This is a genomic window from Saxibacter everestensis (assembly GCF_025787225.1).
Lineage (GTDB): Bacteria > Actinomycetota > Actinomycetes > Actinomycetales > Brevibacteriaceae > Saxibacter > Saxibacter everestensis.
In genome coordinates this window covers 1,256,788-1,313,329 of sequence record NZ_CP090958.1, presented here as the reverse complement: position 1 = coordinate 1,313,329, position 56,542 = coordinate 1,256,788, and the positions used below count along the sequence as shown (strand labels likewise).

Annotated in this window: 54 protein-coding genes (2 of these 54 running past the window's edge); 24 read left to right on the top strand and 30 right to left on the bottom strand. The window is 64.4% G+C overall.

The window, feature by feature from the left end:
* From LWF01_RS06320 to LWF01_RS06295, 6 genes are all read right to left on the bottom strand, one after another.
* On the bottom strand, window positions 1-224 hold the 5' end (the start) of the coding sequence (locus LWF01_RS06320) for a hypothetical protein (protein ID WP_349640195.1). Its footprint begins 367 nt before the window's first position; the window shows 224 of its 591 coding nt (coding positions 1-224); it begins with the start codon at window positions 222-224; the stop codon falls past the left edge of the window.
* The gene (locus tag LWF01_RS06315; protein ID WP_349640194.1) at window positions 221-406 is read right to left on the bottom strand and encodes a hypothetical protein; all 186 of its coding nucleotides are present in this window, start codon (window positions 404-406) and stop codon (window positions 221-223) included. Before LWF01_RS06315 ends, LWF01_RS06320 begins: the two co-directional genes overlap by 4 nt.
* A 96-nt stretch (window positions 407-502) precedes the next feature.
* Entirely contained in the window at window positions 503-1,327 is an 825-nt protein-coding gene (locus tag LWF01_RS06310) for an isoprenyl transferase (protein WP_349640193.1), read from the bottom strand.
* Window positions 1,324-2,052 carry a DNA repair protein RecO gene (recO, locus tag LWF01_RS06305; RefSeq protein WP_349640192.1) on the bottom strand — a complete coding sequence of 243 codons (729 nt, stop codon included), beginning with the start codon at window positions 2,050-2,052 and terminating at the stop codon, window positions 1,324-1,326. The genes LWF01_RS06310 and recO overlap by 4 nt, the downstream gene beginning before the upstream one ends.
* Before the next feature lie 103 nt (window positions 2,053-2,155).
* Window positions 2,156-3,934, bottom strand: a complete 1,779-nt coding sequence (gene leuA / locus LWF01_RS06300) for a 2-isopropylmalate synthase (RefSeq protein ID WP_349640191.1) — start codon at window positions 3,932-3,934, stop codon at window positions 2,156-2,158.
* 218 nt (window positions 3,935-4,152) lie between these two features.
* Window positions 4,153-5,142 (bottom strand): DUF6636 domain-containing protein, encoded by a 990-nt coding sequence (locus LWF01_RS06295; protein ID WP_349640190.1) that lies wholly within the window; start codon window positions 5,140-5,142, stop codon window positions 4,153-4,155.
* 95 nt (window positions 5,143-5,237) lie between these two features.
* Between LWF01_RS06295 and LWF01_RS06290 the strand changes: the two genes are divergently transcribed.
* Genes LWF01_RS06290 through LWF01_RS06275 form a run of 4 tightly spaced genes read left to right on the top strand, consistent with a single transcriptional unit; the run spans window position 5,238 to window position 8,358 of the window.
* Window positions 5,238-6,146 (top strand): sulfurtransferase, encoded by a 909-nt coding sequence (locus LWF01_RS06290; protein ID WP_349640189.1) that lies wholly within the window; start codon window positions 5,238-5,240, stop codon window positions 6,144-6,146.
* Between the two features lie 4 nt (window positions 6,147-6,150).
* Window positions 6,151-6,612 carry a SufE family protein gene (locus tag LWF01_RS06285; RefSeq protein WP_349640188.1) on the top strand — a complete coding sequence of 154 codons (462 nt, stop codon included), beginning with the start codon at window positions 6,151-6,153 and terminating at the stop codon, window positions 6,610-6,612.
* Window positions 6,613-6,672: 60 nt separating this feature from the next.
* Window positions 6,673-7,548 carry a L,D-transpeptidase family protein gene (locus LWF01_RS06280; RefSeq protein WP_349640187.1) on the top strand — a complete coding sequence of 292 codons (876 nt, stop codon included), beginning with the start codon at window positions 6,673-6,675 and terminating at the stop codon, window positions 7,546-7,548.
* Window positions 7,549-8,358, top strand: coding sequence for a dihydrofolate reductase family protein (locus tag LWF01_RS06275; protein WP_349640186.1), 810 nt, complete (start codon window positions 7,549-7,551; stop codon window positions 8,356-8,358).
* Here the strand turns inward: LWF01_RS06275 and LWF01_RS06270 are convergent.
* Window positions 8,324-9,604 carry an alpha/beta hydrolase family protein gene (locus LWF01_RS06270; protein ID WP_349640185.1) on the bottom strand — a complete coding sequence of 427 codons (1,281 nt, stop codon included), beginning with the start codon at window positions 9,602-9,604 and terminating at the stop codon, window positions 8,324-8,326. The two genes, LWF01_RS06275 and LWF01_RS06270, sit on opposite strands and share 35 nt — an antisense overlap.
* A 150-nt stretch (window positions 9,605-9,754) precedes the next feature.
* Between LWF01_RS06270 and msrB the strand changes: the two genes are divergently transcribed.
* Window positions 9,755-10,159 (top strand): peptide-methionine (R)-S-oxide reductase MsrB, encoded by a 405-nt coding sequence (gene msrB, locus LWF01_RS06265; RefSeq protein WP_349640184.1) that lies wholly within the window; start codon window positions 9,755-9,757, stop codon window positions 10,157-10,159.
* Window positions 10,156-10,671 (top strand): GNAT family N-acetyltransferase, encoded by a 516-nt coding sequence (locus LWF01_RS06260; protein WP_349640183.1) that lies wholly within the window; start codon window positions 10,156-10,158, stop codon window positions 10,669-10,671. The genes msrB and LWF01_RS06260 overlap by 4 nt, the downstream gene beginning before the upstream one ends.
* Window positions 10,672-10,768: 97 nt before the next feature.
* Here the strand turns inward: LWF01_RS06260 and hemQ are convergent, their stop codons facing one another.
* The 3 genes from hemQ to hemE form a co-directional block, all read right to left on the bottom strand.
* Complete coding sequence (gene hemQ / locus LWF01_RS06255; RefSeq protein ID WP_349640182.1) at window positions 10,769-11,515, bottom strand: hydrogen peroxide-dependent heme synthase; 747 nt, start codon at window positions 11,513-11,515, stop codon at window positions 10,769-10,771.
* A gap of 71 nt (window positions 11,516-11,586) precedes the next feature.
* Entirely contained in the window at window positions 11,587-13,053 is a 1,467-nt protein-coding gene (hemG, locus tag LWF01_RS06250) for a protoporphyrinogen oxidase (RefSeq protein WP_349640181.1), read from the bottom strand.
* An 11-nt stretch (window positions 13,054-13,064) separates the two neighbouring features.
* Window positions 13,065-14,126: a uroporphyrinogen decarboxylase gene (hemE, locus tag LWF01_RS06245; RefSeq protein ID WP_432761999.1), complete on the bottom strand. Its 1,062-nt coding sequence runs from the start codon at window positions 14,124-14,126 to the stop codon at window positions 13,065-13,067.
* A 113-nt stretch (window positions 14,127-14,239) separates the two neighbouring features.
* Here hemE and LWF01_RS06240 point away from each other — a divergent pair, with 113 nt between their 5' ends.
* The 4 genes from LWF01_RS06240 to LWF01_RS06225 are packed head-to-tail and all read left to right on the top strand — an operon-like array spanning window position 14,240 to window position 19,557.
* Entirely contained in the window at window positions 14,240-14,854 is a 615-nt protein-coding gene (locus LWF01_RS06240; RefSeq protein WP_349640179.1) for a DUF3000 domain-containing protein, read from the top strand.
* Window positions 14,851-16,101, top strand: a complete 1,251-nt coding sequence (locus LWF01_RS06235; RefSeq protein ID WP_349640178.1) for a ribonuclease D — start codon at window positions 14,851-14,853, stop codon at window positions 16,099-16,101. The genes LWF01_RS06240 and LWF01_RS06235 overlap by 4 nt, the downstream gene beginning before the upstream one ends.
* A 46-nt stretch (window positions 16,102-16,147) precedes the next feature.
* Window positions 16,148-17,389, top strand: a complete 1,242-nt coding sequence (locus LWF01_RS06230; protein ID WP_349640177.1) for a thiolase family protein — start codon at window positions 16,148-16,150, stop codon at window positions 17,387-17,389.
* Complete coding sequence (locus LWF01_RS06225; RefSeq protein WP_432761998.1) at window positions 17,386-19,557, top strand: 3-hydroxyacyl-CoA dehydrogenase NAD-binding domain-containing protein; 2,172 nt, start codon at window positions 17,386-17,388, stop codon at window positions 19,555-19,557. Before LWF01_RS06230 ends, LWF01_RS06225 begins: the two co-directional genes overlap by 4 nt.
* A gap of 119 nt (window positions 19,558-19,676) precedes the next feature.
* Here LWF01_RS06225 and dxs read toward each other — a convergent pair whose 3' ends face one another.
* Window positions 19,677-21,581: a 1-deoxy-D-xylulose-5-phosphate synthase gene (gene dxs, locus LWF01_RS06220; RefSeq protein WP_349640837.1), complete on the bottom strand. Its 1,905-nt coding sequence runs from the start codon at window positions 21,579-21,581 to the stop codon at window positions 19,677-19,679.
* Between the two features lie 250 nt (window positions 21,582-21,831).
* Complete coding sequence (gene acnA / locus LWF01_RS06215) at window positions 21,832-24,585, bottom strand: aconitate hydratase AcnA (RefSeq protein WP_349640176.1); 2,754 nt, start codon at window positions 24,583-24,585, stop codon at window positions 21,832-21,834.
* A gap of 254 nt (window positions 24,586-24,839) precedes the next feature.
* Here acnA and LWF01_RS06210 point away from each other — a divergent pair, with 254 nt between their 5' ends.
* Entirely contained in the window at window positions 24,840-25,013 is a 174-nt protein-coding gene (locus LWF01_RS06210) for a hypothetical protein (protein ID WP_349640175.1), read from the top strand.
* Here LWF01_RS06210 and LWF01_RS06205 read toward each other — a convergent pair.
* Window positions 25,010-26,065 (bottom strand): LacI family DNA-binding transcriptional regulator, encoded by a 1,056-nt coding sequence (locus LWF01_RS06205; RefSeq protein WP_349640174.1) that lies wholly within the window; start codon window positions 26,063-26,065, stop codon window positions 25,010-25,012. The genes LWF01_RS06210 and LWF01_RS06205 overlap by 4 nt on opposite strands.
* A 165-nt stretch (window positions 26,066-26,230) precedes the next feature.
* On the opposite strand from LWF01_RS06205, the gene LWF01_RS06200 reads away from it, so the two are divergent.
* Window positions 26,231-27,403 (top strand): acyl-CoA dehydrogenase family protein, encoded by a 1,173-nt coding sequence (locus LWF01_RS06200; protein ID WP_349640173.1) that lies wholly within the window; start codon window positions 26,231-26,233, stop codon window positions 27,401-27,403.
* A 22-nt stretch (window positions 27,404-27,425) separates the two neighbouring features.
* Here the strand turns inward: LWF01_RS06200 and LWF01_RS06195 are convergent, their stop codons facing one another.
* Both LWF01_RS06195 and LWF01_RS06190 read right to left on the bottom strand, forming a co-directional pair.
* Window positions 27,426-28,847 (bottom strand): class I SAM-dependent RNA methyltransferase, encoded by a 1,422-nt coding sequence (locus LWF01_RS06195; protein WP_349640172.1) that lies wholly within the window; start codon window positions 28,845-28,847, stop codon window positions 27,426-27,428.
* A gap of 65 nt (window positions 28,848-28,912) precedes the next feature.
* The gene (locus LWF01_RS06190; RefSeq protein WP_349640171.1) at window positions 28,913-30,940 is read right to left on the bottom strand and encodes an APC family permease; all 2,028 of its coding nucleotides are present in this window, start codon (window positions 30,938-30,940) and stop codon (window positions 28,913-28,915) included.
* A gap of 70 nt (window positions 30,941-31,010) precedes the next feature.
* Here LWF01_RS06190 and LWF01_RS06185 point away from each other — a divergent pair, with 70 nt between their 5' ends.
* Both LWF01_RS06185 and LWF01_RS06180 read left to right on the top strand, forming a co-directional pair.
* The gene (locus LWF01_RS06185) at window positions 31,011-31,661 is read left to right on the top strand and encodes a potassium channel family protein (protein WP_349640836.1); all 651 of its coding nucleotides are present in this window, start codon (window positions 31,011-31,013) and stop codon (window positions 31,659-31,661) included.
* Window positions 31,658-32,320 carry a potassium channel family protein gene (locus tag LWF01_RS06180; protein ID WP_349640170.1) on the top strand — a complete coding sequence of 221 codons (663 nt, stop codon included), beginning with the start codon at window positions 31,658-31,660 and terminating at the stop codon, window positions 32,318-32,320. The genes LWF01_RS06185 and LWF01_RS06180 overlap by 4 nt, the downstream gene beginning before the upstream one ends.
* On the opposite strand, the gene LWF01_RS06175 is transcribed toward LWF01_RS06180, so the two are convergent.
* Genes LWF01_RS06175 through dut form a run of 4 tightly spaced genes read right to left on the bottom strand, consistent with a single transcriptional unit; the run spans window position 32,265 to window position 34,882 of the window.
* Window positions 32,265-33,011, bottom strand: a complete 747-nt coding sequence (locus tag LWF01_RS06175) for a DUF3159 domain-containing protein (protein WP_349640169.1) — start codon at window positions 33,009-33,011, stop codon at window positions 32,265-32,267. The two genes, LWF01_RS06180 and LWF01_RS06175, sit on opposite strands and share 56 nt — an antisense overlap.
* A 2-nt stretch (window positions 33,012-33,013) precedes the next feature.
* Window positions 33,014-33,376, bottom strand: a complete 363-nt coding sequence (locus LWF01_RS06170; RefSeq protein WP_349640168.1) for an OB-fold nucleic acid binding domain-containing protein — start codon at window positions 33,374-33,376, stop codon at window positions 33,014-33,016.
* A 28-nt stretch (window positions 33,377-33,404) separates the two neighbouring features.
* Window positions 33,405-34,370, bottom strand: a complete 966-nt coding sequence (locus LWF01_RS06165) for a DUF3710 domain-containing protein (RefSeq protein WP_349640167.1) — start codon at window positions 34,368-34,370, stop codon at window positions 33,405-33,407.
* Window positions 34,370-34,882, bottom strand: coding sequence for a dUTP diphosphatase (gene dut, locus LWF01_RS06160; RefSeq protein ID WP_432761997.1), 513 nt, complete (start codon window positions 34,880-34,882; stop codon window positions 34,370-34,372). Before dut ends, LWF01_RS06165 begins: the two co-directional genes overlap by 1 nt.
* A gap of 52 nt (window positions 34,883-34,934) precedes the next feature.
* Here dut and LWF01_RS06155 point away from each other — a divergent pair, with 52 nt between their 5' ends.
* Complete coding sequence (locus LWF01_RS06155) at window positions 34,935-35,393, top strand: DUF3093 domain-containing protein (RefSeq protein WP_349640166.1); 459 nt, start codon at window positions 34,935-34,937, stop codon at window positions 35,391-35,393.
* An 8-nt stretch (window positions 35,394-35,401) separates the two neighbouring features.
* Here LWF01_RS06155 and LWF01_RS06150 read toward each other — a convergent pair whose 3' ends face one another.
* The gene (locus LWF01_RS06150) at window positions 35,402-35,701 is read right to left on the bottom strand and encodes a DUF4193 domain-containing protein (protein ID WP_349640165.1); all 300 of its coding nucleotides are present in this window, start codon (window positions 35,699-35,701) and stop codon (window positions 35,402-35,404) included.
* A 393-nt stretch (window positions 35,702-36,094) separates the two neighbouring features.
* On the opposite strand from LWF01_RS06150, the gene LWF01_RS06145 reads away from it, so the two are divergent.
* Window positions 36,095-36,376: a hypothetical protein gene (locus LWF01_RS06145; RefSeq protein ID WP_349640164.1), complete on the top strand. Its 282-nt coding sequence runs from the start codon at window positions 36,095-36,097 to the stop codon at window positions 36,374-36,376.
* Here LWF01_RS06145 and LWF01_RS06140 read toward each other — a convergent pair.
* Window positions 36,342-37,442: a ferrochelatase gene (locus tag LWF01_RS06140; protein ID WP_349640163.1), complete on the bottom strand. Its 1,101-nt coding sequence runs from the start codon at window positions 37,440-37,442 to the stop codon at window positions 36,342-36,344. The genes LWF01_RS06145 and LWF01_RS06140 overlap by 35 nt on opposite strands.
* 171 nt (window positions 37,443-37,613) lie before the next feature.
* On the opposite strand from LWF01_RS06140, the gene sepH reads away from it, so the two are divergent.
* A complete protein-coding gene (gene sepH, locus LWF01_RS06135) occupies window positions 37,614-38,759 on the top strand; it encodes a septation protein SepH (RefSeq protein ID WP_349640162.1) in 1,146 nt (381 codons plus the stop codon).
* Here sepH and LWF01_RS06130 read toward each other — a convergent pair.
* Window positions 38,756-39,391: a TetR/AcrR family transcriptional regulator gene (locus LWF01_RS06130; RefSeq protein WP_349640161.1), complete on the bottom strand. Its 636-nt coding sequence runs from the start codon at window positions 39,389-39,391 to the stop codon at window positions 38,756-38,758. The genes sepH and LWF01_RS06130 overlap by 4 nt on opposite strands.
* Window positions 39,392-39,485: 94 nt before the next feature.
* On the opposite strand from LWF01_RS06130, the gene LWF01_RS06125 reads away from it, so the two are divergent.
* Window positions 39,486-40,211 (top strand): YqeB family protein, encoded by a 726-nt coding sequence (locus tag LWF01_RS06125; protein ID WP_349640160.1) that lies wholly within the window; start codon window positions 39,486-39,488, stop codon window positions 40,209-40,211.
* On the opposite strand, the gene LWF01_RS06120 is transcribed toward LWF01_RS06125, so the two are convergent.
* Window positions 40,197-40,811: a TetR/AcrR family transcriptional regulator gene (locus tag LWF01_RS06120; RefSeq protein ID WP_349640159.1), complete on the bottom strand. Its 615-nt coding sequence runs from the start codon at window positions 40,809-40,811 to the stop codon at window positions 40,197-40,199. The genes LWF01_RS06125 and LWF01_RS06120 overlap by 15 nt on opposite strands.
* Window positions 40,812-41,000: 189 nt before the next feature.
* Between LWF01_RS06120 and LWF01_RS06115 the strand changes: the two genes are divergently transcribed.
* Entirely contained in the window at window positions 41,001-41,687 is a 687-nt protein-coding gene (locus LWF01_RS06115; protein ID WP_349640158.1) for a DUF899 domain-containing protein, read from the top strand.
* 104 nt (window positions 41,688-41,791) lie between these two features.
* Here LWF01_RS06115 and cydD read toward each other — a convergent pair whose 3' ends face one another.
* Genes cydD through LWF01_RS06100 form a run of 3 tightly spaced genes read right to left on the bottom strand, consistent with a single transcriptional unit; the run spans window position 41,792 to window position 47,848 of the window.
* On the bottom strand, window positions 41,792-45,217 hold the full coding sequence (cydD, locus tag LWF01_RS06110; protein ID WP_349640157.1) for a thiol reductant ABC exporter subunit CydD: 3,426 nt from the start codon (window positions 45,215-45,217) through the stop codon (window positions 41,792-41,794).
* A 7-nt stretch (window positions 45,218-45,224) separates the two neighbouring features.
* Window positions 45,225-46,247, bottom strand: coding sequence for a cytochrome d ubiquinol oxidase subunit II (gene cydB, locus LWF01_RS06105; protein WP_349640156.1), 1,023 nt, complete (start codon window positions 46,245-46,247; stop codon window positions 45,225-45,227).
* A 29-nt stretch (window positions 46,248-46,276) separates the two neighbouring features.
* The gene (locus LWF01_RS06100) at window positions 46,277-47,848 is read right to left on the bottom strand and encodes a cytochrome ubiquinol oxidase subunit I (protein ID WP_349640155.1); all 1,572 of its coding nucleotides are present in this window, start codon (window positions 47,846-47,848) and stop codon (window positions 46,277-46,279) included.
* Between the two features lie 215 nt (window positions 47,849-48,063).
* Between LWF01_RS06100 and LWF01_RS06095 the strand changes: the two genes are divergently transcribed.
* Window positions 48,064-48,447: a BlaI/MecI/CopY family transcriptional regulator gene (locus tag LWF01_RS06095; protein ID WP_349640154.1), complete on the top strand. Its 384-nt coding sequence runs from the start codon at window positions 48,064-48,066 to the stop codon at window positions 48,445-48,447.
* A 30-nt stretch (window positions 48,448-48,477) separates the two neighbouring features.
* Window positions 48,478-49,401, top strand: a complete 924-nt coding sequence (locus LWF01_RS06090) for a M56 family metallopeptidase (RefSeq protein WP_349640153.1) — start codon at window positions 48,478-48,480, stop codon at window positions 49,399-49,401.
* A 45-nt stretch (window positions 49,402-49,446) separates the two neighbouring features.
* Here the strand turns inward: LWF01_RS06090 and LWF01_RS06085 are convergent, their stop codons facing one another.
* Window positions 49,447-51,570 carry a DNA gyrase/topoisomerase IV subunit B gene (locus LWF01_RS06085; RefSeq protein ID WP_349640152.1) on the bottom strand — a complete coding sequence of 708 codons (2,124 nt, stop codon included), beginning with the start codon at window positions 51,568-51,570 and terminating at the stop codon, window positions 49,447-49,449.
* 181 nt (window positions 51,571-51,751) lie between these two features.
* On the opposite strand from LWF01_RS06085, the gene LWF01_RS06080 reads away from it, so the two are divergent.
* Together LWF01_RS06080 and LWF01_RS06075 are read left to right on the top strand one after the other, a co-directional pair.
* Window positions 51,752-51,955, top strand: a complete 204-nt coding sequence (locus tag LWF01_RS06080; protein WP_349640151.1) for a DUF7455 domain-containing protein — start codon at window positions 51,752-51,754, stop codon at window positions 51,953-51,955.
* A gap of 21 nt (window positions 51,956-51,976) precedes the next feature.
* On the top strand, window positions 51,977-52,855 hold the full coding sequence (locus tag LWF01_RS06075; RefSeq protein WP_349640149.1) for an N-acetylmuramoyl-L-alanine amidase: 879 nt from the start codon (window positions 51,977-51,979) through the stop codon (window positions 52,853-52,855).
* A 102-nt stretch (window positions 52,856-52,957) separates the two neighbouring features.
* Here the strand turns inward: LWF01_RS06075 and LWF01_RS06070 are convergent, their stop codons facing one another.
* The 3 genes from LWF01_RS06070 to LWF01_RS06060 all read right to left on the bottom strand — a co-directional run bounded on the left by LWF01_RS06070 (window position 52,958) and on the right by LWF01_RS06060 (window position 56,260).
* Window positions 52,958-54,418, bottom strand: coding sequence for an RNA polymerase sigma factor (locus LWF01_RS06070; protein WP_432761996.1), 1,461 nt, complete (start codon window positions 54,416-54,418; stop codon window positions 52,958-52,960).
* Between the two features lie 237 nt (window positions 54,419-54,655).
* Entirely contained in the window at window positions 54,656-55,051 is a 396-nt protein-coding gene (locus LWF01_RS06065; protein WP_349640147.1) for a universal stress protein, read from the bottom strand.
* 60 nt (window positions 55,052-55,111) lie between these two features.
* Window positions 55,112-56,260, bottom strand: coding sequence for a DUF4192 domain-containing protein (locus tag LWF01_RS06060; RefSeq protein ID WP_349640146.1), 1,149 nt, complete (start codon window positions 56,258-56,260; stop codon window positions 55,112-55,114).
* Window positions 56,261-56,390: 130 nt separating this feature from the next.
* On the opposite strand from LWF01_RS06060, the gene LWF01_RS06055 reads away from it, so the two are divergent.
* On the top strand, window positions 56,391-56,542 hold the 5' portion of the coding sequence (locus LWF01_RS06055; RefSeq protein ID WP_349640145.1) for a spermidine synthase. The gene runs 646 nt beyond the window's last position; 152 of the gene's 798 nt are visible here — the first part of the coding sequence; it begins with the start codon at window positions 56,391-56,393; its stop codon lies beyond the right edge, outside the window.

Below are 56,542 nucleotides of genomic sequence, written 5' to 3'. Positions count from 1 at the left end.
CGCTCGAACAGTCCCGGGTCGAGCACGACCGGTCCGCTCAATACGGCGCTGATCGGGTTGAGGTCGAATCCCTCGATCGCCTTGGGAGGTGCGCTTCGACCTATGCGATCTTCACCCCACAGCGCCACCGTGTCCCATGCCAGCGGCTCCTCACCGCGAGCGAGCGAGTCGCGAGCGGATGGGGGGAGCTGGGAGAGGCCGGTGAAGATCGGACGGGCGCTCATGTGTGCTCCTCGTCGAGTTGGCTGACGCGGCCGCGGGAGACGCCGAGAAGGGCCGCGGCGTCCGCGACGCTCACCTGCTGCTCGCGCACGAGGGTGCGAACCTGCGTGACGGGATCGCCGTCGATCGCGAGTTCCCATCCCCCGCTCCACCTCGTGGCGGTGACGTCAATGGTCGTGCTCACTGCTGCTCCCCCTTCGGCTCGTCGATCGCCTTCAGTGCCTTGCGTGTCAGCCCCGGCGAGACTTCGCGCGTCTGCGTGATGATGACGTGCTCCGCCTTAGCGGACCGTTTCGCCTGTTTGCTCGGCTCGGTCGACGGCGCCGCCGTATCGTCGATCCCGGCGGGCATAGGTTTCGACCGCGTCCCAGAGCGTGCGCCGGTCCACATCCGGCCACAGTACATCCTGAAACACCATCTCCGCGTACGCGCTCTGCCAGAGAAGGAAGTTGGAGAGCCGCTGCTCCCCCGACGAGCGCAGGAACAGATCCACATCGGGAACCTCGGGCGCATAGAGGTATTTCGAGATCAGCTTCTCATTGACCTTGCCCGGCTTCAGCACGCCGCGTGCGACGTCCGCCGCAATGCGTTCCATCGCATCGGAAATCTCGGCGCGGCCGCCGTAGTTCACGCAGAACTGCAGGGTCAACGTTGAGTTTCCGCGGGTCAGCTCCTCGGCGGTCTGCAGCTCGGAGATCACGCTCTTCCATAGCCGCCCCGGCCGCCCGGACCAGACGACCCGGACGCCCATCGCGTGCAGCTCGTCCCGCCTTCTGCGGATCACGTCTCGATTGAAGCCCATCAGGAAGCGCACCTCATCCGGTGATCGCTTCCAGTTCTCGGTGGAAAACGCATAGGCCGAAAGGTACGGCACACCGAGGTCGATCGCGCCGTGGATGACGTCGAGCAGCGAGGCCTCACCTGCGGTATGGCCTGCGGTTCGTGGTAGTCCGCGCTCGTTGGCCCAGCGTCCGTTTCCGTCCATCACGATCGCGATGTGCTTCGGCAGCACCGCGCGCGGAATGTTCGGCGGCACGGCGCCACTAAGATGCGGCGGCGGGGGGCTGACCGTTGCCGGATCCCGCCGGGGCACGCGAGCCGTCATGCGCGTTCGACCATCCGCAACGACCGCAGTCCTCGTTCCAGATGCCACTGCAGGTACGCCGAAACCAGGCCGCTCGCCTCTCGCTGGGTCCGTGCGTCGGCGCTGTCGGCCGAGGCCCAGTTTCCGCTGAGCAGCGCGGCCAGCAGAAGTACCGTCTCGGGGGCCGGAGCCGCGGCCCCCGGCGGACGGCAGCCGGAACAAACCGCCCCGCCAAGTACCGGCACGAAGGCACGATGCGGTCCGGGACGCGAGCAACGCGCACATTCGGTGAAGGATGGCGCCCAGCCCGCGATGGCCAGCGCGCGGAGCAAATACGCGTCCAGGATCAGGCTTGCGGCGTGCTCACGACGGCTCAGCGATCGCAGCGCTCCGCTGAGCAGCAGGAACTGCTGCAGCGTGGCGCTGTCGGCCTCGGTCAGCCGGGCACTGGTCTCGCACATCGCCGAAGCGGCCGTGTAGCTGCCGTAATCGGCGACGATCGCGCCGCCGAAAGGTTCAAGCGTGGCGACCTGCGTGACGATGTCGAGGTTCCGCCCCTGATGCAGCTGGGCGTCGACCAGCATAAAAGGTTCAAGCCGCGAACCGAATTTCGACTTGGTGCGCCGCACACCCTTGGCCACGGCCCGGACCTGGCCGTGCTGCCTGGTGAGCAGCGTGACGATGCGATCGGCCTCGCCCAGTTTGTGGGTGCGCAGCACGATGGCTTCGTCGCGATAAAGTGTCACGTTCTCATTCTCTCAGCTTCGTGCCGTCCACGCAGCGAAGCCACGCACCTCCACCTCGATCTGATTGGCGGATGTGCATGGCTTCGGCGTCTGCTTAACCGAGTCAGCGCATATAGCGGTTGACTGCGGAGATAACCGCCTTGAGCGAGGCGGTGGTGATGTTGGAATCCATACCGACCCCCCAGAGCACCCGGTCGCCGATGGCGCATTCAACGTACGCGGCAGCCTCGGCGTCGCCACCTGCCCCCATCGCGTGCTCCACGTAGTCCTGGACTCGCAGGTCAACATCGAACTGCTCGGAGAAAATTCCTACCAGCGCCGCGAGCGGTCCGTTGCCGCGACCTTCGACAGTGACATCCTCGCCATCGACGGTGAGTGCCGCCTGGAGCAACTCGCTGTGCCGTGGACTGGCGTCCTCACCGGCATCGCTGATGCCGGATTCGGTCCGCACACCGCGCAGCGCGTAGTGACCCCAGGTGTCGCCCTCTTCCGCCGGCAGGTACTCGTCGGTGAAGATCCGCCAGAGCGCGGCCGCTGACATCTCGCCGCCCTCGGATTCGGTCTGCCGCTGCACAACCTGGGAGAACTCAACCTGCAGCCTGCGCGGCAGGTCCAACTGGTACTCGCTCTTCAGCAGGTACGAGACTCCGCCCTTGCCGGATTGCGAGTTGACCCTGATTACTGCCTCGTAGCTGCGGCCGACATCCTTCGGGTCGATCGGCAGATACGGTACTCGCCATTCGAAGTCGTCGACGCTGATGCCCTCGTCGGCGGCGCGGCGTTCCCGGTCGTCGAAAGCCTTCTTGATCGCGTCCTGGTGCGAACCGGAGAACGAGGTGTAGACCAGGTCTCCGCCGTAGGGATGCCGCTCGTGCACGCCGATCTGGTTGCAGTACGTGACGGTGCGAACTATCTCGTCGATGTCGGAGAAGTCGATCTGCGGGTCGATGCCCTGGCTGTACAGATTCAGTCCGAGCGTCACCAGGTCGACGTTTCCGGTCCGCTCGCCATTGCCGAACAGGCAGCCTTCCACCCGGTCCGCCCCGGCCATAACGGCCAGTTCGGCGGAGGCGACGGCTGTGCCCCGGTCGTTGTGGGTGTGCACCGACAGCGCGACATCGTCGCGGTACGGCATGTTCCGGCTCATCCACTCGATCTGGTCGGCGTAGACATTCGGGGTGGACCGCTCGACAGTGCACGGCAGGTTGATCACGGTTTCCCGATCGGCGGCAGGCCCCCAGGTGTCCAGCACGGCGCCGACGATCTCGAGCGCAAAGTCCCGCTCGGTGTCCATGAAGATCTCGGGCGAATACTCATAGCCGAAGTTGGTTCCCGGCAGGTACTCGGAGGCGTATTTCATCACTGCCTGGGTGCCCTGGACCGCGATATTACGGCATTCCGCCCGCCCGTCGCCATCGAAGCCGAATACGACCTTGCGGAAGACAGGGGCGGCCGCGTTGTACATATGCACAGTGGCGTTCTTGGCACCCTCAAGCGATTGAACTGTGCGCTCGATCAGGTCCTCGCGGGCTTGGGTCAGGACCGAAATCCGCACGTCGTCCGGGACCCGATCCCCCTCGATCAGCTGCCGGATGAAGTCGAAGTCGACCTGGCTGGCAGCGGGGAAACCCACCTCGATTTCCTTGTAGCCCATGTCGATCAACAGGTCGTACATCCGCAGCTTGCGCGCGGGAGTCATCGGGTCGATGAGTGCCTGATTGCCATCACGCAGGTCGGTGGTGAGCCAGCGGGGAGCCGTCTCGATCCGTTTCGACGGCCAGGTGCGGTCCGGCAGATCGGCGTCGACGTGGGTATGAAAAGGCCGGTACTTATGGATCGGCATTCCGCACGGCTGTTGATTGTTGCTCGTTGAGCGTGGCATTGGATCCTCGTTGTCTAAAATTTGTACGTGGGACTTGACCGGACAGCACAAACTCCGCGACAGGGATGCGGCCTCTTAGAGGTCCCCGCCGCGGCAACGAAGGAGGAGTTGCTGCCAATGCATGAGACCCACGGTACTACATGGTGGGATGTTCGTTCCAGCCGGAACCCGGTCACGAACGCGCCGGGCCGCCGCGGCCCTCAGCCCTCAGCCCTCAGCTAAAAGATCTCGTACTTCTGTTTGGCCAGGGTGAAACCACGTCCGGTGGCATCGGACGTGCAGGTCATCCCGGTCTTCGCGCTGGAACAAGTCACACCCTTGACCGACTTCTTCTGGCCATAGCCCAGCTCTGGCGCATCGGAACCGTCGACGGGGTCGGTCACACAGGTGAATTGCACCGTGTTCGACGCCGCTGTGATCGACTTTCCGAATGCGCCGGAACAATCGGCCGGCTTCTCGGGCGGATCGAACGACGCATCCCTGATGTCGCAACGGGCACTGCCGTCCTGGGATATCTGGCAGCTGATGTTGCCTGACGGCGACGTGAACCGCTCCGCCTGGCCGTCCGGTCCCGAGCCACTTCCCGCCTCGGACTCCGAACCTGGCGAACTCTCCCGCGCGGCCTGCGTGTTCGAGCCGGTGTTCGCGGTCCGGTCGGACGACGGAGCCGCGGCCATCCCGATCAGCGCACCGATCAGCAGGGCAAATAGCGCGACGCCGCCAAAGAGCACGAACATCGATCCGCGCCGTTTGGCTTTCAGCTGGTCGCCCGGCCGGCTCGGCGCAGCACTCTGCGCGCCCTTCTGCGGACGCCGGGGCTGACTCACCGGTAGCCGGGCCGCCGGATATTCATTGACCGGATATTGCGTTGTTTCCGGGTACCGGTGCTGCCCGGGTTGCCCGACGGGCTCGGCCGGCAGAACATGAGTGTGCTGGAGCCCGGGCTGCGCCCCCGACGAGGCGTCCGGCATCGGGCTGGCTACGGAAGGAGAGACCGTCCGCTGAACCTGGGTCGGCGCCCAATACTGGGCTGCCAATTGCTGATTCTGCCGATGCAGGTCGACGGTGTCGCTGGCGGAGAACAGGTCCTGGCCTTCGGGTCGATCGGAACGAGAAGCAAAGATTTCCCCGGTCAGCGAGGCACCGTCATTCTCCTCGTCGTCACCCGGGATCCGTGGCGGGACTGCGGGCGGCGGCGGAATATTCATTGCATAAATGTTACCGGTTCTTAACCAAGACGCGAATATTGCGCACAGTAACACCGGCCTGCGCGGAGCCACGCAGGCTGTGTCAGGCTATGAACATGACCGTTCCAGCAGAGAGCAATCAGAAGTTCGCGCAGTACGCGAACCCGGAAAAACTGGTGTCCACCGAGTGGCTTGCCGAGAACCTGAACTCGCCGGGCCTGGTGGTGGTTGAATCCGATGAAGACGTGCTGCTGTATGAGACCGGCCACATCCCCGGCTCGGTCAAGATCGATTGGCACACCGAGCTCAATGACCCGGTAACCCGTGACTACGTGGACGGTGAAGGTTTTGCCAGGCTGCTCTCCGCAAAGGGAATTTCACGCGATGACACCGTGGTGATCTATGGCGACAAGAGCAACTGGTGGGCCGCCTATGCACTGTGGGTCTTCTCGCTATTCGGCCACCAGGACGTCCGGCTGCTCGACGGAGGGCGCGCGAAGTGGGAAGCGGAGGGGCGCGAGTACACCACCGAAGCAACCCTCCGGCCAGCCACGAGCTACCCGAGCGTCGAACGGAACGACACCGGCCTGCGCGTCTTCCGCGACGACGTGCTGCAGCATCTCGGCACAGGCCCGCTCATCGACGTCCGCTCGCCGGAGGAATACAGCGGGGAACGAACAACGGCGCCCGCCTACCCTGAGGAAGGCGCCTTGCGCGCTGGCCACATCCCGACCGCGGTGAGCATTCCCTGGGGCCGGGCGGCCGCCGACGACGGCTCATTCAGGAGCCATGGCGAGCTCGAGGCGCTATACCGCGGCGAGGCGCGGCTGACCGACGATGATGACGTCATCGCCTACTGCCGGATCGGCGAGCGTTCCAGCCACACCTGGTTCGTACTCAAGCATCTTCTGGGCTTCGACAAGGTGCGCAACTACGATGGATCATGGACTGAATGGGGCTCGCTGGTGCGGGTGCCGATCGTCCGCGGCCCGGAACCGGGCAGCGTCAGCGCAACAGGAGGCTAGGGGCATGCCAGCGACAGACCAGATACCGGCCGCCTTCGAAGAGATCATCGATGACTTCCAGGCGCTGTCCGCCAAGGATCGGTTGCAATTGCTTCTGGAGTTCTCTCAGGGACTCCCGGATCTGCCCGACCGGTACGCCGAACACCCCGAACTGCTGGAGCGGGTAGAGGAGTGCCAGACTCCCCTGTTTCTCAAGATCGAGGTCGGTGATCCGGACCGCGCAGCCACGGCGGACGACGTCGTGCACCTCTTCTTCCATGCGCCCGCCGAGGCGCCGACCACCAAGGGGTTTGCCGGCATCCTGCTCGAGGGCCTTGACGGCGAGAGCGCGGATACAATCCTGAATCTGCCGGCAGACCTACCCGGCCGGCTCGGCCTGACCGAGGCGGTTTCCCCGCTACGGATGCGGGGAATGTCGGCAATGCTTGGCCGGATCCAGCGCCAGATCCGCGAAACCGTGTCCTGACCGACGCCACGCCCTAACGCCTGCCGCTGCATCCTGCCGACTCATGGCAAAGTTGCAAGCATGTCGAAGCCTTTGCTGACGTCCGTTTTTGCCGTGACAGCCCTGCTGTTGACGGGCTGTGGCTCGGCGACCGTCAGCAGTAGCCCCGATCCGGCACAGGCTGCGGAGCTGAATACGGCGACGGCCGCGCCATCGAAATCGGGCAGCGCCCAGGCAAGCTCCGCCCCGACGGCAAGCTCCGCACCGCCGACCGCGACGGCAAGCGCCGAGGCGAACGCCAATCCGGCTGGGAAGGGAACAACGACATTCCCCGCACCAAGCCAGCGCAGCCCTGGCGGCAGCGCGGACTCACCGATCGACGGCGTCGGCGACAAGACCTGGTCGAAGATTCCGAAGGAAACCAGCCAGGTCCTCGTCTCCCGTACCGAAGAAACCAAACAGAGCAATGCGACGACGATGCTCTACGAACGCAATGCCGACGGAAACTGGTCGAAAGTGAAGTCGTGGCGCGGACATAACGGCGGAAACGGCTGGGCGACCAACCGGACCGAAGGTGACAAAACATCACCGGCCGGCGTCTTCTCGATCAGCGATGCCGGCGGATACAAGAAGAACCCGGGCAGCAAACTGCCCTACACCCGGGACGATACTTACCGTGACGAGGCTGTCGGAGCGTACGGAAATTCGATGAAGGACGTCTTCAACTACGTTATTGCGATCAATTTCAATCGCAGGACCGGCGAGCCTCCGACGGACGGCGAACGTCCGGACGGCTCCGAACAGGGCGGCAAGATCTGGCTGCACGTCGACCACGACTCTCCAACCCGCGGTTGCATCACCATCCCAGAAGACGGTGTCCGCTGGCTGCTGAAGAACCTGGATCCGGCGAACAAGCCGATGATCATCCTGGGATCTGACGAGATCATCTCCGCATAGATGGACGCCGATGCGAGCACGAAACAGACCACACTGCATCAACTGCTGCCGCTCTCCGGTGCTGGACGCGAGGTCGCCAGAAGCCAGGACGAAGCGTCCCTGGTCGCGCTCTACCGGGAAGGCACCGGCTGGGCCGAGCGCAGCCGCTGGCTGCGCTGCAATATGGTCTCGACCATCGATGGCGCGGCGATGGGTTCCGACGGGCTGTCCGGCAGCATATCCGGCAAGGCCGACAAGCGGGTCTTTTCTGTACTGCGCTCCGTTGCCGACGCCGTCGTCGTTGGCTCAGGCACAATCAATGCGGAGCGCTACACGCTACTGAGCGCCAAGCCGGCGCACCGGCAACAGCGCCTGGACGCCGGGCAGGACGTGGTGCCGACGCTCGTGATCGTCAGTTCACGGGCTAACGTCGATCTCGATCATCTGCTGTCGGCCGGCAGCTCGCCGCTTGTCGTGCTGACCTCTGCCACCGCTGACCGGAAGCGACTCGATGCGATTCGGGACCGGGCAGGCAGCGACTCAGTCCTGCCGGTGGGCGATGAATCCGTTGACCTGCGGCGAGGCCTCGACGCGCTGGCCGAACGCGGCCTGGTCCAGCTGCTGAGCGAAGGTGGCCCGCGGACGCTCACGGCGTTTGCCCGGGAGGGGCTGCTCGACGAACTCGACCTCACGCTCAGCCCGCGACTCTCCGGCGGAAACGCCGGCAGGATCCTCGACGGATACCCGCTTGATACCAGGCTGGCCCAGCACACCCTGCTGACCGGTGATGACGCGCTTATCGGACGCTGGCTGACCCTTCGCGATCGCTGACCACGATCTTCTGCAGGAAGCTTCTGACGTCGTCCGACCAGCGCTCGGCATCCACGTTCCATTCCTTGGTGTGCCGGGCCTTGTCGTAGCGTGGCATCGTGACCAGGTCCGACCGGACCGTGGCCAGTCGGTGCGAAGGGCCGGACGGCACGAAGTCGTCGTCGTCGCTGTGGATCAGCAGCACCGGAACCCGGAGCTCGGCCGCGCGCGTCACCCAGTCCATCCGGTTCAGGTCGAGCGGCGTCTCGAGACCAGTTATCCAGCGAGCCCAGGGCTGTGAAATCATCTCCAGCGCGAGCCGGGCGATCGGGGTTGGCAGCCGGTTTATCCGCGCCTGTTCGTCGAGCACGGAGAACCAGTCCACCACCGGGGCGTCAAGCACCATCCCGCTGATCCTGTCCTTGTAGCGGCCCCGCGCAGCGGCTTGGAATGCGATGGCGCCGCCCATCGACCAGCCGAACAGCACGACCCGCTCCGCCCCCCGGGAGATCGCAAACTCGATCGCGTCGTCGACGTCGAGCCATTCCGTGTCGCCGAGCCCGTAGCGGCTGCTGCTACCGGAGCGGGCCTCCGGGTCGTTCCGGTACGAAATGGACAGCGATGAGATACCGGCGGCACGGAGCGTCGGCACGGCCCGCAGCCCCTCGGCCCTTGTGCCGCCGCGTCCATGAATCAGGATCGCCCAGGTCTTCTCGGTCGCCTCGGCGTCCTCCGCGGCTACCGCGGAAGGGTCTCCGGGTATGTACCACGCCGGGAGGTCTCCGGCATCAGTGTGCAGGACGACGTCCTCGCTCGGAACCTGCAGCGCCTGCGGATTGCGGTAGTAGGTGCCGTTCCAGCGTCCGATCCGCGCGGCGCGCAGGTCGCCGGAGTCGACGCCGAGCACCTCGCGCAGCACCGTGCGGGAGGTCGGGTCGTATTCGATGACGTTGCCGATCCTGGCGTGGCCGCGGCCCTCATCGAACCAGAGGCTGTATACGCCGTTGACCGTCGTCTCGTCGTCGGCCGGCAGCAGCACGGTCATCTCGTCGTCGAAGCCGGAGACGTGCAGAATCTCGAGCTCCTCCGTGGCGCCAACCGGCACCACGATCTGCCGCGCGTAGAACGCGGCAAGCCCGGATGTCGCCGCGGTCAGCACGGCGGCGACCGACGCGCCGACGCTGATGCCGAGAATTGCCCATTTCGCTCCTGCACGCCGGGCGGTCTCGCCATCCGCACTTCGCTGAGCCGTAGAATTACCTGCCATGGTCTCATTCTGTCATCCGGCCGCCGTGCCCTGCAGGGCACGGCACGTCGGTGACAATCGGGAACAGCCCGGCAGCGCCCGGCGTTGATTCCACCGGAAGCGACAATGAAACTCAGAGACAATTGAACCTCGAAGCTAAGTAGAGCAGACATGACGATCAATAAGACCGATGAACAGTGGCGCGAAGAACTGAGCGCCGAGGAATTTCAGGTGCTCCGCAAAGCGGGTACCGAGCGGCCCTACACCGGTGAATACGTTGACACGAAGACCGTCGGGTCCTATCGGTGTCGTGCCTGCGAAGCGGAACTCTTCACCTCGGACACCAAGTTCGACTCGCATTGCGGCTGGCCGTCGTTCTATGCGCCGCTGGCCGAGGACCGGGTCCGCTACATTCACGACCGCACACTTGGAATGGAACGCGTCGAGGTCCGCTGCGCCAATTGCGATTCGCACCTCGGGCATGTCTTCGAGGGCGAGGGGTACGGCACACCCACCGATCAGCGTTACTGCATCAACTCGATCAGCCTCACTCTGGTTCCGGCGGACGACAAGTGACCGCGTCGGCAGATACAACGGGGCAGACGCAGGAACCGCGGGCACAGAATTGGCTGACGACACTTGGCCTGCCGTGGTCTGAGCTGACCGCGACCCAGGCCTATTCAGTGCTCAGGCTGCGCAGCCAGATCTTCGTGGTCGAGCAGGGCTGCGTTTTCCTCGACGCCGACGGCGCAGACCTGCATCCGGAAACCGAGCACTACTTCCACGCCGACAACCACGGTGTCTCCAGCTACCTGCGGCTGCTGCCGCGCGGCTACGCCGACGGGCCGGCCAGCAGCGAGGAGGGCCGGAGCATCGGCCGGGTGACCACCCGGCCGGACGCCCGCGGGCAGGGGCTGTCCGGGCAATTGCTCGAAGCGGCAATCGACAGGCATGGCGACCAGTTGTTGACGCTCAACGCTCAGGAACGCCTCGAATCCTGGTATGCCCGGTACGGGTTCCAGGCCAGCGGGCCGGTCTTCATCGAAGACGACATCCGGCACGTGCCGATGCGCCGTCCAGGCCGCTGAGGTAGCCGGCATCGTGGCGGATGAATCTTCCGTATGTCGCCCAAACCTCGGTTCAAACGATCGAGTGGCCCACAAACCCACGAGTGGCCGAGCAATATCAGGGAAGGTCCTCCAGCAGGTCAAGCAGCTCGCGCTTCGGACCGGTGAAGAACGGCACTTCCTCCCGCACGTGCCGCCGTGCTTCCGTGGCCCGCAACTCACGCATCAGATCCACGATCCGATGCAATTCATCCGCCTCGAAGGCAAGGATCCATTCGTAGTCACCGAGCGCGAATGATGCGACGGTGTTTGCCCGGACGTCGGGAAACTCCCGTGCCGCCATCCCATGGTCGACCAGCATTTTCCGGCGTTCGTCGTCGGGAAGCAGGTACCAGTCGTAGGAGCGGACGAATGGGTACACGCAGATGTACTTCCGCGACTCTTCGCCGGCCATGAAGGCCGGAATGTGTCCCTTGTTGAACTCAGCTGGGCGGTGCAGAGCAACGTTCGACCAGACTGGCTCCAGGTGTTCGCCCAGTGCGGTGCGGCGCAGGCGGTGGTAGGCGCCCTGCACGGTTTCGATTTCCGGCGCGTGCCACCAGATCAGGATGTCGGCGTCCGCACGCAGGCCGGCCAGATCGTAGTATCCGCGAACCACAAGGTCCTCTGCCGACAGCTCTTCGATCAGATCGGCGACCTCGGCAGCCAGCGCGACGCGATCCTCCGGCAGCGGGCTGGACACCTTGAAAACTGACCATGCCGTATACCGGATCGTGTCGTTGATCTGGCGTGCCGTGACGCGCGGCGACTCCGCCGCGGTTGGATCGGGTACGGATGCTGGTGTGGTCTGGTCGTCGGTGCTCATAGCCCCATTATCGCGGTCACGTCCTGTCCGGCTGTGCCCGGGTGCCGGGTCGGTAGGCTCGGCAGCCGGGATCAGCTGGCCGTGACGATCCGGGCGGCCCGCTCGGCGGATGCGACACAGGCCGGAATGCCGACCCCGTCGTACGCGGCCCCGGCCAGTGCCAGTCCGGCCTGCGCGGACACCGCACGCCGGATCCTTGCCACCCGGTCGAGATGCCCGACCGCGTACTGCGGCAGGGACTCGTCCCAGCGGGTCAGCTCCGATGCCACGACCGGAAGCCGGCGCCCGACGATCCGCTCGAGATCCCCGAGTGCGGCCCGGGTCAGCTTGTCGTCATCGCTGTGCAGCCAGCCGGGGTCACCGAACCGGCCGACCGATGTCCTGAGCAGTGCCGTCCCCGCCGGAAGGTGCCGGCGCAGCCATGGCCACTTGTTCGAAGAGAACGTCGCCGCCTTGATCACGGTGGTTTGCGAAGGCGGAACGAGTAGTCCGGATCCTTCAAGCTGCCCACCTTCGAGGTTCACCAGCGCGGTCACCACCGCCGATGATGCATGCTCGATCCGGGACAGTTCGCCTGTCGCTGCCGGAACGGCGTCGCTGAGCAGTCGGGACGCCGCATGCGCGGGCAGGGCGACGATGACGGCATCGAAGACGTGCGGCTCTCCCCCTGCGACCAGTCGCCATTCCTCCGCTGCCCCGCTGCCAGGCGTTGCGGTCCTGGCCAGGTGTGTCACCGGCGTCGAGGTTCTGATGTTGACCGGCACCTCTGCGGCCGGACGGTCCGCGGTTGCGGCGAGCCTTCGTGCCAGCTCGGAAATCAACCGTGCCATCCCGCCCTCGAGCCCCATGAAGACCGGCTGGGCCTCCTCACCTCGGGCGCGGGCCTCGGCGGCTTTTGCGGCGACGGCAGCATTGTTGTGCCGCACTGCCTCCAGCACCGACGTTCCGGCCTGAGCGGCCGGCCAGAGCGCGGGGACGGTAGCCCGGAGCGACAACAGCCGGGCGTTTCCCGCATAGACGCCGCCAAGCAGCGGATCGAGCAACCGATCTGTCACGGCCGCGCCCAGCCTGGCTGCAATCCAATCACCGACCGACGTGTCATCGTCGACCGGTTCGGTGAGGCGTTCGGCTTCGGCTCTGGCGACTTCGTCAGGCGTGAGGACTCCGATGGCCCCGGCCGGATCGCCGGGAACACCCATCACGGTGCCTGTGGGTATCGGCCGCAGCTTGCCGCTGGAATAGATTCCGGACCGCGTTGTCCCCGGGGTCTGCCGGGCCAGGCCGAGCCGATCGGCAAGTTCCACCGCTTCCGGTCGCCGGGCCAGTGCTGCCTCGGCCCCCGTGTCGGCGGTGATCGGCAGGGCATCGTGCAGCGTCGTCGAGCGCAGGCAGCCACCAAGCCGGTCACTCGCCTCGAAAACAGTGACTTCGCCCGGCTGGACGGCGTCTACCAACTGACGCCGGACGAACCACGCGGCGCTCAGCCCGCTGATACCGCCGCCAATCACCGCGATTCTCAGGCGTTGCCGATCATTCATCGCCGGCCGGCTCATCGCGCAGAGAGCCGGTGCACCTCATCGACGACGCGCCGCAACATATCGGGATCGGTGTCTGGCAGCACTCCGTGGCCAAGATTGAAGATGTGACCGGGTAATTCACGACCCGCGCCGACGATGTCGGCCACCTTTTCCTGCAGTGCCTCCCATGGGGCGAAGAGCATCGCCGGATCGAGGTTTCCCTGCAGTGCCTTGGCGGGATCTACCCGCTTCGCGGCGTCCCGGAGGCTGACCCGATAGTCGACGCCGACCACATCCGGCCCAGCCTCGTCCATCGCTGCCAGCAGCTCGCCGGTCTGCACCCCGAAATGGATTGTCGGCACGTTTGTGCCGGCCAGCGCCGAGAACACGTTCCGTGAATGCGGCAGCACATGCTGGCGGTAGTCGGCCGCACTCAGGTAGCCGGCCCAGGAATCGAAGAGCTGGACCGCGCTTGCGCCGGCCTCGATCTGGGTGGTGAGGAAGGTCGTCGAGATCCTGGCCAGCTTGGCCAGCAGTTTCGCGAACAGCGCCGGCTCGCCGATCATCATCGACTTGGTCTTCTCGTGGTTCTTGCTTGGGCCGCCCTCGATCAGGTAGCTGGCCAGGGTGAACGGCGCTCCGGCGAATCCGATCAGCGGCTTCGCGCCGAGCTCGGCTGTCAGCAATCGCACCGATTCCGTGATGTCCTCGATCTGTTCCGGCGACAACTCGGGCAGCGCGTCGACATCGGCTTCGGTGCGCACCGGATGTTCGATCACCGGACCGACACCGGCAACAATCTCCACACCGACGCCCGCGGCCTGCAGGGGAACCACGATGTCGGAGAAGAAGATTGCGGCGTCGACACCCAGCCGGCGCACCGGCTGCAGGGTTATCTCGGTGACCAGTTCGGGCGTACGGCACGCCTCGAGCATGGTGGTGTTCTTGCGCAGCTCCCGGTACTCGGGCAAGGAGCGTCCGGCCTGCCGCATGAACCAGACCGGGGTGTAATCGACCTGCTGGCACCGTGCGGCACGGACCAGCTGGGAGTCGGCGGGATTCGGCGGGTCATCGTGAGTCGTCATACCTGACATTCTCCCATCGACGTCGGCCAGGAAGAATCTCAGCCGTGCATTCCCGGCTAACCTTCGCTCAATCCCGGCGTGGTGCCGTCGAACTGTCAGTGCCGGGATCTACCGTAGGTTTTGTGAATGCCAGTGAGTCTTTACAGCACCTGCCCCGGGAGTTCGCCCAGGCCTGTGACGCGTTGCGTGCAGCCACGCTTCGATCCGAGATCACCATTACCGAGATCCCGCCGCCGGCGCGGCTTGCACCGTACTCGGTGGCGATGAGCGCCGAGGTCGTCGCTCCAAACGACTTCGCCGCCGCGAGTGGGGAGGATATCGATGAGTTGGCCACCGGCCGGCTGGTCGTGCTCTACGATCCCTCGGCGCCTCCGGAATGGGGTGGCAAGTTCCGGGTAGTTAGCTATGTGCGAGCAGAGCTTGAGCACGAATTGGGTCAGGACGGCCTGATCGGCTCCGTGGCCTGGTCCTGGTTGCAGGAAGCGCTGGCCGCTCATGGTGCGCTTTACCGCGCAGAAGGCGGTACGGTGACCCGCGTGCTTTCTGAGAGCTTCGGCAGTCTGAGCACGCGCCCAGCCACGGTCGACCTCGAGCTTCGGTCGTCCTGGACACCGCACGATGCCAGCAGCGCCGATATCGGCGCGCATCTGAAAGCCTGGGCGCAGCTGCTGTGTACCGTCGCCGGCTTGCCACCACTACCTGACGGGGTAAGTGCGTTGCCCGGTCGCCGCCGATGATTCCTGAGCACGCCGCCGACCTGCCTGCCGAAAGTGCCGAAGAACTGTTGCCGCTGCTCGCCGAGCCGAGCGGTGGCGTGCCCCCCGTGCTTACCAGCACGAAGGAACTGGGTGAGGCCACCGCCGCGCTGGCAATCGGCCACGGCCCGGTCGCTATCGACGCCGAACGTGCATCCGGTTACCGCTACGGCCAGCGCGCATTTCTGGTCCAGCTCAGGCGACAGGGTGCCGGATCCTTCCTGATCGATCCGCAGGCGCTCCCTGACCTCTCGCAGCTCAATCAGGCGCTGGCCGATATCGAATGGGTCTTGCATGCAGCAACCCAGGACCTGCCATGCCTGGCGGAGCTGGGCATGACGCCGACCCGGCTCTTCGACACGGAGCTGGCCGCCCGGCTGCTCAACTGGCCCAAGGTCGGACTTGGCGCCGTCGTCGAGCGTGTCCTCGGTCTCCGACTGGCCAAAGAGCACTCAGCCGTCGACTGGTCGACCCGGCCGCTGCCCGAACCGTGGCTTCGGTACGCAGCCCTCGATGTCGAGGTGCTGGTCAAGATCCGCGACCGGATGACGATCGAGTTGCAGGCCTCTGGCAAGGCGGAATGGGCGGCGGAGGAGTTCGACCATGCCCGCCGGTTCATCCCGGCCCAACGCGCGGAGCCGTGGCGGCGGCTCTCCGGCATTCACTCGGTGCGCCGCCCGCGTAACCTCGCCGTCGCGCGCAGCCTGTGGGAGAGTCGCGAGCAGCTTGCCCGGGACAGGGACGTCTCCCCCGGCCGCCTGCTGCCGGATTCGGCCATCGTCGGGGCGGCGAAGAGCGTCCCGTCGTCACCGGGCGAGTTACTCGGCAGCAAGAGCTTCAATGGCAGGGCCGCCAAATCCGAGATCACACGCTGGTATTCAGCAGTCGAAGCCGGACTGGCCGTCGACGAATCCGAGCTGCCCGCTGTGACAGTCCGGACAAACAACCCGCCTCCGCCACGGCTATGGGCGGAAAAGGATCCCCAGGCCGCGGCCCGGCTGGGCGCCGCCAAGCTGGTCATCGCGGATCTGGTTGAGGAATATGACCTGCCGCCGGAAAACCTGCTCACGCCCGACTTTTTGCGTCGGCTCTGCTGGAGGCCACCGGAAGAGATCAGCGAGCAGTCGGTGGCGACAAGTCTGAGCGCGCTCGGCGCCCGGAACTGGCAACTGTCTCTTGTCGCCGGCCCACTCACCGAAGCGCTTCGCAACCCGGGGTTGTCCGACTAAGTTACCGACCAGTAACATCAGGTTAATCACTCAACCTGGAGGCACAGTGGTCGACACCGGTTCGTCAAAACCCAAAAGCACCTACGGCAGGGACGTCGTCTTCGTCGATGGCGTTCGCACCCCGTTCGGTAAGGCCGGCGACAAGGGCATGTACGCCGAGACCCGTGCGGATGACCTGGTGGTCAAGGCCATCCGTGAGTTACTCAGGCGCAATCCCGACGTTCCGGCCGAGCGGATCGATGAGGTCGCCGTCGCCGCGACGAACCAGACCGGCGACCAGGGTTTGACCCTGGGGCGCACGGCAGCGCTGCTGGCGGGACTGCCGAAATCAGTACCCGGATTCGCAATCGACCGGATGTGCGCAGGCGCGATGACCGCCGTGACATCGGCAGCGTCCGGGGTAGCCTTCGGCGCTTACGATCTCGTGATCGCCGGCGGAGTCGAGCATATGGGCCATCACCCGATGGGTGAAGGCGTCGATCCCAATCCGCGTTTCGTTTCCGAGCGGATCATTGATCCATCCGCGCTTGTGATGGGCTCGACGGCGGAGAACCTGCACGACCGCTATCCGGCGATCACCAAGGAACGTGCCGACGCTTTCGCCGCCGGCAGCCAGCACAAACTCGCCGAGGCGTACCGGGCACACAAGATTCAACCCGATCTGGTGCCGGTGGCTACCCGGTCGACGGAACGCGGCTGGGGACTCGCCACCGCAGATGAGCCGCCACGACCCGGTACCACGGTCGATGACCTGGCCGAGCTGAAAACACCGTTTCGCGCCCACGGCAATGTCACCGCCGGTAACGCCGCAGGACTTAATGACGGCGCGACTGCCGCGCTGCTCGCCGATGCCGGCACTGCAGCCGAGCTGGGCTGTCCGGCGAAGATGCGGCTGGTGTCCTTCGCCTTCGCGGGCGTCGAACCAGAAGTGATGGGAATCGGCCCGGTGCCGGCCACCGAGAAGGCGCTGGCAAAGGCCGGCCTCGACATCACCGATATCGGGCTGTTTGAGATCAATGAGGCCTTCGCGGTGCAGGTGCTGGCATTTCTCGACCACTTCGGCATTGCCGACGACGACGAGCGGGTGAACAAGTACGGCGGCGCGATCGCAGTCGGGCACCCGCTGGCGTCGTCCGGCATTCGACTGATGACTCAGCTGGCCCGTCAATTCGAGGAGAATCCCGGCGTCCGGTTCGGCATCACCACGATGTGTGTCGGTATCGGCATGGGCGGAACCGTGATCTGGGAGAACCCACACCACGCGGACTACGGACAGGACAACTCGTGAACAGCGACGGCAGCACTTACAGCACTGACGGTATCGCCAGCAGCACCGGGAGCCCGGATAGGTTTGCCGAGATCGGGGCCGGCTTCCCGGATGAGGTGGTGACTCACTCGCGGGTCCGCGATATCGACCTTCCGGATGGCGCCGGCACGCTTGCCCTGGTGACTCTTGACAATGGCCGGGACCACACCAGGCCAAGCAGCTTCGGCCCGAACGGCCTGCTGGAACTCATGCAAACTCTCGAGAGTCTGCAGCAACGGGCTCACGCCGGCGAAATCGCGGCAGTCGGCATCACCGGGAAGCCGTATTTCCTGGCGGCCGGCGCAGACCTTTCCGTGCTCGGCTCGACCGCAAGTCGTGCGGATGCGCTAACCCTGGGCCGGCTGGGCCACACGGCACTCGGCTTGCTGGGAACGCTAGGCGTGCCGACGTTCTGCTTCATCAACGGCGTGGCTTTGGGCGGCGGCCTGGAGGTCGCACTCAATTCAACCTACCGAACCGTCTCCGCAGACGTTGCGGCGATTGCCCTGCCAGAAACGTTCCTCGGCATCCTTCCGGCATGGGGCGGGGCCTATCTGCTCCCCCGGCTGATCGGGCCGGAACGCGCCGTCGACGTGATGATAGTCAATGCGCAGAACAACAATCGGGTTCTGCGTGGGCCCGAGGCATTTGAGCTCGGGATCGCCGACGCCCTCTTCGAACCCGCTGACTTCCTTGAGCAGTCGCTGCTGTGGGCAGCGGCCGTGCTTAACCGGGAAGTGACAGTGGATCGCGCACCCGTTGCCGACCAGCGATCGTTTGATGCGGCCGTGGCCCGCGGAAAGACGATGCTCGACCAGAAGCTACATGGCGCGGCACCGGCCGGCTATCGTGCCCTTGAGCTGATCTCTGCTGCCCGCACCAGCGATCGGGAAACGGCGTTCGCCGCAGAGGATGAAGCGCTTGCGGACCTGGCTGAAAGTCCGGAGAGCAAGGCCTGCCTGTATGCCTTCGAGCTAGCGCAGTTCCGGGCAAAGAAACCGGCCGGTGCGCCGGACAAGGCCTTGGCCCAGCCGGTGGGCAAGGTGGGAATCCTGGGCGCAGGCCTGATGGCCAGCCAGCTTGCGTTGCTGTTTGCGCGCCGGCTCGACGTGCCTGTGCTGCTGACCGACCTCGATCAGGGCCGGGTGGATAAGGGAATCGCCTACGTTCAGAGCGAAATCGACAAGCTCCTGGCCAAGGGCCGGGTTTCGGCCGATAAGGCGAATCGGCTCCGCGGCCTGGTCAGCGGCACCGTGTCGAAGCAGCCGTTCGCCGATGCGGACTTCATCATCGAAGCTGTTTTCGAGGAACTCGACGTCAAGAAGCGGGTCTTCGCCGAGATCGAGGAGGTCATCAAGCCCGAGGCGGTGCTGGCGACCAACACGTCATCGCTGTCGGTCACGGAAATGGCCGCTGATCTGCGGTACCCGGACCGAGTCATCGGCTTCCACTTTTTCAACCCGGTCGCCGTCCTCCCGCTACTCGAGGTGGTCCGCACCAAGAGTACGAACGACCCGACGACGGCGACCGCGCTTGCCGTGGCGAAGAAGCTGAAGAAGAATGCCGTGCTGACCGCCGATGCGCCTGCGTTCGTGGTGAACCGGGTGCTGATCAGGTTTGCCGCAGCGGTCAATCAGGCAGTGGACGAAGGAACCCCGCTTGAGGTCGCCGAGCATGCCCTGGATTCCTGGGGGCTGCCGATGCGGCCTTTCGAACTCATGCAGCTTGTCGGTCCCGCTATCGCGCTGCACGTCAACGAGACCCTGGAGCGGGCCTTCGGCGCCGATCGTTTCCCGATCTCGGAAAACCTGCGGCGAATTGTCGCCGCTGGCAATAAGGGCGTCTGGTCGTATCGCTCGGATGGCGAAAGGTACCTCTCGGAGGAGACCGCGGCCCTGTTCGAACAGGGCGATTCCCCGGCTACCGGCGACCAGCTGGCCACCCGGGTCGCCGACGCTCTCGCCGACGAGATCCGCCGGATGCTCGATGAAGGCGTCGTCGCAGCGGCCGAGGATATCGACCTCTGCCTGATCCTCGGCGCCGGCTGGCCATTCCATCTTGGCGGGATCACGCCGTTTCTGGATCGGATCGGCGCCAGCGAACGGGTCACCGGACGGAAATTCCATCCGGCTGAGCGCACCGAGGGATAGCCAGTCCGCAGGACGCGAGCCTCAGGTCAGAACGCGCGTGAATACGCGCGCGGCTTGGCACGAAGTTCGCGTTCTGTGTTTCGCCGACAAACCCACGTTTCGCCCCTCGGGCCGGCGAGCTAGCCGGCCCGTCGGGGGCGCGCGAGCTGCTCGGGCAGCTCGGCGATTATCCGCTCTACCATGCTGTCGACATCGAGGCCGGCCTCGGCCAGCACTTCCTCTCGGGTGCCATGCGGCAGGAATTCGGTTGGCAGCCCAAGTTCCAGCACGCCGGTCCGCAGACCCTCCGCCCGGAGATCCTGGCGCACCCGCGCACCGACCCCGCCGACTTTCACGCCATCCTCGATCACGGCCACCAGGGTATGAGATCCGGCGAGCGTGATCACGCTGCCAGGCACCGGGAGAACCCAGCGCGGGTCGATAACCGTTGAGCCAATTCCCTTGGCGGCGAGTTTTCCGTGCACGTCCAGGGCGCGCTCGGCCAGGGCACCCACCGACACGATCAGCACGTCATTACCGCCACGAGCCAGCACGTCGACGCCGTCGGTCAGCCGCTCAAGCGACTCGACGTCCGCTCCGACCGAACCGCGCGAGAACCGCACGACCGACGGCCCGTCCTCGATAGCGACCGCTTCGGTGACCTCCTCGCGCAGCCGTGCCGCGTCGCGCGGGGCGGCCAGGTGAAGTCCCGGCACGACCTGCAGAATGGCCATATCCCACATTCCGTGATGACTCGCGCCGTCCGGGCCGGTCACGCCGGCTCGGTCAAGGACGAAGGTCACGCCCTCCCGGTGCAGTGCGACATCCATCAGTAACTGGTCGAATCCGCGATTCAGGAATGTGGCGTAGAGACACACCACGGGGTGCAGGCCGCCATGCGAAAGTCCGGCCGCCGAGGTGACGGCGTGCTGCTCGGCGATGCCGACATCGAAAACCCGCTCCGGGTACTTGGCGGCGAACTTGTGCAGCCCGACCGGAATCATCATCGCGGCCGTTATCCCGACGATATCCTTGCGCCGATCGGCAATCTCCACGATCTCGTCGCTGAAAACGCTGGTCCACGATGTCGACTTCTTCTGCGCGGACTCCCCCGTCTCGGGGTCGATGATGCCAACCGCGTGGAACTGGTCCGCCGCATCGGCGAGAGCCGGGGCATACCCACGGCCCTTTTCGGTCAGCGCGTGCACTATCACCGGTCCGGCGTAGCTCTTTGCCTGGTGCAGCGCCTTTTCCAGGGCGGCCAGGTCATGGCCATCGACCGGCCCGATGTACTTCAGGCCCAGGTCCTCGAACAGGCCCTGCGGCGCAATAACGTCCTTGATGCCCTTCTTCATGCCGTGCAGCGCATCGTAGGCGAAGCGTCCCGGTGCGCCGCCCTTCTGCAATGCCTGCTTGCCCCAGCTGAGGAACTTTTCGTACCCGCCGGTTGTGCGCAGCGTATTGAGATGGTGCGCCATTCCGCCAACGGTCGGGGCGTACGAGCGGCCGTTGTCGTTGACCACGATGACGAGTTTCCGCGGCGGGAAACTGGTATCCGCAGCGATATTGTTCAGCGCTTCCCAGGCCATGCCGCCGGTCAGCGCACCGTCACCAATAACGGCGACCACGTGCTGGTCGTGTTCGCCTTTCAGCTGGTGCGCCTTGGCTATCCCGTCAGCCCATGACAGAGCGGTCGAGGCGTGCGAGTTCTCGATCACATCGTGCGGGCTTTCCGCCCGACTCGGATAACCGGAAAGACCGTGCCGCTGCCGCAGCGTGGCGAAATCCCCCGCCCGACCGGTCAGGATCTTGTGCACATAGGCCTGGTGTCCGACGTCGAACAGCACATCGTCGTTCGGCGAATCGAAGCTGCGGTGGATCGCCATGGTCAGCTCGACCACGCCAAGATTGGGGCCGAGATGGCCGCCGGTTCTTGAAACCTCGGCGACAAGAAGCGCCCTGATTTCCTCGGCAAGCGTTGCGCATTCGGGACCGCTCAGACGCTTTACATCGTCCGGCTCGTTGATGCCGTCCAAGAGATTCATGCGTCCTCGTCCCACTTACGCGCTCCTCATTCCTCTAAGAGGCTGACTCTTCATTCTAGGAGGTATGGCGACAATGAGCACATTATGCGCGAAGTGGAATACGACACCGGCGCGGGACAGCACCGTCGTGGGGAGGCACCGACTCAGGAAAGTACCGACTCGGAGCAGCACCGATTCAGGGAAATGCGATGGGCGGTGACTACGCTGCCCTGGGGCCGCGCGGTCACCGCCCATCGCCGGTGTACGTATGCTACTTCGTCAACGACCGCAGAACGTACTGCAGGATTCCGCCGTTGCGGTAGTAGTCCGCTTCTCCCGGCGTATCGATCCGGACGACGGCGTCGAATTCAACTACGTCGCCACCTTCCTTCGTTGCCCGCACCTTGACGATCTTCGGTGTCGTGCCCTCGTTGAGAGCCGTTACGCCGGAGATATCGAATGTCTCGGTGCCGTCCAGTCCGAGCGAACCCGCGGACTCGCCGAGTGGGAACTGCAGCGGCAGGACGCCCATTCCGATCAGGTTGGAGCGGTGAATCCGCTCATAGCTCTCGGTGATTACCGCCTTGACGCCCAGCAGTGCCGTACCTTTGGCGGCCCAGTCCCGTGAGGATCCCGAGCCATACTCCTTGCCACCGAGCACGACCAGCGGAATACCGGCTGCCTGGTAGTTCTGCGCGGCATCGTAGATCGTCGTCTGCGGCGCGCCGTCCAGGGTGAAGTCGCGGGTGAAACCGCCCTGCACGTTGTTCAGCAACTGATTCTGCAGCCGAATGTTCGCAAACGTTCCGCGGATCATCACCTCGTGGTTTCCGCGGCGCGAGCCGTAGGAGTTGAAGTCCTTGCGCTCAACGCCGTTTTCGAGCAGGTACTTGCCCGCTGGCGTGTCGGCCTTGAACGATCCAGCCGGTGAGATGTGATCTGTGGTGACCGAATCGCCAAGCTTGGCGAGCACCCGGGCCTGTGAGATGTCTTCGACCGGCGCCGGTTCCACCGACATTCCATCGAAGTACGGAGGCTTCCGGACGTAGGTCGACTCATCCGCCCACTCGAACGTATCGCCCTCGGGAGTTGACAGCGAACGCCACCGGTCATCGCCGGTGAATACATCGGCGTAGTCATGGGAGAACATCGCCTGGTCGATGGTCTCGTCGATCGTCTTCTGGACCTCTTCCGGCGTCGGCCAGATATCCCGCAGGAATACCGGCTGTCCGTCAGTATCGGTGCCGAGTGGCTCGGACTCGAAGTCGAAGTCCATGGTTCCGGCCAGCGCGTACGCGATGACAAGCGGAGGCGAGGCGAGGTAGTTCATCTTGACGTCCGGGTTGATCCGGCCCTCGAAGTTCCGGTTACCGGAAAGCACCGCGGTAGCGGCCAGGTCGGCTTCGTTGACCGCCTTGGAGATCTCCTCCGGCAGCGGCCCGGAGTTTCCGATGCAGGTCGTGCAGCCATAGCCCACCAGGTTGAAGCCGAGCTTCTCCAGGTACGGCGTCAGCCCGGACTTGTCGTAGTAGTTCGTCACGACCTGTGAACCCGGAGCCAGGGTCGTCTTGACCCACGGCTTGCGGTCCAGGCCCTTGTCGACGGCCTTCTTGGCAACGAGCGCGGCAGCGATCATCACGGAGGGGTTCGACGTGTTCGTGCACGAGGTGATCGCCGCGATTGTGACGGCGCCGTGATCGATTTCGAATGACGAGCCGTCGTCCATCGTGACGGTGGTCGGCTTGTGCGGACGGCTGTTTGCCGCATGGGTCGGCGAATCCGAGGCGGGGAACGATTCCAGCTCTGACTCGTCGTCGTCGGAAACGTAATTGCGCAGGTCACGGGCGAACTGGGTTTTGGCGTGCGTCAACGCGATCCGGTCCTGTGGACGCTTCGGACCGGCGATCGACGGAACGACGGTGGAGAGATCGAGCTCCAGGTACTCCGAGTACTTGATCTCCGTCGATGGGTCGTGCCAAAGGCCCTGCTCCTTGGCGTAGGCCTCGACCAATGCCAAATGGTCCTCGCTGCGGCCGGTCAGCCGCAGGTAATCGACGGTGACATCGTCGATCGGGAACATGGCAGCGGTCGAGCCGAATTCGGGACTCATGTTGCCGATCGTGGCGCGGTTGGCCAGCGGCACGGATGCCACGCCCTCACCGTAGAACTCGACGAACTTGCCGACGACGCCGTGCTTGCGCAGCATCTCGGTGATGGTGAGCACGACATCGGTCGCGGTAGCGCCGGACGGGATCTGGCCGGTCAGCTTGAAGCCGACGACCCGCGGGATCAGCATCGATACCGGCTGGCCGAGCATGGCCGCCTCGGCCTCGATTCCGCCGACGCCCCAGCCGAGCACACCCAGGCCGTTGACCATGGTGGTATGCGAGTCCGTGCCGACACAGGTGTCCGGGTATGCGCGCAGCACCGACTTTCCATTGACCTCGACCTCGCGGGTGTAGATCGTCTTGGCGAGGTACTCGATGTTGACCTGGTGAACGATCCCGGTACCGGGAGGCACCACCTTGAAGTCGTCGAACGCGGTCTGACCCCAGCGCAGGAACTGGTACCGCTCGCCATTGCGCTGGTATTCCAGCTCGACGTTCTTCTCGAACGACTCAGGCGTGCCGAATGAATCCGCGATAACCGAGTGATCGATCACGAGCTCGGCAGGTGAGAGCGGGTTGACCTTCGACGGGTCTCCCCCGAGGTCCTTCACCGCCTCACGCATAGTGGCGAGGTCGACGATGCAGGGAACACCGGTGAAGTCCTGCATGACGACGCGGGCCGGCGTGTACTGGATCTCGGTGCTCGGGTCGGCGTCGGCATCCCAGGAACCAAGTGCCTGGATGTGATCCTTGGTGATGTTGGCACCATCTTCGGTGCGCAGCAGGTTCTCCAGCAGAACCTTGAGGCTGAACGGCAGCGACTCAGAACCCTGAACCGAATTGAGCCGGTAGATTTCGTACTCACTGCCCGCAACCTCCAGGGTCCCCCTGGAGTTGAAGCTGTTAATTTCACTCATCGTGATTCTCCTCTTCGCACGCGATACATCCATCCCGACGCTACCTAAGTGCGTACCCGACGAGTCGGGCCCACCAATGTCGATCCGAACAAGCCGGAAGCCAACACAGGCAGCGGCAATCGCTGATTTAGCACACAGAAACTTGTCGTAAAGTATCTTGACGTCAAGATAAATCTTATCGCATCCCCGCGGAAGGCGCACCATTACGGGACCAAAAGTCACGTACTGTTGTGCAGAAAAGGAAGGGAAACCTGATGGATCCGGTGACACTCAGTGGCGGAAGCCTGATTTTCGGGATCGTTTGCGCGATCGCCTGTAACTTCATTGCGAAGAACAAGGGGCGCGGCCGAGTACTCTGGACGGTGCTTGGATTCCTGTTCAGCATTGTCTCGCTCATCATCGTGCTGGTGCTGCCGAAAAAGAACTAGCGCCTTCGGTTAGCCGGAGCGCCAGTCGAAGCGCGTCTGATCAGTTCAACCGGCAATCGGACCGAATCGACATCCCGGCCACGAATCAGCTCAAGCAGCAGCTTTACGCCGGTTACGCCGATATTCCTCGCCGGAGACCTAAGAGTCGTCAATGGCACGGGCAACTGCGACACAACCGGGATGTCGTTGTACCCGATCAGAGACAGGTCCTCCGGCACTGAAAGCCTGAGATCGCGAGCCACCCCGAGCACTCCGATGGCAGCGGTATCGTTCACCGAAAAGATGGCGGTCGGACGATCGGCGCGATCCAGAAGCTTCTTTGCCGCGCAAACACCGCCGGCGACCTCGAAGTCGGAACGCACCAGGAAGTCATCTCGCAAGCTGACGCCGGATTCCCGGAGCCCCGCCAGGAAGCCGGCCACCCGGTCCCGAGCCGTGCTGGCATGCTCCGGCCCGGCAATCACGCCGAACTTGGTGTGACCGAGCTCCAGCAAATGCCGAGCCGCGAGGTAACCGCCGTGGTGATCATCGCTGGTCACCGATACCTGCGCACTGTCCGCATGCCGGTTGATCAGCAGCACGGGAACATCGCCGAGCGAAAGGGTAGCCAGGAACTCGTCGGCCGGCTCGTGCATGCTGCTCAGGATCAAGCCGTCTACCTGTCGGCTCAGCAGCAGTTCGATTGATCGGCGCTGCGCCTCGAGCTCATCGTCAGGGCTCGACAACAGCACCGAGTATCCGGCGTCGCCTGCTGCGGACTCGATGCCCTGATACGTCGTGGCGATCACCCCGTCCGTCAGCCGCGACATCACCACGCCGATCGTGGTGGTCCGCCTGGTGCGCAAGCTCGCCGCCCACAGATTGGGTTGGTAGCCGAGATCCTCGGCGACCTCACGGATTCGCCGCGCGGATTCAGACCAGCCGTCCGGCGGCTCCTGCTGGCGCAGCACCCGGGAAACGGTGGAAACGTGCACGCCGGACGTCTGCGCGATCTGCCGGAGCGTCGATGGCCGGGAAGGTTTTGCTGCCGAGCCGCCGTTCTGCTCGCCCATGCCTACATCCTTAAGCTTGTTGACGAACCGCAGTACGGTTCCTTAACGTATTGAATGTGCAATCGATTGCGCAAACGTTCTCTAAAGGCTATCGGAGCGACAGTCGGCGACACAACGTTGATGTCCGCTTAACGGCTCTGTCCAAGCTCTATCCAAAGGAATGCGATGCCCGCCCCACAATCCGTTTCCCAGCTCTTCGCCATCGATTCGCTGCTCACGTCCGAAGAACTCGCCATTCAGGAGACCGTCCGCCGCTTCGGCGCGGACAAGATCCGTCCACATATTGCCGAGTGGTTCGAAGAAGGTAAGCTGCCGGCCCGCGAACTGGCCAAGGAGCTCGGCCAGCTGGGCGTGCTCGGCATGCACCTCGAGGGATACGGCTGCGCCGGCTTGAACGCGACGTCCTACGGGCTGGCCTGCCTTGAACTGGAGGCCGTCGATTCCGGCATTCGCAGCCTGGTCTCCGTCCAGGGTTCGCTGGCGATGTTCGCCATCCATAACTGGGGAAGCGAAGACCAGAAGAACGAATGGCTGCCGAAGATGGCCGCCGGCGAGGCGATCGGCTGCTTCGGGCTTACCGAACCTGACTTCGGGTCGAACCCGGGCGGCATGCGCACCAACGCCAAGAAGGACGGCAGCGACTGGGTGCTGAACGGCACAAAGATGTGGATCACCAACGGGTCGATCGCTGATGTCGCCATCGTGTGGGCGCGCACGGATGACGGCGTGCGCGGCTTCGTCGTGCCAACCGATACACCGGGGTTCTCCGCTCCGGAGATCAAGGCAAAGCTGTCGCTGCGAGCCTCGGTCACCTCCGAGCTGGTGCTGGAGAACGTCCGGCTGCCGGAATCCGCCGAACTGCCCAAGGCCAAGGGGCTGCGCGGGCCGCTCAGCTGCCTGAACGAGGCGCGCTTCGGCATCATCTTCGGCGCACTGGGCGCTGCCCGGGACTGCCTGGAGACAGCGATCAGCTACGCGCAGGACCGCGATGTCTTCGACAAGCCGCTGGCGGCGTATCAGCTAACTCAGGCAAAACTTGCCGACATGGCTCTGGAACTCGGCAAGGGCCAGCTGCTCGCCATCCACCTGAGCCGGTTGAAGGAAAAGGGTGAGGTCGCGAGCGAGCAGGTCAGCACGGGCAAGCTCAACAACGTCCGCGAGGCAATTGCGATAGCGCGCGAATGCCGCACGATTCTCGGCGCCAACGGCATCACGCTGGAGTACCCGGTGATTCGGCACGCCAATAACCTCGAGTCTGTGCTCACCTACGAGGGAACCTCAGAGGTGCATCAGCTCGTGATCGGCCAGGCGCTGACCGGACAGGCGGCGTTCCGCTAGGTCTCCTGTCGCCCGGGTCGGCTCAGTTCGGTCCGGGCGTCAGAACGGCGAGGCTCTCCACATGGTGGGTCAGCGGAAACAGATCAAACGCGCGCAATGACGACAGCCGGTAACCTCGTTCGGCGAAATAGGCGATGTCGCGGGCAAGGGTTGCCGGATCGCAGGAAACGTAGCCAACGATCCGGGGTCTGTGCGCGACGATTTGTTCGACGACGGCCTTCCCGGCGCCCGAGCGTGGTGGGTCGAGCGTGACCACGTCGAGGGCCGGAACAGCTTGACCCACGGGGATTCCCGCGAGCTCTTTTTCTACCGGGCCCCGGTGCAGCCGCACGGTCGGAAGATCCGCAAGGTTTCGTTCCGAGTCGGAAACGGCCTGCTGGTCTCCCTCAATCCCGGTGACCTGGCCGTCCGCACCGGCGGCAATGGCCAGCGCAGCAGTGAATAGGCCCGCCCCGGAGTAGAGGTCGGCCACCTTCTCCCCCGGCTGGACAGCTACGGCGTCGAGCAGCGCCTGAGTCAATATGCCCGGTGCTGCCCGGTGCACCTGCCAGAAGCCGCCGCCGGTTACCCGGAATTGCCGTTCCACACGATCGCCGGCCAGGGTGAAGGCCACCGCTTCCTCGACGAAGTCCTGGCCGGAGATCAGTTCGCGTCTGGGTCGCTGGGTCCGCGAGCTGCCCTGCCGGCGTCCACGCGGTCGCCGAGTACCGGACCGTCGGTTCGGTTCGTCCACCGCGACGAGTGACACATCGGGGTTCAGCTCGGCGAATGCAGTCAACGACTGTTTGCGTCTGGCCTGGAAGCCGGCGTCCTTCGGGGCCTGGCCGTCGGCGTCCTTCGGTGGCTGGCCGTACGAGACGACCACGAGGGCCTGTGCCCCCGAGGCCGGAGCGATGACCTCGACCCGATCGGCGCCCGGAAAACGATGGCCGAGGATACCGAGTCCCTCGATCCGGCTGGTCGCCAGCGGCATTCGCGTCAGAGGCACGATCCGGTGTGACCGCGGTGCCAGGCCGCCGAGCCGGCCGTCGCGCGCCACGGCGAACTGCACGCGGGTTCGCCATCCCAGGCCGTCACGCTCGACGTCACCTTCAGCTGCCTCGACCTCGACGGCCAGTTCCAGGCCGGCCAGCCTGGAAAGCTGTTCGGCGATAACCGATGACTTCCAGCGTCTACTGGCTTCGAGCTCGACGTGGGCAAGCTCTGCACCACCGACACCGCCCGGCCCGGCCTCGCTCCATCGCGTGGCGATCCGAGAGTGCGAGGGTTCAAGAACCTCGCGCAGCTCGGCACGCCAGAATTTCGCATTCTCCGCCGGCTCCGGCACTACAACCCGGACAGTTTCGCCGGGAAGCACATCGGGCACGAACACGACGCGGCCCTCGTGGCGTGCTATGCAGATGCCGCCCTGGCCAACGGCCTCGATCGTAACCGTCAGCTCCATGGGTCCCGCCTTTCGTTGAAAATGTCCACTTGTCCTGCGCTGCGTGGCCTCGCTGGGCACCCGCGTCATTCCTTGGCTCGTGCCCGCTCCTTGGCTCGTGCCCGCTCCTGGACCCGTTGCTCTTCGACGACCTCGGATACCTTCTCGAAGGAGCTGAGCCGCCATGGCACGCTGGCGACCATCACGCCGCTGACGAAGAGCAGGCGCGACTTCAGCCGAAGCGCCGTCTGGTTGTGCAACAGGTGCTCCCACCAGTGGCCCACGATGTACTCCGGGATATACACGATGATCAGGTCCCGGGGAGATTCCCGCCGGATCCGACGCACGTATTGCAGGATCGGCCTGGTGATCTCCCGGTACGGCGAGTCAAGGCTGGTGAGCCGCACCGGCAGGTCCGCAGAATCCCATTGCTCGCGCAGCGCCTCGGTTTCGGCCCGGTCAACGCCGACCGTGACCGCTTCCAGGACCGTCGGACGCGCGGCCCTGGCGTAGGCGAGCGCCCGCAACGTCGGCTTGTGCACCTTGGAGACCAGCACTATGGCGTGCACATTGGGCGGCAGCAGCCGCGCGGAGTCCTCATCGCCGGGAGTCAGTTCGTCCGCGACCCGATCGTAGTGCTTCCGGATCGCGCCCATCATGACGAACAGGACTGCCATCGCGGCAATTGCGATCCAGGCGCCGAGCAGGAATTTCGTGGCCAGGACGACGATCAGGACGACGCCGGTCATCAGCAGGCCGATGAAGTTCACTACCCGCGACCTACGCAACGTGGCCCGCTCTGCCCGGTCGGTGCTCAGCCGCAACTTGGCCGTCCAGTGCTTGACCATGCCGAACTGTCCGACTGTGAAGGAGACGAACACCCCGACGATGTAGAGCTGAATCAAGGAAGTTGTGTCGGCGCCGAAGGCGAGAATAAGAACAATCGCCGCGATGGCAAGGGCGATGATGCCGTTGGAGAATGCCAGCCGGTCTCCACGAGTATTCAGCTGGCGAGGCAGGAAACCGTCCCTGGCCAGGATCGAGGCCAGGCCGGGAAACCCGGAGAACGCTGTATTCGCGGCAAGCACCAGGATGATCCCGGTGACCACGGCGACAAGATAGAACGCCGGCGGAAAGTCGGAGAAGATCGCCTCGGCCAGCTGTCCGATCACCGGGTCCTGGATATAGGAATCGCCCGCCGGCTCACCGTTCGGACCGATCAGCTGGGTGGCAGGATCGGAGACGAAATGCAGCCTGGTCTGGCTGGCCAGGAAGATGATGCCCATCAGCATCGAAACCGCGATCACGCCCAGCAACAGCAGAGTCGTCGCGGCGTTCTTACTCTTCGGCTTCTGGAACGCCGGCACGCCGTTGCTGATCGCCTCCACACCGGTCAGCGCGGCACAGCCCGACGAAAACGCCCGCATCACCAGCAGCGCCCCGGCCAGGCCAAGCAACCCGGCGTCGAACCCGGCGCCCGGCGCGACTGTGTAACCGGAGGACGCGGCCTGCGGCACATCCCCGATCAACAGCCGGATCAGGCCCCAGATGCACATCCCGAGGATGGAGATGATGAAGATGTAGGTCGGGACTGCGAAGGCGCGGCCCGATTCGCGCACTCCCCGCAGGTTGGCTGCGGTGATGATCAGCACGAGGGTCACGGCAATGTATGGCTCGGTGCCGCGCAGCGCTGAGACCGCGGTTGCCGCGTAGTGGGCGGCCGATGAGATGGATACCGCCACAGTCAGAACGTAGTCAACCAGTAGTGCGCTGGCCACGGTAATGCTGGCCGGACGGCCGAGGTTGGTAGCGGCGACCTCGTAGTCACCGCCGCCTGACGTGTAGGCGCGCACATTCTGTCGGTAGGACGCGACGACAACCAGCATGACGACAGCCACCGCCGCACCGACCAGCGGCGATATCGTCATTGCGGTGATCCCGGCGAGCGACAGGGTCAGCAGGATCTCGTCCGGGGCGTAAGCAACGGAGGAAAGCGCGTCGGAGGCGAACACCGGCAGCGCGATGCGTTTGGGAAGTAGAGTTTCGCTAAGGCGATCGCTCCGGTAGGGTCGCCCAACGATTACCCTCTTAAGCGCGTCTGTAAATGTTGCCACGAGGATCAATGCTAGAACCTATTGACTGGTTTGACGCGCGGAAGGCGGTTGGAAAGTGCACTTTGTTGTAATGGGGTGTGGTCGAGTAGGGACCACGATCGCTCAGACCCTCGATGCCTCGGGGCATTCGGTCGCGGTGATCGACCAGAATGAGAGCGCGTTTCTGCGGTTGTCGGACAGTTTTTCCGGCACCACCGTGACCGGTATCGGCTTCGACCGCGAAACCCTGCAGGAGGCGAACATCACAGATGCTTACGCCCTGGCAGCTGTCAGCAGCGGCGACAACTCCAACATTCTTGCCGCCCGGGTTGCCCGGGAGACCTTCGGCGTTTCCCACGTGGTGGCACGGATTTACGACCCGGGCCGGGCCGAGATTTACCAGCGAATCGGCATCCCCACCGTGGCGACCGTCCGGTGGACCGCCGACCAGGTGATGCGGCGACTGATTCCGCAGGGGTCGGCCAGCGAGTTCCGCGAACCCTCCGGCCGGCTGATGCTGGCAGAGGTTCATCTGCACGAAAGCTGGGTCGGTCAGCCGCTTAAGGCGATCGAGGGCACGGTGCCGGTGCGGGTGGCGTACCTGACCAGGACGGGCGAGGGCACCATGCCCAGTGACCGGATGCTTATTCAGGAGGGCGACCTGCTGCACGTGATGATGCCGATAGAAAAGCGCGATGAGATTGCGGCGGCACTTGGTTCATTGAAGGAGAGCTCGGAGTGAAAGTAGTCATCGCAGGGGCGGGAAGCGTGGGCCGCTCCATAGCCCGGGAGCTCATTGCGCACCACCACGAGGTGCTGCTGATCGACAAGTCGGCCGCCGCGATGAAACGCGACCGGGTGCCGAGCGCCCGCTGGTTGCTTGCCGATGCGTGTGAGATGGCCGGTCTGAACGAGGCCCAGCTGGAGGACGCTGACGTCGTGGTGGCCGCGACCGGTGATGACAAGACAAATCTGGTGATGCTGTTGATCGCCAAAACCGAGTTCGCCGTGCCCAGGACGGTGGGCCGGGTCAACAATCCGAAGAATGAGTGGCTCTTCGACGAGTCCTGGGGTGTGGACGTTGCGGTGTCAACGCCGCGGCTGATGACCGCACTGGTCGAGGAGGCGGTGGAAATCGGCGGCCTGGTACGCCTGCTCACCTTCGAACAGGGCAAGTCCGGATTGGTTGAATTCACAGTTCATCAGGATTCGCCGATTGTCGGGAAGCCGGTGGGATCGCTGGCTCTGCCGGAGGATGCCGTTCTGGTTGCGGTGCTGCGCAGCTCGCGTGCGCTCGCACCGACCCCTGATGACATTCTCGAGGCGGGCGACGAGCTGTTCTTCATCACGACGCCGGGCGGAGAGGTTCCTCTTCTCGAGCTGTTGGCGCCTTCCGAATAAGCAGCCACGACAGCCAGGCGACGAGCGCGAACAGTGGCAGGCCCAGCGCCAGCCGCAGCGTGCCGAGCGCGGCTACGTTGCCGCTGAGGTAGAGCGGTACCTGCACAATGAGCCGCAGCGCGAAAGCGGCGATCCACATCCAGCTGATCCGCTGGAACAACCGCAGCCGGGCCGGATCGTTGCGCCAGCGCAGCTCCTCGCCGGTGAGGTAGCCGGCGATCAGCCCGATAAGCGGCCAGCGGATCAGAATCGAGATCAGAAAGATCAGGATCGAGCCGGCGTTGGTGAACAGCCCGATCAGGAAATAGTCCTCGGCTTTGCCGCTTCGCATCGCGACGAACGCGCAGAGCGCAACGCCGATCAGGCCGCCGATGCTCTGGCTCACCGGCTGCCGCCGGAACAGCGAGACGATCATTAGCCCGACGCCCGCTCCGATTGCCGAAATCAGCGATGGCTTCAGCTCGGATGTCACCGAATACACGATGACGAACAGCAAGCCTGGCAGAACCGAGTTGATGACGCCCCACGGGCCGCCGATCGCTTCCTTGACGCTGCCGGAACCTGCTCGCCCCAGCGCTCCGCGGCCCAAGGCCTTTCCGAGCGTCGCAGCCGGTTGCTCCGGGTCCACGTCACGCCGGGTCGCGTCGGAACTGTCCGCTCCGACGTCAGGCCGTTCGTGCGATTCAGTCATTCTCACCGTTCCCGGTCGGAGTCAATTAACGTGTACGTGGGGTTGAACAGGGTGGGGCGGCCGCGCTTGTAGCTGACCATGCCCTCTACTTCCAGCTGTCGGCCGGGATGGATGCCGCGGATCTTGCGTCGTCCAAGCCAGCAGATCCGGACCACCCCGGAGCCGTCGGAGAGTTCGATCCACAGTGAGGGAGACTCCTCCGGCGTGCTTTCAGTAACGGTCGCAACGATGCCTCCGAGCCGGACGGGGCCACGGCCGGACAACTCGGAGATCGACGTCGAGCCACTGCTGCGCCGAAGCGCGGCATCGTCATGGGCCTCGATCTCATCGCGCGAGTTGAGGAACGCAAGTAATCTCTTCTTCACCGCTGTTGCACCACCGGCCATCCACGCATTACCGGATCTCGGTGATCTCGGGGCCGCGCTCGAAGGGGTTCAACGAGTCCTTCTGCTCCTCGTCCTCATCGTCGTCAGTTTCCTGGGTGGGCGCCGTGACCTTCAGCAGCTCACGTGGCGGCATCGGCTCGTCACCGCGCACGACGACGACGGAACGCAGTAGCGATTCGATCTGATCTTTCGCGTCGTCATCGGTGAGCGCCTTCCCGCCGACAACTGCGCGCAGGAACCAGCGCGGGCCGTCGACCCCGATGAAACGTGCCTGCCGGACTCCGGTTCGGTTATCGTCGGTCCGCGCCGGGATTCTAGCCAGGACCTCTTTGCCGAACTTGGTGTGCAGCACGTCGACCGTGCCGCCCTGGCGGCTTACCGAGGCGGAGATTTGTTTACGGATCTCGCGCCACAATCCTTCCGACCGCGGGGCGGCGAATGCCTGCAGCTGAAGCGTGGCCCCCTCGACGATCAGGGTGACCGAGACGATCCGGTTACCGCTTTCATCCACATCGAGCCGCAGCTGCATCCCGTCGACCGGCTTGATCCGCAAGGCGCCGAGATCGATCCGGACGGCATCGTCGGCCTCCGCTTCATCGAACGGGCCATTGTCCGCGCGGTCGAGCGGGCCCGACTTGGCTGCCGGTTCGTCCTCGTCAGCGACGTCCTCGTCAGCCCCGTCCGCATCGTCCGCATCGTCCTGGTCAGCGTCGTCCTCGTCAGCCCCGTCCGCATCGTCCGCATCGTCCTGGTCTGCGTCGTCAGCGTCGTCTGCGTCGTTCAGGCCGTCCGCGTCGTCTGTCAGGTCCGAGGGGCTCGCCGCCTTCTCGTCGCCGGCCTCCGCTTCGACTGCGGCCGACTTCAAGTCGTCTTCAGGCTGGTCGACTTCCTCGATGCCGGATTTCGCTTTGGCGCGCTTACCCTTGACCGAATCCGCCGAGGCCTGGTTCTTACGCCGGCCAAAAATTCCCATCAGTTCTCAACTCCCTGTGCTGTGCTCGCGAATCCGCCGGTGGACCCGAAGCCGCCCGAGCCGCGCTGCGAGCCCGGCAATTCCTGCACTACGACAAACTTCGCCCGTTCCACCCGCTGAATAACGAGTTGCGCGATCCGGTCGCCGCGCTGCAGGACTATCGGCTCCGTTCGGTCGGTATTGACCAGGGTCACCCGAACCTCGCCACGATAGCCCGCGTCGATCGTTCCCGGGGCATTGACAATGGTCAGCCCGTGACGCGACGCCAGCCCGGATCGCGGATGCACCAGCCCGACGTACCCGTTTGGCAGGGCCAGCGCTATTCCGGTTCCGACGGTGCGCCGCTCACCAGGGCCGAGGCTAATCGGCTCCGTTGTGCGCAGATCGGCCCCCGCATCGCCCGGGTGCTCGTATCCCGGCTGCGGCATTTCGGGGTCCAGCTGGACTATTAGTACCGGCACGTCGCTGTCTGCTGCTTGTAGATCACTCACGAGCTTAGACTCTAGTCGCATCGGGGGCACCCTGAGTAGCTCAGCATCGCCGAAAGGTGAAAAGCTTGGCATCATGTCACAGCCATCGCCAGACTCGCCTGCCATCATCTACTCCGAGCGACTGTGGCCGGCCTGGTGGGTCTGGACCAGCGCGCTACTCGTTTCCGGTGCAACCGTCCTGGTTCTGATTCCGCTTTCCACGCCGGCCGCCATCGTCACACCGATCGTGGTCTTCGGCCTGTTCTGTTGGTGGCTGGTCAGCATTTCGCTGAAGATCGAGGTCACCGCGGACACCCTGCAGGTAGGCAAGGCGCGGGTGGAAAGGAAGTTTCTCGGCCCGGCTAAGCCGCACCTGGGGCCGGACGCAACGAACGCCCGCGGTCCGGGTCTGGACGTACGGGCGTTCCTCAGCATTCGCGGCTGGGTTCGCGATGTGGTGGAGGTTGAACTCATCGATCATGAGGATCCGGCTCCCTACTGGCTTTTCTCCACAAGAGAGCCGCAAAAACTCAGCACGATCCTGAACGGTTAACCGCGAGCCTAGGCTGCGCAGTCCTTACAGATCAACACTCCGCCGTCTTCCGAGGCAAGCTGCGAACGATGGCGCACCAGGAAGCACTCCATGCACGTGAACTCATCCGACTGCTTGGGCAGAACCCGGACGGAGAGTTCCTCACTTGAAAGATCGGCGCCAGGCAGTTCGTAGCCTTCGGCCGCCTCGGTCTCATCAACATCAACGCTGCTCGACTGCTTTTGGGTGCGCTGGGACTTCAACTCCTCCAGTGAGTCTTCACTGAGGTCATCGTCGGTCTTGCGCGGCGCGTCGTAGTCCGTCGCCATTTATCGGTCACACTCCGGATCGGCTCGTGGGTGATCGCTTAGTCGAAAAAGTCTCGATAAGCACTGGTCGTACTCGAAAATTCTTACAATGTTGCTCCCCTATCAGCGTTCCCGTCATAGCGACGAAACCGGCTCACGAGAGGGTAACAACACGACGCTCGATTTTCTGCCCAGCGGCCAGATTCTGCCCTATGAACGATGCAAAGCGCAAGCCTGCATCACGAAATGGACAGATGGTGGCCGAGACATCGGGCAAAAGTTGTTCGAAATAATCGTCTATGACCCAAGACGACAGACACGGTACAGGGTAGTCCCGAACGATGGACGCGCAGGACGGCACCGCGTAAGCACGTAAGCTAGTGCGGATGACCAAAAACAGAAAGGGGTGCAACTATGAGTGAGTTCGCACTGGGAGTAGAAGAACGAATTGCTCAAACACGCGCCTCATTGGCCGAGGCCCGGGAGGCCGAGGACGACTATCTGGTCGAGGTATTACTGGGCGAGTTGGAGTCGCTGGTGACGATCGCATACAACAACGACCTGGAAATCGAGGGAATGCACCACATGCTGGCCGTCGAGACCGGCGCTATTCCGGTCGTCGAAGAATCGCAGCCACTCAAAGGGCAATTCTCTAACGCCGCTACGATTCCGCCCACTGCGGACGAACCGGCTTAAGCACCCGGCCCAGGCAGCAGCCGGCGCTGCAGGCTCCGCTGCCCGGCCCTTCCGCCCTCAGCGGCGTCACCGAGGGCATTGCGGGCGTTTCGCCTCTCAACTGCGCGGCACGCTCCTCCACCAGGTCGCACAAGCCCGAGATGAAGGCCGGGTGCGTGCTGACCGAAGCCGCACGGACAAACGGCAGCCCGAGCCCCGCGGCGGTCGCCTTGGCTTCGGTGTCCAGGTCGAACTTGACCTCCATGTGATCCGAAATGAATCCGATCGGGACGACCACCACCCCGCTGGTCTCGCCGGCATCGGCCAGCTCCTCCAGATGATCGTTGATATCCGGTTCGAGCCACGGGCTGCCCGGCGCTCCTGAGCGTGAGCAGAACACCAGGTCCCACCGCCGCTCGACGCCGGTCCGCTCAGCGACCTGTTCAGCCACGAGTTGGGCGAGCGCTTCGTGCTGCGCCAGGTAGCCGGGCGTGGTGCGTGCGCTCGCGGCCTGCATCGGGTCAGGGATCGAGTGCGTCACGAAGACCAGCCGGGCCCGGTCGTCGGCGCCGAGTTCGTCCAGGGCACGCGTGACGCTATCCACCTGGGCGTCGGCGAACCCCGGATGGTTGTAGTACTGCCGGATCTTGTCGATCTCGAGGTCGATCCCTTCGGCGGCGAGCGTTTCCAGCGCCATACCGAAGTCTTCGCGGTACTGGCGACAGCTCGAGTACGAGGAGTACGCGCTCGTGGTGAGGCCAAGGATCCGGCGATGGCCGGCGGCGTGCATTTCGCGAAGCTTGTCGATCAGGTAAGGGGTCCAGTTGCGATTCCCCCAGTAGATCGGCACGTCGATCTCCCTGCTGGCCAATTCGGCCTCCAGCAGCTTCAGCAGGTCCTTGTTCTGATCGTTGATCGGGCTCTTTCCGCCGAAGCCGTAATAGTGCTCACCCACCTCGACCAGACGCTCATCAGGTATGCCGCGGCCACGGGTCACGTTCTGCAGGAACGGCAGCACCTCGTCCGGCTGCTCTGGGCCGCCAAATGACATCAGCAAAACGGCGTCGATTGGGCGTAACTCGGTCATGGTCCCCTCTTCGGTGGCTGGTTTGATTCGCACAACCTGGCACGGGCGAATCCCTTCCAAGGCTACCGGTCGGGATTTCTGCTCCGCGGCACGCCCACCAGCCTTCGACGGATTCATCGCCATGCATGACACCATCGTCAATACACCGTGTTCAGCGCAGGAAGGTGCACTATGTCCGAGCTAAAGTTGCTTGGCGTCCATGATGACGAAGAACATCTGACCCTCGTCGATTCAGGCGGGAACAAGTTCTCACTCGCAATCGACGAGTCCCTGTACGCTGCCGTGCGCCGCGATCGCACTCAGCTCGGCAAGCTGCAAACCCAGCAGGACCCAGCCAGACCGAGGGACATCCAGGCGAAGATCCGAGGCGGGCTCACCGCGGAGGAAGTCGCCGAGCAGGCGGGAGTGCCGATTGAACAGGTGCGCCGCTACGAAGGCCCTGTGCTCGGCGAGCGGGCGCATATCGCAGAACAGGCCGGGCGCGTGCTCGTCTACTCGGTCGAGAACCCCAACGATAAGCCGCGACCGCTGATCGAGCTGGTCTCCGAGCGGCTGCGGCTACGAGACGTCGATCTGGACTCGGCCAGCTGGGACGCCTGGCGCAAGCCCGACGGCCACTGGTTCGTCGAGTTGTCCTTCAGCGTCGGGACGAAGATCCGGAGCGCAAGCTGGACCTACAACCGTGGCTCGATCGTAGCCGAAGACGACGAAGCCCGCTGGCTCAGCGATTCAGGGCCCAACGACTCAGGGCCTATTCCGTCCCGTAAGCTCGCGGCAGTCAGCGACCGGGTGTACAACGTCGATGCCGACGGCGGCGTGCGCGAATCGGGCAGCGCCGACGACGAATCGTTGAATGAGACCAGCCGGATCCTTGACGGACTTCGGCAGCGCAGGGGCCGCCGGGTGGCAATAGACCTGGACGCCAACGACTCGGACCCGCTGGGCGATCTGCTCGACGAGCCTGCGCCGGAGGAAGAGTCCGTACCGTTCCGGTCGCACTGGCGCGATAACATTCCCGGTGCGCATCCCGCCGGATCTGCGCCGGAAGAAGCCACCGACGCCGAGGTATTCGCCCTGCCTGCGCAGACTGGCGGCGCACGGAAGCGAAGGACAACTCTCGACGACCAGCCCTCTCTGCTCGACGATGAGGGTCAGGATGCCGAGAGCAACGGCCGGGCGGCGCGACCAAAGGACAGCGGCCCAGCGGCGCGACCCAAAGACGAGGCAGCCGAACCGGAACACCACGATGCACGGAAGTCCAAGCGGCCAAGCGTGCCGAGCTGGGAAGAGATCATGTTCGGGGCCAAGCGCGACTAGGCGAGCGGTCGCTGTTCGTCTGAAGTCCGCGGTGACCGCAGGAAGCGTCCGAGCAGGAGCTTCAAGGTTTCCATCTCCTGCGCCGGATCGAATTCGTCGTTCAGCGCTCCCTCCAGATACATGACGTTTGACAGGGCGACCAGCCAGCGTTCGGCGCGAGCCAGCTCAAGGCCAGAGTCAATCACCCCGGCAGCCCGGGCGCGCTCCAGCAACTGGCGCAGTCCGGTGGCCTCATTCCGGGCATCTTTGTCCAAAAGCTCTGCCAGTTCAGGATCTCGCTTGGCCTGTAGCAGCGCTTCAATGACCAGCCCGGGCACGAAAGGGATCGTGGACGCACCGGCAAGTCGTCGGGTCACGTAACCCACCAGGCCCTGCCATGGATCAGGATCGGCCAGCGCCGAAGCCAGTTCGTCTTCCGTGTCCTTGGCCGTGTCGTCGGTGAGGATAGCAATGAATAGGTCCCGCTTGGTATGAAAGTAGTGGAAGAAGCTCCCGGAGCTGATCTTCGCCGCCTTGGCGATCTGCGCCGTGCTCGTGTTGTCATAACCCTGGCTTGAGATCAGGAAGCTGGCCACGCCCTTGATGTGAGCGCGCCGCTTCTCGTGCTGGATCGGATCCGTCGTTCGCGCCATTTCTTCCTTAGCTAATTACCTTGGACAATCGCATCGCGTTGATTAATACTAGAGCGAGTACTCGGTTTATTAATCATAGCAAATAGGGGTCACAGTGACGGAACGTCCGCGCCGACGCGAGGAGACCGTGGTCGGGATGCGTCCGGTAGAGATGGCGGTGTTATGGGGTGGGCTGCCGATGGCGGGCGCCCTGCTGGGTTGGTTCGTCACCTGGCTACTCCGGAAGCTGGCGACGGTCTCATGGATTCCGCTTCCCGGCGCGGCGGAGATGGCCCTGAGCGTGCTGGACAATGTTCCGTTCGCCCAGGTCGGCGCAATAGTTCTTGGCGTGATCGCCGGACTTGTTCTCGCGTTCATTTCGGCCGGAGAGCACGTCGTTGTCCGCGTGGGCCCAGAGCGGTTTTCGGTGGGGCGCGAAGACGACCTTCAGGACATCCCGCGATCCGCTGTTCAGATAGTTTTCATCGATGGTAAGTCACTGGTCGCGCAGGACGCTGCAGGACGAGAATTCGTGCGCGAACGCGGCGACTTCGACCCAGCAAGGTTGAGAGACGCCTTTACCGACAACGGCTACATGTGGGCCCCTACGGATCCACATGCAGCGGAGTTCAAGCGCTGGGTGCCCGACATGCCCGGGCTGCCGACCGGCGCGAACGCTCTGCTTCAAGCCCGCTCCCACGCCGCGGAAAAGAAGGACTCGGCCGATGTGCGGGAGCTGAACGCCGAGCTGGCGAAACTGGGCGTTGTCGTTCGAGATCAGAACAAGGGCCAGTACTGGCGCCCGGTATCTGGCCCCTGCATCCACTCAGGTGATGCCTGAGATGATGTCGTCCACGACGCGTTCCGCCCACCGCGATACGGTCTCGGCCTCCAGCTGCCGTAACGGTCCATGGACCACCAGTTCGGCGAAGCCGTGTACCGTGCTCCAGCACGCCCACTCAGCACCCTCCCGCCGTTCGGTTGAAAGTTCACCCGACTCGACCATTGCGTCGAGTGCATCGACCAGCAGTGTGAACGGCGGTGGAGTGCGGTCCTGGTCGGGCATACTGTCACGCTCGGCAGCGGAGCCGAAGAAGGCCGTCTCGAACCACCCTGGCTCGGCCGTGGCGAAAGCAATGTACCCCAGTCCGACTCCTCGGAGGCGTCGCGCCTTTTCCGCAGTCTTGCCGCTCACTGAGGCCGGCATCCGCGAACGCATCGTGTCAGCCATCTTGTCCTGGATCTCACGGGCGACGGCAGTCAGCAGCGCTTGCCGGTCGCCGAAGTGGCGGTAGGCCGCGTTTGGCGAGACGCCAACCCGCCGGGTAACTTCGCGCAGTCCGAGGCCAGCGGGGCCGCGAAACCGCGTGGCGGTGAGACCTGCCTCGACCAAGGCGTGGCGCAGGTCCCCGTGGTGATACGAATTTCGTCTGCTCCCCACCCTTGTCAGATCTCCGGCCAGGTGTGTACGGTGTAGACATTCAAGGTGTTCACGGTGTTAACTTTACGTCATATTCCATTGCAGCCGACGGCGATGTCGTCCACGGCTGCGGTTGCTCGAGGCGCGATCCTTCTCGGCTGGGATCAGCAACGCCGCTTATCGACCCGAATCGAAGCAGGAGGTACAGCGATGACCGCCAACGGATCGCCCCGCGTCGTCGATCAGAACACCTGGCAGCTAGAGCTCGACGAACTGCGCGTCCGCGAAAAGACCGCGACCCGCGAATTGGACGCGATCGCCGCCCAGCGGCGGCGGCTGCCAATGGTAGAGCTGCCGGACTACACACTTGAGGGCGACGACGGTCCCGTCCGGCTCGTCGACGTCTTCGACGGGAAGACCCAGCTGATTACCTACCACCACATGTGGTTCCCCGGCGATGAATGGCAGTGCGGGGGCTGCACCATGTTCACCTCGCAGTTCACCCGGCTGGACTTCCTCGGCAACTACGACGCTCGATTCGTGGTCGTCACTCAGGGACCGATCGACGATGCGCTGGACTATCGCCGCCGCGTCGGCAATAAGATGACGTGGTACTCGACAGCGAACAGCGACTTCGGTGCCGATGTCGACGCCCCGGCAGGAGGCGGATTCGCGCTCAACGTGTTCTTCCGAGACGGCGACACCGTCTACCGCACCTGGCACAGCGATGGACGTGGAACCGAGCAGCTCAGCCACATCTTCCCACTCATCGACCTGCTGCCGTGGGGGCGCCAGGAGGATTGGCAGGATTCCCCTTCCGGCTGGCCGCAGTCACCTGCGTACAGCAAATGGCCCGACTCTCCGGATATTGCCGCTCTCTACGGCGAAAAATCGTAACCGCACGACAACGGCGTCGACGAGCCGGAACGCACCAATCATCGTGCTGCACTCTGCCCTGCGCGGGCGGTGGTCCGCCACAGATGTTCGCCGACCAAGCGTGACTAGGTTAGAACTCGTTCGGCGCCCAACTCGAGCCGAACGTCGTCGGCAGTGATCTGATCGTGCTGATGCGTGACCAGGAGGACCATCCGGTCGGCCAGGCCGGCTCGGAGGTCCGCCATCAGAGCCCGGCTGGACTCGGCATCGAGATGAGCGCACGGCTCGTCGAGCACGACGAGATCCGCCGAGGCAAGTAGCGTTCGGGCGACAGCAACTCGCTGCCGCTGCCCGCCGGAGAGCTGTGCGCCCGCAGCGCCCAGGCCGGTGTCCAGCCCATCAGACAATTCCCGCAGCAGCGGCCCGAGCCCCACCCGGTGCAGCACCTGAGTAAGCTCATCGTCGCCAGGTCGCTCGTCCCGGCTTCGGGCGAGCAGCAGATTAGCCCGAAGCGAGGAATCGAATATGTGCCCCTCCTGCGGACACCAGGCAATCCTGCGGCTGAGCTGCTCCGGCGTCCGGCCGGCCAGGTTTTCGCCGTCCAGAAAGATCCGCCCTGCTTCCGGCTTCAGGAAGCCCATCAGGGCGCTGATCAGCGTTGACTTTCCCGAACCGGACGGCCCGGTGACGACTAGCCATTGTCCGGTACGCACCTCTGCGGTGAGGCCAAAGAACACCGGCATGGCGGCCGTCGGCCAGCGAAGGGTTAGGTCATCGAGCCGGAGCACGTGGGGCGCGGTCGCGCCGGCGCGAATCAGCGGCGGATGACCGAGGGCATCGGGCAGCGTCTGCTCGGCATCGACAAGCCTCGGCATCCGGCCAAGCAGGGCCGACAACGCCGGCCAGTTCCGGATCGCCGAGGTAATCTCACTCAGCGGCTCCACAAGTGCAAGACTGATCAGAGAACATACCGCGACGAACTCCGGCGCGAGGCTTCCCGCGGCAACTCCACGCGCGGTGACCGCCAGCATCAGGAACGCGCCGGCGTAACACGAGACAATCACCAGCCCGTGCGCGGCACCAAGCGCCCAGGCGCCGCGTTTGGCTTCCGCGGTCGCGGATTCGTCCAGGGTGCGGAGTTCACCGGCGATGCTCTTTCCCCGGCCGTTGGCGGCGAGGTCTTCCGCCGCGAGAACGATCGCGGCAAGCCGACGAAGCACGGTGGAACGAATCAGCAGCTCTCCCCTGCTGGCCGCCCGATCCGCCCACAAGCCGGCCAACGGCGCGACCAGCACGCAGACGAAGACCACAACGCCGAGCACAGCAGCGGCAGGGGGGTAGATCGCCGCCAGCGCAACGATTGCGGCCAGCCCGGTCAGCAGTCCGACAAGCGGCGGCAGCACCGTGCGGGGCGCAACGTCGCGCACGTCGTCGACCGTGCCGACCAGCTGCTCCACGACGCCTTCGGACCGAAGCAGCCGACGATCACGCATTCCCTGCCGGCTAAGCGTCTGCCACAACCGGACTCGTAAATCGGTGAGCGAGCTCAGCAGCGAGTCGTGAAGCCACAGGCGTTCGCAATAGCGCAGGACTGAGCGGGCTATTCCGAAGAAGCGAACCGCGACTATCGCCACCAGCAGGTACAGGATCGGCGGCTGCTGGCTGGCCCGGACAATCAGCCACCCCGAGGTCGCGGTCAGTGCGATCGCCGCGGCGGAGGCCAGTACGCCCGCGACGACGGCGGCGATGAACTGTGGCCGCCAGGGCTGCAGGACGCTCAGCAAGGCAGGCAGCGTACCTGCGGCTTCGTTTCGCGGTTGTGGCACGGCAGGAGGCCCGGGCGGCAACTGCGCAGAGGACGGCAGCTGGCCGGAGGGCAGCAGCTGGCCGGTCGGCGGCCGTTGGTCGGATCCGACGCCTGCGCGGCGGCCGTTCGACCGTACCGCCGAGCCGGAAACTGGCACGACGACATCCGCCAGCTCGATCACCTCGTCGCTGTGTGCCACAACGATCATCGTGGCCCGGCCGCGGAGGCCAACGAGCACGTCGCGGATCACCTGAGCGGTCACCGGGTCAAGATGTGCCGTCGGCTCGTCCAGCAGAACGGTGTCCGCTCCGGCTTCCACCCTGGCCAGCACGCGCGCCATCCCTAGCCGGCGCAGTTCGCCTGGACTCAGCGTGGCCGGATGCCGGTCAAGCAGCTTGTCCACCTGAACCTGGGCAGCAATCGACGCGATCGCCCGTTGGTCGCGGTGGCCCAGGTAAAGCTCCACCTCGGCTCGCACGGTTTCGGCGAAACTCAGCGGAGTCTGTGGAAGCCAGGCGATCCGGTCCGGGTCCGGTCCCGATATCTGCCCGCTCACCCTGGTGGAGTCCGAATCGCCGAGCAAGCCGGCGATCGCCGCCAGTACCGTCGATTTGCCTGCGCCGCTTTCCCCGGTCAGGGCCAGCATCTGGCCGGATCGTAGCCGGAAGCTCAGGTTATCGACGGCAGGATGCTTCCGATCGGGATAGCGAACAGTGAGTCCCTGGACCACCAGCCCGGCCGTGCCCGGACTCGCCGCATCCGGCGTCGTTGCCGCCACTGCCGATGTGGACGTCGGCGTGTCCAACAGGTTCTGCACCCGCCGATAGGCCTCGACACCGTCCTCGGCGGCGTGATGGGCTGCGCCGACCTCGCGGAACGGCAGGAAGCACTCCGGTGCGAGGATCAGGGCTAGCAGGCCGACTTCCAGCGGCATGTCCCCATGCACGAGACGAACGCCGATAAAGACGGCGACGACGGCAACCGAGATGGTCGATATCAGCTCCAGCGCCAGCGATGAGAGGAAGGCGACCCGGAGGGTTCCCATCGTGCGGTGCCGGTAGTCATCCGCGACCCTGCGCAGCGCAGTTGTCTGTTCGGCGGCACGGCCGAGCCCGACCAGTACCGGAAGTCCTCGGGCGAGCTCGACCAGATGGCTGGATAGCCGGTCGAGCGAGTTGGCCGCCGCGCCAACTCTTTCCTGAGTATGCTGCCCGATCAGAATCATGAAGATCGGCACCAGCGGAATCGTCAGCACGATAATCAGCGCGCTGACCCAGTCGGCGAAGAGAATCCGGGCGCCGACGAGCAGCGGAACGGTGGCTGCGCCGACCAGCGCTGGCAGGTAGACGGTGAAGTACTTGTCCAGATCATCCAGCCCTCGTCCGGCGAGTGAGGCGAGTCCACCCGCTCTGACCTCGAGATCACGGCCGCCACGCAACATCAGCCGGGTAACCAGCCGGTCCCGCAGTTCCTGTTTGACCCCGATCGCAGTCCGTCGCGCAACTACCTGAGTGGCCCAGCTCGCACCGGCCCGAAGCACAGCAGCGGCGAGGCCGGCCAGGATGGCCTGACGCCAGGCGGCGCTGTCTGCCTCGATGACCCCGACGATTCCGGCTGCCAGCGCACCGGCCAGGACGACCAACGACAGCGCCTTCGCCGCGCCCAGCACGCCGATCAGGTACAGCGATGTCCTCGCTGTCGGCGATACCCCGGCGCCGGGAATTCTCTCGACTATGGAGGGCATGCCCGGCTCAGACCGCCGCAGGCAACGAATGCGGTTCCGGAATGCTCTCGATTTTCAGTCGCTTCCGGAACACCCAATAGGTCCACGACTGGTACGCAAGCACAAGCGGCACACCGAAGCAGGCGACGATCGACATCAGGCCGAGAGTGTAATCGGAGGCTGCGGCCGAACCAACGGTCAGGCTGTTCGCGGGGTCGAGCGTCGATGGCAGGACCACCGGGTAGACGTTGCTGAAGATGCTCCCGGTGACGCCCAACAGGAATATTGCCTGGGCGGCAAATGCCTGCCCCTCGCGTCCGGCCCGGCTGCGTGCCCAGCAGATGGCCGCCGCCGCCACCGCGACCACGATAAGTGCCAGTCCGGCGGGCTTGCCGGACTGCAGCTGCACCGCGACAGCCCAGCCGATCAGCGGGAGCAGCAGGAGCGGCAGCAGCCGCAGTGCGAATCCGCGGGCCCGGTGACGCATCTCGCCGTCTGTCTTCAGGCTGATGAAGAATGCCGCGTGTGCCAGGCAGAAGCCAACGACTGCCAGGCCGCCGAGCACCGCGTACCAGCTGAACCAGGAGAAAGGCCCGCCAACCCGGTCTCCGTTAGCGTTGAGCGGCAGTCCGGTCGTGGTGATGGCGAGTGCCATGCCCACCCCGAAAGCGGCAAACAGCGAGCCAAGCGACAGCCCCCAGTCCCAGCGCGCACGCCAGCTGCTCGAGTTGATCTTCCCGCGGTACTCGATCGACACCGCACGGAATATCAACGCCAGCAGCACCAGCAGCATCGGGAGGTACAGTCCGGAGAACAGGGATGCGTACCAGAGCGGGAAGGCCGCGAACGTCGCGCCGGCCGCGGTGATCAGCCACACTTCGTTTCCGTCCCAGACCGGGCCGATCGTGTTGAGCAGCAGCCGGCGCTCCTGCTCATTCCGGGCGACCAGCTTCATGAACATGCCGACGCCCAGGTCGAAGCCCTCAAGGAAGAGGTAGCCGGTCCACAGAACCGCGATCAGAATGAACCAAACGGTTGGCAGGAATTCCATCGTCAGTTTCCCTCGTTAGTAGGCACTCGTTAGTAGGCGAAGGCGAGAACGTCATCGTCTTTTTTTGCGTCCGGGTCCGGTTGGTGCACAAGTTCCGGCATCGCAGAGGCCACACCTGAGCGCACATACCGGGTCAGCAGTTTCAGCTCAACAACCATCAGCAGGCCGTAGACGAGCGTCAGGACAATCAGCGAGACAAGTACCTCTGCGAAGCTCACCCCCGGCGAGACCGCTGCGGCGGTGAACATGAACACGCCGTCGACGCCGCTTGGATCCGGATTGGGCGCGACGACGAACGGCTGCCGGCCCATCTCGGTGAAGATCCAGCCGGCCGAGTTCGCGATGAACGGCGCGGCGATTCCGAGCACGGCCAGGCGCATCAGCCATTTGCTTTTCGGCACAGTGCCCTTGCGGGTTATCAACAGAGCGACGGCGGCGGCAAAGGCTGCCAGCGCTCCAAATCCGATCATCAGCCGGAAGCCCCAATAGGTGACCTCCATGACCGGCACGAAGTCCACCGTGGTCCCCGCCCGCTGGCCGTACTTGGGATCGTCGGGGATGGTTGTGCCGTAGGCGGACTCGTACTCGGGGATCAGGTCGTTGACGCCCTTGACCTCGGTGCTGAAGTCACCATGGGCGAGGAATGACAGCAGGCCGTGGATTTCGACGATATTGGTGACGTCGTCGCAATCCTTCGAGCCGAGGTCGCCGACCGAAAGCACCGAGAAGCTGGTGCCCGAGTGGCAGGCCGCCTCTGCCGACGCCATCTTCATAGGTTGCTGCTCAAACATCAGCTTTCCCTGGATGTCGCCAGTTGCCGCGACGCCGGCGAACGCGATGACCGCGATCCAGGCGCCGATCCGCAGCGAACGGAACCAGACCCGGTAGTCACAGGCGTCCCTGTTGGCGCCCGTATCGCCGCCCGCTTCGCCGACGACAACCCGGCCATTGTCATCGACTGTGTCGATGCCGGTCTGGCGACGCCGCCACAGATGGAACCAGGCGATGCCGAGCAGGAACGCTCCGCCGACCGCGAGCGAGCCGACGATGGTGTGACTGAACGCGACGAGTGCCGTGTTATTGGTGAATACCGCCCAGGCGTCTGTCATCTGCGGCCTGCCGTCGACCATCGTCACCCCGACGGGATGCTGCATCCACGAATTGGCAACGATGATGAAGTAGGCCGAGACAACGGAACCGATGACGGCAATCCACAAGCAAGCGAGATGGATCCTGGCCGGCAGCCGCTTCCAGCCGAAAATCCACAGGCCAAGGAAGGTCGATTCGATGAAGAAGGCCAGCAGTGCCTCCATCGCCAATGGCGCGCCGAATACGTCGCCGACGAATCTGCTGTACTCACTCCAGGCCATGCCGAATTGGAACTCCTGCACGATTCCGGTGGCCACACCCAGGATGAAGTTGATCAGGTAGAGCTTGCCCCAGAACTTCGTCATCCGCAGGTATTGCTCCTTAGCCGTTCGCACCCACAGCGTGTTGAACAGCGCGACGATCGGGCCCAGGCCGATGGTCAGCGGAACCATCCAGAAGTGATAGACGGTGGTGATGCCAAACTGCCAACGGGCGATTTCGAGCGGGTCCATCGACGACTCCAGCCAAGAGAATTGAGTTCTACATGCTGTAGAAGATGCTACTACGGCACTTTGGCCTTTTCCACATCACTACCGCCTCCCGGGTGCCGCTGAACCTGCTGGCCTCTACCTGTCGTAGAATGGGCGTGAGAAGCTGATAACCGAAAGCAGCACGCCGGTAAGTGCCGGAAGCGCTGACTTGGAGTTTTGACATAAATGGAGTCTGTGTGGGAACTCTTGGCGAACTGGAACGAAGCGCCATGGACGTCTTGTGGAGCGCTGAAAGCGGACTGTCGGCGACGGAGCTCCGTGACGCGCTCGCCGACCGCGATCTCGCACTGACAACGGTGCACACAGTGCTTTCCCGATTGGAAGCGAAGAACTTCGTCGTCCGGGAACGTTCTGTGCGTCCGCACCGGTATCAGGCTGCCTCGTCGCGCGAGGAACACGTCGCCGAGCTGATGCACGAAGTTCTCGGTCAGGCACCCGATCGCGAGGCTGTACTTGCCCGCTTCATCGGCTCTGCATCCAATGACGAGACTGATTTGCTTCGGCGGCTGTTGACGCATCTGGACCCGCGTAGCCGTCGAACCGACCGTCCCGCCAGCTAACGTATGCCACGCCTCTCCTAGTCGCCCGCTATGGCGACGATAGGTCTCTTACTCGCGGCGCTCGCCATTATTCTGGCGTGGCCCGCTCCCCTGTTGCTCTCCAGGTCACGCTGGCCCGATCGTGACCCGCTGGCCGCCCTCGTCCTCTGGCAGGCAATCGGCCTGGCCGGAGGACTCTCCATGATCGGCGCCGGCCTGGTCTTCGGGGTGGCGCCGCTGGGCGACAACCTCCCCCACGCGCTCGGCCGCCTGGCGCACAATATTCTGACCGGTTCTCCATTCCGAGGGCTTGGAGTCGGGCACTGCATCGTGCTGATCGTCGCGGCCCTGCTGGCAGTCCGGCTCGCCGGAACCCTGGTCTGGAGCTTCCTGCAGACGATCCGGCACAGACGCCGGCACCGCGAACTGCTCGCCCTGCTGTCAAGTCCGTCGCCGAGCCATCCACGGACCAGGGTGCTCGAGCTTGAGCTGCCTGTCGCCTACTGCCTGCCGGGGAACAAGGCGACGACTGTGCTGTCCGCGGGCCTGGTCGAGCTGCTGAAACCGGGTGAACTCCACGCCGTGATCGCGCATGAGCGGGCCCATCTGCGACAGCGCCATGACCTGCTCGTGTTGCCATTCGTGGCCTGGAAGCAGGCCCTTCCGTTTCTTCCGACCCCCGTGGTCGCACACAGGAGTGTCACCGCGCTGGTCGAGATGCTGGCGGACGACCAGGCCTGCCGCAACAACGACCGGCTCATCCTGGCCAACGCAATCGCGCAGACCACGTCTGCCCGCGAGCTGGCCGGAAAAGTTGGCGTCGTCGCCGATGACACTGTGATCGCGGCGCGAGTGCACCGGCTCCGGGTCGACGAATCCACGCTGGCAGTTCCGGTTCGGGCCGCTATCCTGCTCGGCTCGATCGCGCTGTTCGCCGTGCCCACCGCACTGCTGTGGGCTCCGATGTTCGGCTAGCTCAGGGCGTAGATCGGACTGACTGCTGGCTGCGACGCTGCTAGCTCAGGCGTCGATCCGCTCCCGGTCGAGGTCATCCGCTCCGGTCACAATGAACTCCTTGCGCGGGGCGACGTCAGAGCCCATCAGCAACTCGAACGTCTTTTCCGCCGCGGCGGCATCGGCGATCTGCACCCGGCGCAGCGTGCGCGCCCTTGGGTCCATCGTGGTCTCCGCCAACTGGTCTGCGTCCATCTCGCCGAGGCCCTTGTACCTCTGGATCGGTTCCTTGTAACGCCGGTTGGACCGGTTCAGTTTCTTCACCAGGGCGTGCAGTTCGGCTTCCGAATAGGTGTAAACAACCTCGTTCGGCTTCGATCCGGAGTTAATGATCTCGATCCGGTGCAGCGGCGGCACTGCGGCATACACGTTGCCCGCGTCGACGAGCGGCCGCATATAGCGAAAGAACAGTGTGAGCAGCAACGTACGGATATGCGCGCCATCCACATCGGCATCCGTCATGATGACGACCTTGCCGTAACGGGAGGCATCGATGTCGAAGCTGCGCCCCGAGCCGGCGCCGATCACCTGGATAATCGCCGCGCACTCGGTATTGGACAGCATGTCGCCCACGCTGGCCTTCTGCACGTTGAGGATCTTTCCCCGGATCGGCAGCAGAGCCTGATGCTCCGAATTACGCGCCGCCTTTGCCGTTCCCATCGCCGAATCGCCCTCGACGATGAAGAGTTCAGAGGTGCGCAGATCGGATTTCCGGCAGTCGTAGAGCTTGGCCGGAAGCGAGGAGGATTCAAGCGCCGTCTTCCGACGCTGGGTTTCCTTGTGCATTCGCGCCGAAATACGCGACTTCATCTCCGCGACGACCTTGTCCAGCAGCTGGGAGGCCTGTTGCTTCTCCTGCCGCTTGGACGAGGTCAGGATCGCGTTCAGCTCAGTTTCGACAACCTTGGAAACAATTGAGCGCACGGCGGATGTGCCAAGCACTTCCTTGGTCTGTCCCTCGAACTGGGGCTCAGCCAGCCGGACAGTGACCACAGCGGTCAGCCCGGCAAGCACATCGTCCTTGTCCAGCTTGTCGTTGCCTGCCTTCAGCTTGCGGGAGTTCGCCTCGACGTTTTTCCGCAGTGTCTTCAGTAGCGACTGCTCGAAGCCAGCGAGGTGGGTGCCGCCCTTGGGTGTGGCAATGATGTTGACGTAGCTCTTCACCGTTGTGTCATAGCCGGTGCCCCAGCGTACGGCGATGTCGACATCTGCGACCCTTGAGGTTTCCTTGGACACCATGTGTCCCTTATCGTCCAGAACCGGCACAGTTTCGGTGAAGTTCCCCGAGCCCTGCAGCCGCCAGACGTCGGTGAGTGGCGGATCGATCGCCAGGAAGTCAGCGAACTCGGCGATTCCACCCTCGTGGAAGAACACCTCTTCGCGCGGCTTCTCCGGTTCACCGTCCAGCGGCGCCGGACGTTCACGGAGGTCGTTGACCACGATGGTTAGTCCCGGAACCAGGAACGAGGTCTGCCGGGCGCGATCGGCAAGTTCCTGATAGGAGAACTTCGCACCGGCGATGAAGATCTGTTCGTCGGCCCAGTAGCGGACCCGGGTGCCGGTCAGCCCCCGCTTGGCCTTGGCTGCCACCGCGAGGATCGAGCCATCGACGAAGGGACTGAACCGTGAATCGGGCTTACGCCCTTGACCCTTGTCGTCGAACGTGCCCGGTTCACCGCGGCGAAAGCACATCCGGTGCACCTTGCCATTGCGGGTCACGTCAACATCCAGCCGGGCTGACAGTGCGTTGACCACGCTCGCCCCGACGCCGTGCAGGCCACCGGAGGCGGCATATGATCCACCGCCGAACTTGCCGCCGGCGTGCAGTTTGGTGAAGACGACTTCGACGCCGGTCAGGCCGGTCTTGGGTTCGATATCGACCGGGATGCCTCGGCCGTTGTCCGAGACCTCAACCGATCCATCGGCATGCAGCACGATCTCGATCCGGTCGCAGTGTCCGGCTAGGGCTTCATCGACCGAGTTGTCGATGATTTCCCAGAGGCAGTGCATGAGTCCACGGGAGTCCGTTGAGCCGATGTACATGCCGGGGCGTTTGCGTACCGCCTCCAGGCCTTCGAGCACCGAAAGGTGGCGGGCAGTGTATGCCGCCCCTGATGTTGTTGACGTCAAAGAAGTTCCTCCTGGATACCAGCCTACTGTCGGCCACCGACAGTAGGGCGAATGCCGCGCCGCCATGCCCTTGAACGAGGGGGAAAATACGCGCTAGGCGAACTCGTCGCCTGACAGGACTAATCGGCGAGCAGCGCATGTTACTAATGAGGCAGAGCATTTCGACGGATAGGAGATCACAATGACTGACTCAGCAACACTAGAGGCACCCCTGACCGTCGCCGATCGCTGCGACCAGTGCGGAGCACAGGCTTTCCTCCGGGTACACCTGAACTCGGGCGAACTCCTGTTCTGCGCGCACCACGGCCGCAAGCACCAGGACGCCCTGCGGGCAACCGCCGTTCGGGTTCAGGACGAGACCGACAAGCTTGTCGAGAACGTCTGACGTTCGCCGAACCGACGTGACATGAAGGTCGCCGGCCGGCTCGGCGCGTTGGGCACCGTGGGATTACTCGTAGTCCTCGGGGCCTGCGCGTCGACGCAGACCGATGCGCCACCCACGGTTGCGCCCACCGACTCGAGGCCCTCCACAACGGGCGCCAGCCAGCAACCCAGCGACCAGAGCTCCGCCTCCGGACGGCCGGAGCGGCCCGAGCCAGCAGAAACAGAATCAGATCCACCAGAGGCGCTCGCCGGCCTGACCGTGGCGCTCGACCCCGGCCACAACGGCGGCAACGGCCGTCATCCGGCAAAGATCGCCGAACAGGTTCCGGATGGTCGCGGTGGCACAAAGGCCTGTAATACGACGGGAACCTCCGCCCGCACCGGCTACCCGGAACACAAATTCACCTGGGATGTCGCGAAGCGCACCCGCGAGCTGCTCGAAGACGCGGGCGCCAAGGTCGTGATGACCCGCGACAACGACAAGGGCGTGGGCCCCTGCGTCGACAAGCGCGGCAAGTTCGCCGCCGCGCAAGATGCCGACATCATGGTCAGTATCCACGCCAACGGCTCGGACAACGCGGCGGCGAAGGGATTCCACGTCATCGTCGCGCATCCCGCACTCAACAAGTCCCAGGGCAAGGACTCCGAAGCCGTCGCCGAAGCAATGGCCAAAGCGATGAACGGAGCCGGATTCCCGGTCAACGCCAACTACGGGAAGGACGGCATCGTCAAGCGGCCGGACCTCGCGGGACTAAACCACGCCAGCAGGCCCGCCGTGATCGTTGAATGCGGCGAGATGCGAAACCCGGACCAGGCAGCAGAAATGGATTCCCGGGCCGGCAGGCAAAAATACGCTGCGGCCCTTGCCGACGGCGTTCATCGCTGGGCGGACACGAGGTAGCGGCCCTCAGCTCCCCCTGTGCCCAACAACCCTGAGCACAATAATGGCCACCGCCCGCGAAGGGTGGTGGCCATTATTGTGTTTGCTTAGCGTCCGGCCGACCTAGTCGAGGTAGTCCCGGAGCACCTGCGACCGGGAAGGATGGCGAAGCTTGGACATGGTCTTCGACTCGATCTGGCGAATCCGCTCCCGGGTCACCCCGTAGACCTTGCCGATCTCGTCGAGGGTCTTCGGCTGGCCATCGCTCAGCCCGAACCGCATCGACACCACACCAGCCTCGCGCTCCGAGAGCGTGTCAAGAACAGAATGCAGCTGTTCCTGCAGCAGGGTGAAGCTGACGGAATCAGCCGGCACGACCGCTTCGGAGTCTTCGATCAGGTCGCCGAACTCGGAGTCGCCGTCCTCGCCAAGCGGCGTGTGCAGCGAAATCGGCTCCCGGCCGTACTTCTGTACCTCGACGACCTTCTCAGGCGTCATGTCGAGTTCCTTGGCGAGCTCTTCCGGAGTCGGTTCACGACCGAGGTCCTGCAGCATCTGACGCTGAACCCGGGCAAGCTTGTTGATCACTTCGACCATGTGCACCGGAATGCGGATCGTACGCGCCTGGTCCGCCATGGCGCGGGTGATCGCCTGCCGAATCCACCAGGTGGCGTAGGTGGAGAACTTGAAGCCCTTGGTGTAGTCGAACTTCTCGACCGCACGGATAAGGCCCAGGTTTCCTTCCTGGATCAGATCCAGGAAGAGCATGCCGCGGCCGGTGTAGCGCTTGGCCAGCGAGACGACGAGACGCAGGTTTGCCTCAAGCAGGTGGTTCTTGGCACGACGCCCGTCGTGAATGATCCACTTGTATTCGCGGGCCAGCTTTGGATCGAGCTTCTTGTCGTTGGCGAGCTTGTCCTCGGCAAACATCCCGGCCTCGATACGCTTGGCCAGCGATACTTCTTCCTCGGCGTTGAGCAGCGCAACCTTGCCGATCTGCTTCAGGTAGTCCTTGACCGGATCAGCGGTTGCGCCGGCTGAGACTACCTGCTGGGCAGGAGCGTCGTCGTCATCGGTCGGCGAGTAAACAAACCCGCCACTGCGCTCGACCGCCTCGGAATCCTGCTTGTCTGCCTTGGCAGCGGCTTCTTTTTCCTCGGCGTCGGCGCCTTCGGCTTCTTTGGCCTCGGAGTCCTCGGTGACGACATCGTCGGCAGCCTTGGCTTTACGCCCCCGGCGAGCGGCCGGCTTGGCAGCTGCCGCGGTCTTTTCGGCATCGATGGCAGCAGGCTCGGTCGCCGCTACCGATTCGTCCGGCGCCGCGGCATCCTTCGCCACCTTTTTTGCAGCGGTCTTGGCAACGGGAGTCTTCGCGGCAGTCGTCTTCTTCACTGCCGGCTTCTTCGCGGCCGTGGGTGTGCGAGTGGTTGCGCTAGCCGTTGTCTTCGTGGCAGTGCCCTTCTTCGAGCCGCCTGATAGGGCGGACGCAGTCTGTTGTCTTGTCGTACTCCCGGCCGCGGGCTTAACAGCAGCGGAACCGTCCTGAGGCTTACTGGCGCTTGATCCTGATGGGGAATTCGGCACGGATAAACCTTTCGGTCGCGGAGCGAAAACGTGTTTGGGCGTCACTGGCGCGTAACACCACTAAGACCCATGTCAAGGCATCAAAATCGAAAAACGCGTGGCTATTCGATGATGTCCTGACCGGGTCAACGCTTTATTGTGCCATGTTGTTCCCACGATGAGCTAATCGCCGCGGCCTGATGCCGGGTCTTTCGCACCGGAATCACCTTCCTCAAGCGGCGTCCAACGGCAGGGGTTTCAGGCTGCCGGGCCTGGCGATTTCACCGCCAGAACGGGGCAGCCAGCGTCGAGCAGGATGCGCTGCGCGTTCGCGCCGAGGATCAGCTTTCCGACCGGATTTCGCTTACGCAGCCCGATCACTATCAGCTCGCCATCATGCTGTTCGGCGGCGGCGATGAGTGACTCAGCGGGGTCCTCGTCATCGGCAGGATCGATGACTTCCGCCGCGACCGAAGCGTCGGCAAGAACCTGAGCGACCTTCTCGTCCTGCGCCGGTTCACCTTCCGACGCCGCTGCCGATGAGCTCCGGTTAACGATCACCACGTTGCTTGCCCGGAGCCTGGCCTCCTCGAGCGCCCGGTCAAGAGCCGCATGCCCCTCGGGCGTCGGGAGATATCCAACAATGATCGACATGTGTCCTCCAAGACAGACTGTGCAACCAACATATCCTCTCGGGGCTGGTTTCGGCTGCGGTTAGCGCGGCTGCATCACCCATGCCGGCATCAGTGCGTTGGACACGGCGGTCTCCATCAGTACGGCCAAACGGTATTCCGGGTCAATTTGCAGCGCCTGATCCAGGAGGTGTCCGGCCGCCGAACCGTGACCTCGCGCCCATTCGATCCACGCCAGCACTGTCAGGCACGGCGGCCGGTGCTCGTCGTCGAAGCATGCGGCGCAGTGTCTCAGCAGACGTTCCGCGAGCCGGAGCCGCGACTCAGCTGGCGGCTCATCGAGGGCTCCGGCGATCCCGGCGGCAATCCGGGTGACTTCCGGGCCACCACCCCGGGTGGCTACCGCCTTGACCAGATCGGGTTCCGCCTCGTCGTCGCCTGATCTGCCTCCCCAGCCGGCGATGTCGACCAGCACCGCGTCGCGGATCCATGAGTCGCAGAGGGCGACCGCGAGACGCCCCAAGAGTGACGCCGCCGGTTCAGTGCCGTTCTGAAACCGCTGCATTGCGTCACGCCACCGATCGATGGACCGGGCAGCCCACATCTCGTGCCGGCCCTGGACGATCTCCGATCTGCGCCAGTCAGCCGCCAGGAGCGCCGCCTTGGCGACCGATTCACGGCGCGCCTCTGACACCGCTGGCAGCTCCAGCATTTCGGCCACGCTTGCCGCGGCCACCTGGCCGGCGAAAATCATTTGAGCGCTCACCGAACTGTCGGTCAGCTGCTCCAATGGACGACCTCGGGCCGGACAGCAGGCAGCGTCGTCGCAGAGCAGCGATCCCCAGCCGTGCTCACCCACCCAGAAGACGTCGAAGGCTTCCCGCCCCGCAGTCTCGAGCGCTTCTTCCAGCAGGCGTGCCGACGCTTTCGCCTGATCGCCCTGCTCCTCGAGGTTCAGGTCACTGTAGATAATGGCAATGACCGCATTGGCCTGGCGATCCGGGTCCAGGGCGTGGGCGTAGGCATTGGCGGCGGCCTGGGACAGGCCGGTAGCAGTATCGGGCGGGTAGTCCAGCCTGGCGGTCAGGCCGATCCGAAACTCCCGGCCGGTGCGCCGGACGGCCGCCAGCACGAGAGAGTCCCGCGGCCGGAAACCCAGATGGTACGGAACCCAGGCAATCAGGTCCCGGGGTTCCCGCAGGGTTATCGCCGTAGTCGTTGAAGTGTCCATCGGCTAAGCGTCACCCTCACCGCGGCCGCAGTGGGCAGCTGTGGAGAAATCGGCCCGATCGGGCCACTACCGATGTGGCTGTGCCGACAAGTGGGGATGCCAACCGCTGCCGGTATGGAAAGCTAGGCCTATGCCCCGCCCGATAACTCCCACTCCCGTGCCCGGGGAATATCCGATCAGCACCGGCACGGCAAAGCTGGTTGCCGACGCCGGCGAGGCCGGCTCCTGGACCTTGTGGGTCAACGGGGTGCCAAGTTCACACATCGTCATCGGCGCCCCGGA

Bases quoted from the DNA above. Each gene is read 5' to 3' on its own strand.
- LWF01_RS06310 (WP_349640193.1), bottom strand. From the start codon at position 1,327: ATGACGGCTCGCGTGCCCCGGCGGGATCCGGCAACGGTCAGCCCCCCG.
- leuA (WP_349640191.1), bottom strand. From the start codon at position 3,934: ATGCCACGCTCAACGAGCAACAATCAACAGCCGTGCGGAATGCCGATC.
- LWF01_RS06295 (WP_349640190.1), bottom strand. From the start codon at position 5,142: ATGAATATTCCGCCGCCGCCCGCAGTCCCGCCACGGATCCCGGGTGAC.
- LWF01_RS06290 (WP_349640189.1), top strand. From the start codon at position 5,238: ATGACCGTTCCAGCAGAGAGCAATCAGAAGTTCGCGCAGTACGCGAAC.
- LWF01_RS06285 (WP_349640188.1), top strand. From the start codon at position 6,151: ATGCCAGCGACAGACCAGATACCGGCCGCCTTCGAAGAGATCATCGAT.
- LWF01_RS06280 (WP_349640187.1), top strand. From the start codon at position 6,673: ATGTCGAAGCCTTTGCTGACGTCCGTTTTTGCCGTGACAGCCCTGCTG.
- LWF01_RS06275 (WP_349640186.1), top strand. From the start codon at position 7,549: ATGGACGCCGATGCGAGCACGAAACAGACCACACTGCATCAACTGCTG.
- LWF01_RS06270 (WP_349640185.1), bottom strand. From the start codon at position 9,604: ATGGCAGGTAATTCTACGGCTCAGCGAAGTGCGGATGGCGAGACCGCC.
- msrB (WP_349640184.1), top strand. From the start codon at position 9,755: ATGACGATCAATAAGACCGATGAACAGTGGCGCGAAGAACTGAGCGCC.
- hemQ (WP_349640182.1), bottom strand. From the start codon at position 11,515: ATGAGCACCGACGACCAGACCACACCAGCATCCGTACCCGATCCAACC.
- hemG (WP_349640181.1), bottom strand. From the start codon at position 13,053: ATGAATGATCGGCAACGCCTGAGAATCGCGGTGATTGGCGGCGGTATC.
- hemE (WP_432761999.1), bottom strand. From the start codon at position 14,126: ATGTCAGGTATGACGACTCACGATGACCCGCCGAATCCCGCCGACTCC.
- LWF01_RS06235 (WP_349640178.1), top strand. From the start codon at position 14,851: ATGATTCCTGAGCACGCCGCCGACCTGCCTGCCGAAAGTGCCGAAGAA.
- dxs (WP_349640837.1), bottom strand. From the start codon at position 21,581: ATGAATCTCTTGGACGGCATCAACGAGCCGGACGATGTAAAGCGTCTG.
- acnA (WP_349640176.1), bottom strand. From the start codon at position 24,585: ATGAGTGAAATTAACAGCTTCAACTCCAGGGGGACCCTGGAGGTTGCG.
- LWF01_RS06210 (WP_349640175.1), top strand. From the start codon at position 24,840: ATGGATCCGGTGACACTCAGTGGCGGAAGCCTGATTTTCGGGATCGTT.
- LWF01_RS06205 (WP_349640174.1), bottom strand. From the start codon at position 26,065: ATGGGCGAGCAGAACGGCGGCTCGGCAGCAAAACCTTCCCGGCCATCG.
- LWF01_RS06200 (WP_349640173.1), top strand. From the start codon at position 26,231: ATGCCCGCCCCACAATCCGTTTCCCAGCTCTTCGCCATCGATTCGCTG.
- LWF01_RS06195 (WP_349640172.1), bottom strand. From the start codon at position 28,847: ATGGAGCTGACGGTTACGATCGAGGCCGTTGGCCAGGGCGGCATCTGC.
- LWF01_RS06185 (WP_349640836.1), top strand. From the start codon at position 31,011: ATGGGGTGTGGTCGAGTAGGGACCACGATCGCTCAGACCCTCGATGCC.
- LWF01_RS06175 (WP_349640169.1), bottom strand. From the start codon at position 33,011: ATGACTGAATCGCACGAACGGCCTGACGTCGGAGCGGACAGTTCCGAC.
- LWF01_RS06165 (WP_349640167.1), bottom strand. From the start codon at position 34,370: ATGGGAATTTTTGGCCGGCGTAAGAACCAGGCCTCGGCGGATTCGGTC.
- dut (WP_432761997.1), bottom strand. From the start codon at position 34,882: ATGCGACTAGAGTCTAAGCTCGTGAGTGATCTACAAGCAGCAGACAGC.
- LWF01_RS06155 (WP_349640166.1), top strand. From the start codon at position 34,935: ATGTCACAGCCATCGCCAGACTCGCCTGCCATCATCTACTCCGAGCGA.
- LWF01_RS06150 (WP_349640165.1), bottom strand. From the start codon at position 35,701: ATGGCGACGGACTACGACGCGCCGCGCAAGACCGACGATGACCTCAGT.
- LWF01_RS06145 (WP_349640164.1), top strand. From the start codon at position 36,095: ATGAGTGAGTTCGCACTGGGAGTAGAAGAACGAATTGCTCAAACACGC.
- LWF01_RS06140 (WP_349640163.1), bottom strand. From the start codon at position 37,442: ATGACCGAGTTACGCCCAATCGACGCCGTTTTGCTGATGTCATTTGGC.
- sepH (WP_349640162.1), top strand. From the start codon at position 37,614: ATGTCCGAGCTAAAGTTGCTTGGCGTCCATGATGACGAAGAACATCTG.
- LWF01_RS06130 (WP_349640161.1), bottom strand. From the start codon at position 39,391: ATGGCGCGAACGACGGATCCGATCCAGCACGAGAAGCGGCGCGCTCAC.
- LWF01_RS06115 (WP_349640158.1), top strand. From the start codon at position 41,001: ATGACCGCCAACGGATCGCCCCGCGTCGTCGATCAGAACACCTGGCAG.
- cydD (WP_349640157.1), bottom strand. From the start codon at position 45,217: ATGCCCTCCATAGTCGAGAGAATTCCCGGCGCCGGGGTATCGCCGACA.
- cydB (WP_349640156.1), bottom strand. From the start codon at position 46,247: ATGGAATTCCTGCCAACCGTTTGGTTCATTCTGATCGCGGTTCTGTGG.
- LWF01_RS06100 (WP_349640155.1), bottom strand. From the start codon at position 47,848: ATGGACCCGCTCGAAATCGCCCGTTGGCAGTTTGGCATCACCACCGTC.
- LWF01_RS06090 (WP_349640153.1), top strand. From the start codon at position 48,478: ATGGCGACGATAGGTCTCTTACTCGCGGCGCTCGCCATTATTCTGGCG.
- LWF01_RS06080 (WP_349640151.1), top strand. From the start codon at position 51,752: ATGACTGACTCAGCAACACTAGAGGCACCCCTGACCGTCGCCGATCGC.
- LWF01_RS06075 (WP_349640149.1), top strand. From the start codon at position 51,977: ATGAAGGTCGCCGGCCGGCTCGGCGCGTTGGGCACCGTGGGATTACTC.
- LWF01_RS06065 (WP_349640147.1), bottom strand. From the start codon at position 55,051: ATGTCGATCATTGTTGGATATCTCCCGACGCCCGAGGGGCATGCGGCT.
- LWF01_RS06060 (WP_349640146.1), bottom strand. From the start codon at position 56,260: ATGGACACTTCAACGACTACGGCGATAACCCTGCGGGAACCCCGGGAC.